General features: G+C 56.0%; 49 protein-coding genes (1 of these 49 cut by a window edge). 31 read left to right on the top strand and 18 right to left on the bottom strand.

Features of this window, described 5'->3' with window-relative positions; translation table 11 throughout:
- Positions 1 to 45: 45 nt before the first annotated feature.
- On the bottom strand, positions 46 to 564 hold the full coding sequence (locus tag L466_RS06175) for a lipoprotein (RefSeq protein ID WP_014169325.1): 519 nt from the start codon (positions 562 to 564) through the stop codon (positions 46 to 48).
- A gap of 97 nt (positions 565 to 661) precedes the next feature.
- Here L466_RS06175 and L466_RS06180 point away from each other — a divergent pair, with 97 nt between their 5' ends.
- The 3 genes from L466_RS06180 (at position 662) to L466_RS06190 (ending at position 2,704) form a co-directional block, all read left to right on the top strand.
- Positions 662 to 985 carry a heavy metal-binding domain-containing protein gene (locus L466_RS06180; RefSeq protein WP_006174327.1) on the top strand — a complete coding sequence of 108 codons (324 nt, stop codon included), beginning with the start codon at positions 662 to 664 and terminating at the stop codon, positions 983 to 985.
- Entirely contained in the window at positions 982 to 1,812 is an 831-nt protein-coding gene (locus L466_RS06185) for an N-acetylmuramoyl-L-alanine amidase (protein WP_032677767.1), read from the top strand. The genes L466_RS06180 and L466_RS06185 overlap by 4 nt, the downstream gene beginning before the upstream one ends.
- A 268-nt stretch (positions 1,813 to 2,080) precedes the next feature.
- A complete protein-coding gene (locus L466_RS06190) occupies positions 2,081 to 2,704 on the top strand; it encodes a helix-turn-helix domain-containing protein (protein ID WP_032677768.1) in 624 nt (207 codons plus the stop codon).
- Here L466_RS06190 and L466_RS06195 read toward each other — a convergent pair whose 3' ends face one another.
- The gene (locus tag L466_RS06195) at positions 2,705 to 3,301 is read right to left on the bottom strand and encodes a hypothetical protein (protein ID WP_032681356.1); all 597 of its coding nucleotides are present in this window, start codon (positions 3,299 to 3,301) and stop codon (positions 2,705 to 2,707) included.
- Complete coding sequence (locus L466_RS06200) at positions 3,301 to 4,863, bottom strand: ExeA family protein (RefSeq protein ID WP_032681355.1); 1,563 nt, start codon at positions 4,861 to 4,863, stop codon at positions 3,301 to 3,303. The genes L466_RS06195 and L466_RS06200 overlap by 1 nt, the downstream gene beginning before the upstream one ends.
- Before the next feature lie 300 nt (positions 4,864 to 5,163).
- On the opposite strand from L466_RS06200, the gene gspC reads away from it, so the two are divergent.
- The 15 genes from gspC (at position 5,164) to L466_RS06275 (ending at position 21,437) form a co-directional block, all read left to right on the top strand.
- The gene (gene gspC, locus L466_RS06205) at positions 5,164 to 5,895 is read left to right on the top strand and encodes a type II secretion system protein GspC (protein WP_032682037.1); all 732 of its coding nucleotides are present in this window, start codon (positions 5,164 to 5,166) and stop codon (positions 5,893 to 5,895) included.
- Between the two features lie 13 nt (positions 5,896 to 5,908).
- Positions 5,909 to 7,825, top strand: a complete 1,917-nt coding sequence (gene gspD / locus L466_RS06210; protein WP_032681354.1) for a type II secretion system secretin GspD — start codon at positions 5,909 to 5,911, stop codon at positions 7,823 to 7,825.
- Between the two features lie 14 nt (positions 7,826 to 7,839).
- Entirely contained in the window at positions 7,840 to 9,318 is a 1,479-nt protein-coding gene (gene gspE / locus L466_RS06215) for a type II secretion system ATPase GspE (protein ID WP_032681353.1), read from the top strand.
- On the top strand, positions 9,318 to 10,526 hold the full coding sequence (gspF, locus tag L466_RS06220; RefSeq protein WP_032681352.1) for a type II secretion system inner membrane protein GspF: 1,209 nt from the start codon (positions 9,318 to 9,320) through the stop codon (positions 10,524 to 10,526). The genes gspE and gspF overlap by 1 nt, the downstream gene beginning before the upstream one ends.
- Positions 10,527 to 10,529: 3 nt before the next feature.
- The gene (gspG, locus tag L466_RS06225) at positions 10,530 to 10,979 is read left to right on the top strand and encodes a type II secretion system major pseudopilin GspG (protein ID WP_014169334.1); all 450 of its coding nucleotides are present in this window, start codon (positions 10,530 to 10,532) and stop codon (positions 10,977 to 10,979) included.
- Complete coding sequence (gene gspH / locus L466_RS06230) at positions 10,979 to 11,464, top strand: type II secretion system minor pseudopilin GspH (protein ID WP_032681351.1); 486 nt, start codon at positions 10,979 to 10,981, stop codon at positions 11,462 to 11,464. Before gspG ends, gspH begins: the two co-directional genes overlap by 1 nt.
- The gene (gene gspI / locus L466_RS06235) at positions 11,457 to 11,837 is read left to right on the top strand and encodes a type II secretion system minor pseudopilin GspI (protein WP_014169336.1); all 381 of its coding nucleotides are present in this window, start codon (positions 11,457 to 11,459) and stop codon (positions 11,835 to 11,837) included. Before gspH ends, gspI begins: the two co-directional genes overlap by 8 nt.
- On the top strand, positions 11,834 to 12,457 hold the full coding sequence (gspJ, locus tag L466_RS06240; RefSeq protein WP_020884854.1) for a type II secretion system minor pseudopilin GspJ: 624 nt from the start codon (positions 11,834 to 11,836) through the stop codon (positions 12,455 to 12,457). Before gspI ends, gspJ begins: the two co-directional genes overlap by 4 nt.
- Positions 12,454 to 13,464 (top strand): type II secretion system minor pseudopilin GspK, encoded by a 1,011-nt coding sequence (gene gspK, locus L466_RS06245; RefSeq protein WP_032681350.1) that lies wholly within the window; start codon positions 12,454 to 12,456, stop codon positions 13,462 to 13,464. Before gspJ ends, gspK begins: the two co-directional genes overlap by 4 nt.
- A 15-nt stretch (positions 13,465 to 13,479) precedes the next feature.
- Complete coding sequence (gene gspL, locus L466_RS06250) at positions 13,480 to 14,613, top strand: type II secretion system protein GspL (RefSeq protein WP_032682035.1); 1,134 nt, start codon at positions 13,480 to 13,482, stop codon at positions 14,611 to 14,613.
- Positions 14,610 to 15,095 carry a type II secretion system protein GspM gene (gspM, locus tag L466_RS06255; protein WP_020884851.1) on the top strand — a complete coding sequence of 162 codons (486 nt, stop codon included), beginning with the start codon at positions 14,610 to 14,612 and terminating at the stop codon, positions 15,093 to 15,095. The genes gspL and gspM overlap by 4 nt, the downstream gene beginning before the upstream one ends.
- A complete protein-coding gene (locus L466_RS06260; protein WP_032681349.1) occupies positions 15,092 to 15,889 on the top strand; it encodes a prepilin peptidase in 798 nt (265 codons plus the stop codon). The genes gspM and L466_RS06260 overlap by 4 nt, the downstream gene beginning before the upstream one ends.
- A 260-nt stretch (positions 15,890 to 16,149) precedes the next feature.
- Positions 16,150 to 18,885 (top strand): glycosyl hydrolase family 18 protein, encoded by a 2,736-nt coding sequence (locus L466_RS06265; protein ID WP_032681347.1) that lies wholly within the window; start codon positions 16,150 to 16,152, stop codon positions 18,883 to 18,885.
- A 137-nt stretch (positions 18,886 to 19,022) separates the two neighbouring features.
- Positions 19,023 to 19,463 carry a type III secretion system invasion protein IagB gene (gene iagB / locus L466_RS06270; protein WP_020884847.1) on the top strand — a complete coding sequence of 147 codons (441 nt, stop codon included), beginning with the start codon at positions 19,023 to 19,025 and terminating at the stop codon, positions 19,461 to 19,463.
- A gap of 144 nt (positions 19,464 to 19,607) precedes the next feature.
- Entirely contained in the window at positions 19,608 to 21,437 is a 1,830-nt protein-coding gene (locus L466_RS06275; RefSeq protein WP_014169344.1) for a chitinase, read from the top strand.
- A 62-nt stretch (positions 21,438 to 21,499) separates the two neighbouring features.
- On the opposite strand, the gene L466_RS06280 is transcribed toward L466_RS06275, so the two are convergent.
- From L466_RS06280 to poxB, 4 genes are all read right to left on the bottom strand, one after another.
- Positions 21,500 to 22,513: an NAD-dependent epimerase/dehydratase family protein gene (locus L466_RS06280; protein ID WP_020884845.1), complete on the bottom strand. Its 1,014-nt coding sequence runs from the start codon at positions 22,511 to 22,513 to the stop codon at positions 21,500 to 21,502.
- An 89-nt stretch (positions 22,514 to 22,602) separates the two neighbouring features.
- Positions 22,603 to 24,042, bottom strand: a complete 1,440-nt coding sequence (locus L466_RS06285) for an SDR family oxidoreductase (RefSeq protein ID WP_032681346.1) — start codon at positions 24,040 to 24,042, stop codon at positions 22,603 to 22,605.
- A 10-nt stretch (positions 24,043 to 24,052) separates the two neighbouring features.
- Entirely contained in the window at positions 24,053 to 25,054 is a 1,002-nt protein-coding gene (gene ltaE, locus L466_RS06290; RefSeq protein ID WP_032681345.1) for a low-specificity L-threonine aldolase, read from the bottom strand.
- Between the two features lie 38 nt (positions 25,055 to 25,092).
- Positions 25,093 to 26,811 (bottom strand): ubiquinone-dependent pyruvate dehydrogenase, encoded by a 1,719-nt coding sequence (poxB, locus tag L466_RS06295; protein WP_032681344.1) that lies wholly within the window; start codon positions 26,809 to 26,811, stop codon positions 25,093 to 25,095.
- Positions 26,812 to 26,962: 151 nt separating this feature from the next.
- Between poxB and L466_RS06300 the strand changes: the two genes are divergently transcribed.
- A complete protein-coding gene (locus tag L466_RS06300; protein WP_032681343.1) occupies positions 26,963 to 27,397 on the top strand; it encodes a DoxX family protein in 435 nt (144 codons plus the stop codon).
- 45 nt (positions 27,398 to 27,442) lie between these two features.
- Here the strand turns inward: L466_RS06300 and hcr are convergent, their stop codons facing one another.
- The 4 genes from hcr to aqpZ form a co-directional block, all read right to left on the bottom strand.
- Positions 27,443 to 28,411 carry an NADH oxidoreductase gene (gene hcr / locus L466_RS06305; protein ID WP_014169350.1) on the bottom strand — a complete coding sequence of 323 codons (969 nt, stop codon included), beginning with the start codon at positions 28,409 to 28,411 and terminating at the stop codon, positions 27,443 to 27,445.
- A 10-nt stretch (positions 28,412 to 28,421) separates the two neighbouring features.
- Positions 28,422 to 30,074 carry a hydroxylamine reductase gene (gene hcp / locus L466_RS06310; protein ID WP_032677785.1) on the bottom strand — a complete coding sequence of 551 codons (1,653 nt, stop codon included), beginning with the start codon at positions 30,072 to 30,074 and terminating at the stop codon, positions 28,422 to 28,424.
- A 144-nt stretch (positions 30,075 to 30,218) separates the two neighbouring features.
- Complete coding sequence (locus tag L466_RS06315; RefSeq protein ID WP_032681342.1) at positions 30,219 to 31,118, bottom strand: LysO family transporter; 900 nt, start codon at positions 31,116 to 31,118, stop codon at positions 30,219 to 30,221.
- A 166-nt stretch (positions 31,119 to 31,284) separates the two neighbouring features.
- Positions 31,285 to 31,980, bottom strand: a complete 696-nt coding sequence (gene aqpZ, locus L466_RS06320; protein WP_032682033.1) for an aquaporin Z — start codon at positions 31,978 to 31,980, stop codon at positions 31,285 to 31,287.
- A gap of 289 nt (positions 31,981 to 32,269) precedes the next feature.
- On the opposite strand from aqpZ, the gene L466_RS06325 reads away from it, so the two are divergent.
- On the top strand, positions 32,270 to 33,928 hold the full coding sequence (locus L466_RS06325; RefSeq protein ID WP_032681341.1) for an ATP-dependent endonuclease: 1,659 nt from the start codon (positions 32,270 to 32,272) through the stop codon (positions 33,926 to 33,928).
- Here L466_RS06325 and L466_RS06330 read toward each other — a convergent pair.
- A complete protein-coding gene (locus tag L466_RS06330) occupies positions 33,925 to 34,881 on the bottom strand; it encodes a VirK/YbjX family protein (RefSeq protein WP_020884839.1) in 957 nt (318 codons plus the stop codon). The two genes, L466_RS06325 and L466_RS06330, sit on opposite strands and share 4 nt — an antisense overlap.
- 159 nt (positions 34,882 to 35,040) lie before the next feature.
- Between L466_RS06330 and macA the strand changes: the two genes are divergently transcribed.
- Both macA and macB read left to right on the top strand, forming a co-directional pair.
- On the top strand, positions 35,041 to 36,156 hold the full coding sequence (gene macA / locus L466_RS06335) for a macrolide transporter subunit MacA (protein WP_020884838.1): 1,116 nt from the start codon (positions 35,041 to 35,043) through the stop codon (positions 36,154 to 36,156).
- The gene (gene macB, locus L466_RS06340; RefSeq protein WP_020884837.1) at positions 36,153 to 38,093 is read left to right on the top strand and encodes a macrolide ABC transporter ATP-binding protein/permease MacB; all 1,941 of its coding nucleotides are present in this window, start codon (positions 36,153 to 36,155) and stop codon (positions 38,091 to 38,093) included. Before macA ends, macB begins: the two co-directional genes overlap by 4 nt.
- 70 nt (positions 38,094 to 38,163) lie before the next feature.
- Here the strand turns inward: macB and cspD are convergent, their stop codons facing one another.
- On the bottom strand, positions 38,164 to 38,385 hold the full coding sequence (cspD, locus tag L466_RS06345) for a cold shock-like protein CspD (RefSeq protein ID WP_008499993.1): 222 nt from the start codon (positions 38,383 to 38,385) through the stop codon (positions 38,164 to 38,166).
- 267 nt (positions 38,386 to 38,652) lie between these two features.
- Here cspD and clpS point away from each other — a divergent pair, with 267 nt between their 5' ends.
- From clpS to L466_RS06360, 3 genes are all read left to right on the top strand, one after another.
- Positions 38,653 to 38,973, top strand: coding sequence for an ATP-dependent Clp protease adapter ClpS (gene clpS / locus L466_RS06350; RefSeq protein WP_006174393.1), 321 nt, complete (start codon positions 38,653 to 38,655; stop codon positions 38,971 to 38,973).
- A 28-nt stretch (positions 38,974 to 39,001) separates the two neighbouring features.
- The gene (gene clpA / locus L466_RS06355) at positions 39,002 to 41,281 is read left to right on the top strand and encodes an ATP-dependent Clp protease ATP-binding subunit ClpA (RefSeq protein ID WP_020884836.1); all 2,280 of its coding nucleotides are present in this window, start codon (positions 39,002 to 39,004) and stop codon (positions 41,279 to 41,281) included.
- Positions 41,282 to 41,656: 375 nt separating this feature from the next.
- Positions 41,657 to 42,103, top strand: coding sequence for a hypothetical protein (locus L466_RS06360; protein ID WP_032681340.1), 447 nt, complete (start codon positions 41,657 to 41,659; stop codon positions 42,101 to 42,103).
- 70 nt (positions 42,104 to 42,173) lie between these two features.
- Here the strand turns inward: L466_RS06360 and infA are convergent, their stop codons facing one another.
- The 5 genes from infA to trxB form a co-directional block, all read right to left on the bottom strand.
- Positions 42,174 to 42,392, bottom strand: coding sequence for a translation initiation factor IF-1 (gene infA, locus L466_RS06365; RefSeq protein ID WP_002211347.1), 219 nt, complete (start codon positions 42,390 to 42,392; stop codon positions 42,174 to 42,176).
- A gap of 284 nt (positions 42,393 to 42,676) precedes the next feature.
- Positions 42,677 to 43,381, bottom strand: coding sequence for a leucyl/phenylalanyl-tRNA--protein transferase (gene aat / locus L466_RS06370; protein ID WP_014169362.1), 705 nt, complete (start codon positions 43,379 to 43,381; stop codon positions 42,677 to 42,679).
- Positions 43,382 to 43,427: 46 nt separating this feature from the next.
- The gene (gene cydC, locus L466_RS06375; RefSeq protein WP_032681339.1) at positions 43,428 to 45,149 is read right to left on the bottom strand and encodes a heme ABC transporter ATP-binding protein/permease CydC; all 1,722 of its coding nucleotides are present in this window, start codon (positions 45,147 to 45,149) and stop codon (positions 43,428 to 43,430) included.
- The gene (gene cydD / locus L466_RS06380) at positions 45,149 to 46,915 is read right to left on the bottom strand and encodes a heme ABC transporter permease/ATP-binding protein CydD (RefSeq protein WP_032681338.1); all 1,767 of its coding nucleotides are present in this window, start codon (positions 46,913 to 46,915) and stop codon (positions 45,149 to 45,151) included. The genes cydC and cydD overlap by 1 nt, the downstream gene beginning before the upstream one ends.
- A 114-nt stretch (positions 46,916 to 47,029) precedes the next feature.
- A complete protein-coding gene (trxB, locus tag L466_RS06385; protein WP_025204565.1) occupies positions 47,030 to 47,998 on the bottom strand; it encodes a thioredoxin-disulfide reductase in 969 nt (322 codons plus the stop codon).
- 544 nt (positions 47,999 to 48,542) lie between these two features.
- Between trxB and lrp the strand changes: the two genes are divergently transcribed.
- From lrp to dmsA, 6 genes are all read left to right on the top strand, one after another.
- On the top strand, positions 48,543 to 49,037 hold the full coding sequence (gene lrp / locus L466_RS06390; RefSeq protein ID WP_000228469.1) for a leucine-responsive transcriptional regulator Lrp: 495 nt from the start codon (positions 48,543 to 48,545) through the stop codon (positions 49,035 to 49,037).
- A gap of 135 nt (positions 49,038 to 49,172) precedes the next feature.
- Positions 49,173 to 52,970 carry a DNA translocase FtsK gene (gene ftsK / locus L466_RS06395; protein ID WP_032681337.1) on the top strand — a complete coding sequence of 1,266 codons (3,798 nt, stop codon included), beginning with the start codon at positions 49,173 to 49,175 and terminating at the stop codon, positions 52,968 to 52,970.
- Between the two features lie 127 nt (positions 52,971 to 53,097).
- Positions 53,098 to 53,712: an outer membrane lipoprotein periplasmic chaperone LolA gene (gene lolA / locus L466_RS06400; RefSeq protein WP_014169368.1), complete on the top strand. Its 615-nt coding sequence runs from the start codon at positions 53,098 to 53,100 to the stop codon at positions 53,710 to 53,712.
- A 9-nt stretch (positions 53,713 to 53,721) separates the two neighbouring features.
- Positions 53,722 to 55,065: a replication-associated recombination protein RarA gene (gene rarA, locus L466_RS06405; protein ID WP_032681336.1), complete on the top strand. Its 1,344-nt coding sequence runs from the start codon at positions 53,722 to 53,724 to the stop codon at positions 55,063 to 55,065.
- A 92-nt stretch (positions 55,066 to 55,157) separates the two neighbouring features.
- Positions 55,158 to 56,450 (top strand): serine--tRNA ligase, encoded by a 1,293-nt coding sequence (gene serS, locus L466_RS06410; protein ID WP_008499983.1) that lies wholly within the window; start codon positions 55,158 to 55,160, stop codon positions 56,448 to 56,450.
- A 212-nt stretch (positions 56,451 to 56,662) separates the two neighbouring features.
- Positions 56,663 to 57,671, top strand: the start of a protein-coding gene (gene dmsA / locus L466_RS06415) for a dimethylsulfoxide reductase subunit A (protein WP_032681335.1). It continues 1,433 nt past the right edge of the window; only the first 1,009 of its 2,442 coding nucleotides appear in the window; the start codon lies at positions 56,663 to 56,665; its stop codon lies beyond the right edge, outside the window.

The raw sequence follows: 57,671 nt of genomic DNA, 5'->3' as shown, positions 1-57,671 counted from the left end.
AAATGCCGCACATTTTACGGGGTTAACGCTTTTTAAACGGGAGGCTTAGCGGTTTTCTATCGACTGGCGGAGCGTGCCTGCCGGGGCGTGAACGCTGCCACCGACGTACCTTACGTCGTCCACCGCCCAGCACTGACCTTCACGGATCATCAGCACTTCATCCTGCCAGGTCTGCGTTCCCTGGGTCAGTTTGACGCGCAGGGGAATGTTTCGCGCATCGGTGTTTGGGATCGTTGAAGCACTGGTGACCTCGGCGCTGTCAGGCAGCGTGGCGCGGCTGGAGAACGGATCGGATTTAAGCAGCGCGTTATGCTGCGGATCGCGGGTGGCGTCGCTCAGCAGTTTCGCCAGGCCGTCACTCAGATACGGTCGCAGGGCGGTAATATCATTGCTGCGGTGCTGTATGCGGTAATCATAGAACTGTTGTGCCACGGTATCCGGGCCGCCCTCAATGCATGGGCCGCTGCGGGTACCAATATCCTTAAAGGCTGGCGTGACCGTGGTGGTGCAGGCGCTGAGCACCAGCGCGCAGGGCACGAAAAGTGTTAAAGCTGAATAGCGCATGTTGATTTCCTTATTTATTAACTATCCTTTCAATCATAGCGTAACGAACCGATAATGCTGTACCTAAGGCATTGAACGCTAAAGAAGGAGAGAAAGTATGCAGTTTTCAACAACGCCTACCCTGGAAGGGCAACCTATTACCGAGTACTGCGGCGTGGTCACCGGCGAAGCCATACTGGGCGCGAACATTTTCCGGGACTTCTTTGCCGGCATTCGCGATATCGTGGGGGGACGTTCTGGCGCGTATGAGAAAGAGCTGCGCAAAGCCCGCGAAATTGCGTTTAAAGAGCTTGGCGAACAGGCCAAGGCGCTGGGTGCAGATGCCGTGGTAGGCATCGATATTGACTACGAAACGGTCGGTAAAGATGCCAGCATGCTGATGGTGAGCGTAAGCGGTACGGCGGTGAAAACCCGTCGATGAAGCGCTCGCTTGCCACACTCCTGCTGGCGCTGTTGCTGGCAGGGTGCGCCACGGAAAAAGGCATTATTGATAAAGGTGCCTATGAGCTGGATACCCGCCATCAGGCCCAGGCGGCTTACCCGCGTATAAAGGTGCTGGTGATCCACTACACCGCCGATGACTTTGACAGCTCGCTGGCGACGTTAACCGACAAGAATGTCAGCTCTCACTACCTGATCCCCGCCAAACCGCCTGCCCCTGAGGGCAAACCGCGTATCTGGCAGCTGGTACCGGAGAGTGAACTGGCATGGCATGCCGGCATCAGCTTCTGGCGTGGCACCAACCGTATTAATGACACCTCCGTGGGGATTGAGCTGGAAAACCGGGGCTGGCAAAAAACGGCGGGAGTAAAACACTTCACCCCGTTCGAGCCGGCGCAAATTGCTGCTCTGATCCCGCTCGCCAAAGACATTATCGCCCGCTACGACATTAAGCCGCAGAACGTCGTCGCGCACTCTGATATTGCCCCCCAGCGTAAAGACGATCCCGGCCCGCTGTTCCCCTGGCGCGAACTGGCGCAGCAGGGAATTGGTGCCTGGCCCGATCCGGACCGCGTCAACTTTTATCTCAATGGGCAGCCACGCTATCAGGAAGTGGACAGCGCACTGCTGCTCGATCTGTTAGCGCGGTATGGCTATGAAGTGCCTGAGGCTGCCACAGCCCAGCAGCAGAAAAGAGTGATTACCGCGTTTCAAATGCACTTCCGTCCACAGCTGTGGAATGGTGTGGCTGACCGTGAAACGCTGGCCATCGCTGAAGCGCTTCTGGAAAAGTACGGACAGGGGTGATCCTGCGGGATACCCCCTCGTAAGTATTTTTCGCGTAATTTAAGTAAGATTAATCTTAAGTACAAACTCAATTCATTTTTAGTTAATTGACTTAAAATTATCCGGATTTAAGATGGACACATAGCTTGCTAAGTAAAGCAGCAAATTAACGTAAACAATTTCTGTTTTTATTTTCTCCTTGAGTGTTTCATCAGGAAAATATTCCTGGGTTGAGGCCTTACGTCTTAATCCTGAGTTTTATATTTCACATCTTAAATTGGGTATAATAATGTTAAGCATCTACGGTAAAAAATTACGTCCGCAAAACGAAGTCAACGCAATTATTTCTGCAACGTCAGGATTTGAAGAGAAGACGTTAAAAAAGTGGCAGAAAATATCTACCAGTGATTCACAGTATATTCATATTATCGTCAGTGGCGACGTTGAGTTCCGCCGCGAATCTGATGAACTGTGCATGTTCACCGTTCAGGGGCCGTGTATATTTGGGCTTTGTTCTATGTTTTACAGCGCCACGCACATGTATGGCCTCATTCGGTCGAATACCGTCGTGCGCTCGATAAAAAAAGAGGCCTTCGCCCAGCTAATGACTGAAAACAATCTGTGGCCGGAACTGACGAAAGTGCTCTCCTGGTATATTTGTATGCTGAGCAAGCGTGACGATGTGCTGGTTGCCCGCAGCGCCTATTCGGTAGTGCGCGAATTTTTATACGAGATTAATGAACTGATTGTTCAGCATCAGCGTGATATCAATATATATGACTATATTCAGGAATACACCAACCTGGCACGCAGTACCATTATTAAAATTCTCTCCGACCTGAAAAAAGGTCAGTATATTGTGGTGGAAAAGGGGCGACTCCTTAACCTGACATCCTTGCCTGAAAAATATTAATTACTCCAGCCGGTCTCCTTTATGACGTAAAGGGGACCGGGAAATATCCTGCGTTTCGTCAACCGGCGGCGCGGGAATTTTGCCTTGCGAATAATCCTGCTCTTGTTCTTTTAACGCCTGCTTAAACAATTCTGTTAATGAGGAACTGTCGCTGCCAGCCCGTGCAGAAGCGTCGGTGTGTGCCCCGGTACCGGGTAACGTATCCCGCGCGGTATCGTGCTGAGCCGCTCCTTCAGGCGCCTGCTGCCAGTCGGTATCATCGCCGTTAATCGGCAGATCCTGCAGGGCAGGCATATCCTCATGCACCGGCGCAGGTTTAGGGTGCGGATGCGGGAAGGGTTTGCTCACATACACATAATGCATATCTGAAAGCTGTATTTCCGGTCTGGCGCTGCTCGCGTTGATGGGGGCGGGGGCAGGGTGGCGCAGATCCCAATACACATGCGCGTACAACCCGGCCATCAGCATGGCGCACAGACCCAGGAGTCCTAAAACGGTGTGGGCAAAAACGTGTCTCAGTCCGGGAAGACGATATGAAAACCAGACCGCTTCCCCGGTGGTGTAACTGCGCTGAGCCGCAAGGCTGATAGTAGACATCAGGAATGCTTCTCCTGCATTTTCGCATCCGGTATTGCATGCGAAGCCTGGATCAATACGCTCGGCGTGGTGTTGGTTTCCCGCATTAACTGCATCAATGTCTCTTCGCCGGGAATACCGTCCACATGCAGATGCATTTTTTGCTGGAACGCGCGAGTGCGTTTCATCATCTCCGCAGTCCAGCGCTGAGCGTGGGTTTCAGGCTGAGAAAGGGCCTGGCTCAGCTGCTGATCAAGCCAGCTCATCTCTTTGCCGTCACTGGTTGCGCTGATGGCGTCTTTACCTTCCGGCGTCAGGCGGTGCAGTTGCGTATAGTTTCCGGTTGCATGCCGGTTAAACCAGCTGCGGCTGACCTGCCAGGTCCGGTTATTCATCAGCAGGTCCATCGAGGTTTCTCCGACGCGGGCGACCACCGCATAGTTAAGATGATTGCCGGTTTTGAGCTCGCTCACCCACGGATAACCTTCGCCTGCCAGCGCATCCGGAGAGGCATTTCCCTGCTTACACATCAGGTTTACCTTCACCGCGTTTTGACACAGCGCATCGTCCGCCGAGGCGTCATACCCCCACATCAGATAAAGCTGATGCATCGCGTCCGGCTGATTGACTATTTCCTTGTCGATAACCGGCACAACGGGGGCCTGAACGGGGGCGGCCGGGTGTTTCCAGCTTATCGGGACCGGCAGCGTAACCGGGAGGCGAGCAGTCATTGAGGCGGTGAAATACCAGCCGCAAGCCGCGAACAGCACAGAGGCAAACAGTGAAACCGTTGCCAGACGCTTACCCTGTTTTTTCGCGGGCAGCACCTCTGCGGCCGCCAGGCGTAAATGTCGCGGACTGACCTGGCTTGCGCGTTCGGTCCAGGCCGCGAGCATCGACAGGTGCGCCAGCGCATTCAGTTCACTGATTTTCCCTTTTGTCATTGCGTGCATCTTACGCACGCGCGCCGGGGATAACGGCGAGCTTTCGCCCCCGTGCTCTTCGCACTGCGCCTGCACGTAGCTGAGATATTCACGGCAGGTCAGGGGGCGCAAGGTGTGGTGGGTATGCACATATTCACGCAGATCAGATTGCTGTAGCCGCGCCGCCTGATTTTCCGTGCCCGTCAGCACCACCGATAAATGAAACCCCAGCTCCTGCGCACGGGTGAGCAACATCCCCAGCACCGTCCGGCAGGTCTCTTTCATGGCTTCAGTATGGGAAATGACCAGCACGGTGGCCTGCGTTTTCCCGGCTTGCCACTGCTGCAGCACGGTATCGACCGCCTGAATACGGCTGGCGATTGCTTTCGTGTCCGGGCTGAGCTTGTACAGCAGGCTACTGGCGCTCAGTTTTGGAAACGCGTTGATGGCAAGAACGCGGTTGTCGCTGTTTTTCAGCGCATCGCTGAACTGGCCCAACAGCGAGGTATCATCGCTAAAGAGCCCGCATATTCCCGCCTGTTGGGTTTTCTCTTTCAGCAGGTTAAAGACGTCCTGATGATAAGGCACCAGAAAATCCCCGGATAAGCGGGTGACCTTCCTGAAGGGCGGGGTTTTAAAAGTAAAGTGGCTCTGATACATAACGACTTACCGTCTCTGATTAGGAATAGCAACAGGTCGTGAAATTACGGTAAGGAGACGGGGCGATCAATTTTTCAACTGGGTAAAAATATCCGGCAGAAATGTCCTAACACCTCGATTTTAGACGGTCAATAATTTTCTTTATTAAAGTTGGTGGCGAAGTCGATGGTCGTATTCACCGCGTCTCATTACTCTCTTCACACGTTTTGTCGCAGCGTGATGCTGCTTATTTTCGCTTTGTTAAAGGCCAGATGAAAAATGAGGTTCTCATTTCTGTCACGGTGGATAACCCCTTGCATGATGTTGGCGCTGTTAATTTTTAGCGGCCAGCAAGGGTATTTCACGTTTAAAGATTATAAAAAGGTTACGAATAGGTTGGCTAACTCTGATGCGCAGCCGCTGAAAAACCGCCGCGAAGAGAAAACATTCACGCTTTTCACGGCGGCAGCACGTCAGGACACTGGGCCGGCTGCGCTAAAAGCCCCGCTGGCGGCGGAAATAGAAGGCATTGTGCGCAGTGATGACCCCTGGCTTTCCTTCGCCGTTATTAAAACGCCCGCGGGCCAGAAGAGCTACCGCGAAGGGGAGCCGCTGACCGGTTTTAACGATGCCTTTATTCAGGAAATTAACAAAGACAGTGTCGTCGTGAATTATGAAGGCATCACGCAGACGCTGGCCTTAAAGAAACCAGATTATTTCAAGGGCGGCGTTGATAGCGGCTCGGTAACCAAATCGACAAAAGATGCAGGCGCAGACATGCTGCATCTGAATGATTATCTGGTATTAAAACCGGTTGTCGAAAAAGGCCAACTGGAAGGCTATGCCATTAATCCCCGGAATGCCTCTTCCTTTTATAGCCATTCAGGACTGAAAAAAGGGGATGTGGCAGTCGAAGTGAATGCTGTCGATATGACCGATGAAGTAAAGGCAAAAAATATTATTGCTGAATGGTCAAAAATGAAAGAAGCGGAGGTTGTCGTCAGACGTCACGCTCACCTTGAAAATATTCGGGTCAATGTTCTTAACAATTAATAAGTGTACAGACATGAAGAAATTTCCATGGGCGTGCGTGGCGCTGACCGCATTGTCGTTATATTCGGGTTCGCTGCTCGCAGCCAACTTTAGCGCGAGTTTTAAAAATACCGATATCCGCGAGTTTATCGATACGGTAGGCCGTAACCTTAACAAAACCATTCTCGTCGACCCGTCGGTTCAGGGTTCCGTATCCGTCAGAACCTACAACGTGCTGACGGAGGATGAGTATTACCAGTTCTTCCTGAGTGTGCTGGATCTCTACGGTCTCTCGGTGATCCCGATGGATAACGGTATGGTTAAAGTGGTGCGCTCAAGCGTGGCTCGTACCGCCGGTGCGCCGCTGGCAGACAGCACAAACCCGGGCAAAGGCGATGAGATTATTACCCGTGTCGTGCGCATGGAAAACGTGCCGGTGCGTGAACTCGCGCCGCTGTTGCGTCAACTGAACGATGCTACCGGCATCGGCAACGTGGTGCACTTCGAGCCTTCCAACGTGCTGCTGTTAACAGGTAAAGCGTCCGTGGTGAACCGGCTGGTGGATCTGGTCCAGCGCGTGGATAAAGACGGTATTCAGCGTCGCGAAATCGTCCCCCTGCGCTTTGCTTCCGCCAAAGCGCTCTCCGACATGTTGAATAATCTCAACAATGAAGAGCAGAAAGGGCAGAACGCGCCGCAGTTGGCCACCAAAGTGGTGGCGGATGACGAAACCAACAGCCTGGTGATCAGCGGTTCGGAAGATGCGCGCACGCGTACCCGCAGCCTGATCCATGAGTTAGATCGCGAGCAGAACAACGAGGGGAATACCCGCGTCTTCTATCTCAAGTACGCCAGCGCAACCAAAGTGGTTCCGGTGCTCACCGGTATTGGCGAACAGCTGAAAGACAAAGCCGGCACCGCGAAGACGAAAACCGCCACCGCGGCAACCGATCTGAATATTACCGCCGATGAGTCAACCAACTCGCTGGTGATCACAGCGCAGCCTAACGTGATGAACTCCCTTGAGAAGGTGATCGACAAGCTCGACATCCGCCGTCCGCAGGTGCTGGTGGAAGCCATCATTGCTGAAGTGCAGGACGGCAACGGTCTGGATCTCGGCGTGCAGTGGACTGGCAAGCACGGTGGCGTCCAGTTCGGCTCCACCGGCCTGCCCATTAGTCAGATAAAAAATGGCACCATCAAGGGCGCCAGCTTTACTGGCCTAGCGACCGGCTTCTTTAACGGTGATTTCGGTGCGCTGATGACCGCGCTTTCAACCGACGGCAAAAACGACATCCTTTCCACGCCAAGCGTGGTCACGCTGGATAACAAAGAGGCGTCATTTAATGTCGGTCAGGACGTGCCGGTGCTTTCCGGTTCGCAGACCACCAGTGGCGATAATGTCTTTAACTCCGTAGAGCGCAAGACGGTGGGGACCAAACTGAAAATTGTGCCGCAAATCAACGACGGCGACATGATCCACCTGAAGATTGAGCAGGAAGTCTCAAGCGTCGACAACAGCGCAACGGAAGACGCCAGCCTTGGCCCAACCTTTAATACCCGAACCATCAATAACGAAGTGATGGTGCACAGCGGGCAAACGGTGGTGCTCGGCGGCCTGATGGAGAATGTCACTAAGCAGTCGGTCTCCAAAGTGCCGCTGCTGGGGGATATTCCGCTGGTCGGGCAGCTTTTCCGCTACACCTCGCAGGACGCGTCCAAACGCAACCTGATGGTCTTTATTCATACCACCGTGCTGCGTGACGACGACAACTACAGCGCGGCGTCGAAAGAGAAATATGACCAGATCCGCGCCCGTCAGCAGCAGCGCGTTGAGGAGAAAAAGCTCGGGATCATTGAACCGGCGGATAACGCCGTGTTACCCGCGTTCCCTGATGCGAGTGCTGCATCGGTGAAAACCAGCACGTCCCGCAATCCGTTTAAAGAGTAAGGCGGAGGTATCACGTGGACGAACTGAGCAAAACCCTGTGTAGCAGCGGCTACGCAAAAGATAACGGCGTTTTATTTTATCACGATGCGGTCTATATCCGTGATGACACCCCGGCACTCGCGCTGCTGGAAGTGCGTCGGGTGCTGGGACGCGCGTTTGTCCCGGTCACCCTGACGGCGGAAGCCTTCGATGAAATGCTGGCCAGGATCTGGCAGCAGAGCAGCGGGGTGTCCCAGCAACTGGTGGACGATATGGACGCCGATATCGATCTGATGGCGTTAACCGAGGAGATCCCGGACAACGAAGATCTGCTCGATAACGATGAAAACTCGCCGGTGATCCGCCTGATCAACGCCATTCTCGGCGAGGCGGTAAAAGAGGGCGCGTCGGATATTCATATTGAAACCTACGAGCGTACGCTGAGCATTCGCTTTCGCGTCGACGGCGTGCTGCGTCCGGTGTTGCAGCCCGCGCGTAAGCTCGCGCCGCTGCTGGTTTCGCGTATCAAGGTGATGTCCCGGCTGGATATCGCGGAGAAACGTCTGCCGCAGGATGGCCGTATTTCACTGCGCATTGGCCGTAAGGCGGTCGACGTGCGCGTATCGACCATTCCGTCCCAGTATGGTGAACGCGTGGTCATGCGTCTGCTCGATAAAAGCAATCTCAAGCCTGATATCAACAAGCTTGGGCTGATTGATGAAGAACGGGAGAAGTTACAAGGGCTGATTGACCGCCCGCACGGCATTATCCTGGTCACCGGGCCAACGGGTTCCGGTAAAAGTACCACCCTGTACGCGATTCTTTCGGCGCTGAACGGCCATGAGCGCAACATCCTGACCGTAGAAGATCCTATTGAATACGAGCTGGAAGGGGTGGGGCAGACGCAGGTTAACCCGCGCGTGGACATGACCTTTGCCCGCGGGCTGCGCGCGATTCTGCGCCAGGACCCGGACGTGGTGATGATCGGCGAAATCCGTGACGCCGAGACGGCACAAATTGCAGTGCAGGCGTCGCTCACCGGTCACCTGGTCATGTCTACGCTGCACACCAACAGCGCCGCCGGGGCGATAACCCGCCTGCGGGATATGGGGCTGGAGTCATTTTTAATCGGTTCATCGTTACTGGGGGTCATTGCCCAGCGTCTGGTGCGTCGGCTGTGTCCGCACTGCCGTACCACCAGTCCGCTGGATGACAATGAAAAGGCGCTGTTCAGCTTTATGGACCAGCCGCCACACGCGATCTATCGCGCGGTGGGGTGCGAACACTGCCGCCAGAGCGGCTATCAGGGGCGCGCCGGTATTCATGAGTTTCTGGTGGTCGACAGCACCCTGCGCCGCGCCATTCATGAAGATAAAGACGAAATGGCCATCGAAACCGAGCTCTTTAAGCAGGCCTACAGCCTGCGTGAGAACGGGCTGCTGAAGGTGATCGGCGGCGTCACTTCGCTGGAAGAGGTGATGCGCGTCACCGCCGAGCGCGGAGGAGATGCGTAATGGCCTACTACGCCTGGACGGCGAGGGATACCGCGGGCAAAACCCGGCGTGGCACGTTGCAGGCTGAGGGGCAAAAGCAGGTTCGCCAGATGTTGCGCGAGCAAAAGCTGATGCCCGTCAGTATCAACGAAACCCGTGAGGTTGCGGCTGCCGGTAATGCGAACGCCGGGGCAAAACTCTCCACGCCGGTGCTTTCGATGTTTACCCGTCAGCTGTCGACGCTCGTCAACGCTGCGCTGCCGCTGGAGAGCGCGCTGAAGGCAATCGCGAAACAGACGGAGGATAAAAAGCTCGCGGCGATGGTGGTGGACATCCGCGAGAAGGTAGTGGAAGGGCATACGCTGTTTGACGCTTTCAGCCAGTTTCCGCGCAGCTTCGACAAGCTCTACTGCACGCTGGTAATGGCCGGTGAAAAGACCGGCCATCTGGGCGACGTGCTGGAAAAGCTGGCCGAGTACAACGAGCAGCGTCAGAAGATGAAAAGCAAACTGACGCAGGCGATGGTCTACCCGATCACCCTGACCGTGGTGGCCATCGCGGTGATCGGCATTTTGCTGGTGGCGGTTGTGCCCCAGGTGATTGAGCAGTTCACCCATATGAAACAGCAGCTGCCGATCACCACCCGCACGCTGATCGCGGTGAGTGATTTCCTGCAGGTTTACGGCCTCTATATCGTCGGCAGTCTGGCAGGCGGGATGATGGGTTTTAAGGCCTGGCTTCGAAACGCTAAAAATCGTTTTCGCTGGCACGGCTGGCTGGTGAACGGTTCGCCCGTCAAAAAGCTGGTCTGCGCCATCAACAGCGCCCGCTATATCCGTACCCTGAGCATTTTGCAGGCCAGTAGCGTGCCGTTGCTGGAGGGGATGTATATCGCGATGGACGGGATCGAAAACCGGTATGCCCGACAGGTGCTGGAGCAGGCGGCGGATACCGTGCGCCAGGGTGCATCGCTTTATGCGGCTCTGGAGCAGGCGAAATTATTCCCGCCGACCATGCTGTATATGATTGCCTCCGGGGAAGAGAGTGGGGAATTAGGCCATTTAATGGACCGCGCGGCGGAAAACCAGGAATCGGCATTACAGCATCGTATTACGTTAACGCTGTCGGTATTTGAACCGGCACTGGTGGTATCTATGGCGACGATTGTTTTATTCATCGTCCTGTCAATATTACAACCGCTTCTGCAACTTAATAATATGGTAGGTTAAATCATGGCTATAAAACGTAAACACCTGGCTCGCCAGGCGGGCTTCACCTTGCTCGAATTAATGGTGGTTATTGTTATTCTCGGCGTACTCGCGAGTATGGTGGTACCCAATTTAATGGGTAATAAAGAAAAAGCGGATACCCAAAAAGCGACCAGCGATATCGTCGCGCTCGAAGGCTCGCTGGATATGTATAAGCTGGATAATCACCGCTATCCCACCACCGAGCAGGGCTTGCAGGCGCTGGTCACGAAGCCAGAGATTGCGCCCATTCCCAACGGCTACCGTGCGGACGGTTATATCCGCCGCCTGCCGCAGGACCCGTGGGGCGGGGATTATATTCTGGTCAGCCCGGGTGAACACGGTGCCGTAGACGTTTTCTCCGCAGGTCCGGATGGCGAAGCCAATACCGCCGATGATATTACAAACTGGTCTCTGGATAAGAAAGAGAAATAATGAAACGTCAACGCGGCTTTACGTTGCTGGAAATTATTCTGGCGCTGGTGATATTTGCCAGTTGCGCCATGATGGTGGTTTCAACAATACCCTCACGCAGCGGTGCGGATATATTTGGTCAGCAATTAAAAGCCCTCGTTGATTATGGTTCAGACCGGGCAGTGATGGACGGAAATATCGTGGGGTTGGTTATGACCGCGGATAAATACCGGCTGGTGACGCTCGAGGATAAAAACGGTGAGCGTCACTGGGTGTCGTTATCCGCGGGGCGGATAACGACCCGGGGTGATTTCCCGCCGGAGATGCACGTCTCGCTCACGCCGCAGCGTCTCGCCGCCACGGTGACATCCGAACCGCAGGTGTTATTTCTGCCAGACGGTGAAATCAGCCGCTTTACGCTGGCGCTGCAAAACCGCGACAACGCGCACCATTTCCGCGTGGTGTCGCAAGGCGCGGCCCCTGTAACGGTAGAAAACGATGGCTAACGGCAAGAGAAAGCAAAAGGGGATGACGCTGCTGGAGGTGATGGTCGCGCTGGTCATCTTCTCCACCGCCGCACTGGCGCTGATGAACTCGGTCTCCCTGAACGTGCGTTTCACCCACGGGCTGGCCGATACATTGCAGGCCAGCTGGGTCGCCGAAAATCAACTGGCGGAGGCGCAGCTCAACAGACGTGATTTTCCTGACGCTGAAGCGCAGGGGGCAGAGGTCATGGGCGGGCGCAGCTGGGCCTGGCGAAAGCAGCGCGTAAAAACCGCGGCTAACGGCTGGGCGAATGCCATCCGCGTCTATGCCGAAGGCGATGAAAGCCAGCCGGTTATTTCACTGCAGGTCATCGCGCCGGGAGAGGAACCGTGAAGAAAATCCGACGCCAGCGGGGATTTACCCTGCTGGAGATCATGATTGCGCTGACCATTTTTGCGGTGATCAGCACCCTGGCCTGGCAAATCCTCGACGGGGCGATGCGCACCAGTTCGGCGACGGAGGCCAGCGCGGCAAAGCTCAATCAGCTGCAGCGTGCCTGGAGCCTGATGGAGCGCGATTTCTATCAGCTTCAGGCGCGTGCGCCGCGCAACGAGCCGGATACATTTCGTCAGGGGGATGACGGCCTTGAGCTGACCACGCTGAACGGCGTGAGCGGAACCGTACAGCTGGAGCGCGTGCGCTGGCGGCTGGAAGAGGGGCGACTGTACCGGGATGTCTGGCCGGTGATTGACAGCCCGGCGGATGCCAGACCCGATGCGGTGCCGATTGTCGGCGAGGTGAAATCCCTGCAGTGGCGTTTTTACCGTCAGGGCTGGCAAAAAAGCTGGAACGACCCGGCACATCTGCCGGATGGCGTCGAGCTGACGCTGACGATGGAAAACGGGGAAACCTGGCGCTGGGTGTTTACGACGCCGGGCGATATCCCCGAGGCCGCCGCGCCAGCGCCCGCAGACGCACCTGCCGCGCCACCTGCAGCGGAAGCGACATCATGAAGGCTTTACGTAAACAGAAAGGCGTCGCGCTGCTGGTGGTACTGATCCTGCTGGTCATGATGTCGGCGCTGGCTGCCAGAATCAGCCAGCAGTTCTGCCGCAATCTGCAGAAAACCCATTACCAGGTGAGTCAGCAGCAGCTGCGCTGGGCCATGCAGGCTCAGGAGAAGGTGGTCAAAGATCGTCTGCAGAGCGACGCCAGCGGTGAGAGTAAAGCCCTTACCCTGCAGGGTGACTGGCATCAGCCGCTGGAGACCCGGGGTGACGATTACACGGTGGTCAGTCAGGTGGAAGACGCCCAGGACTGCTTCAACGTGAATAACCTGCTGGCGGCCGATGACATCGCGCAGGGGCAAAATGCGCCCGCGGTGCCGGAAAAACCGCGGAAAGAGCAGATTGTTGAGCAACTCCTGACCGGGAGTGGCCTCAGCCAGTCCACGGCGCACGAGGTTTACTCGCAGCTGGTGGACTATCTGGATGGCGATACCACCACGGCCAGCAAGGGGGCGGAGGGCGATGCCTGGGCGGGCGTGGTGCCCCCCCGGCAGCCCGCAAACCAGATGATGCGCACGATCGCTGAGATCACGCTGCTGCCGGCATTTCCGGCAACGGCATACCGGAAGGTGAGCACGCTGCTGTGTGCCTTACCGGATACCGCCAGCAAGGTGGATGTGAACACCCTGAAACCGGAACAGGCCGCCTTACTGGCCGCCATGTTCCCCGGAAAAATAACGCAAGACGATGCCGTTCGCCTGATTGAATCGCGACCTGAAACCGGCTGGGAAAATATGGAAACCTTCAGCAACGCGCTGGAGCAGGCCTTCCCGCAGGTGAAAGACGACCTTCCGCAGGTGGCTGGACAACTCTCCACCCAAAGCCGGTACTTCCGCGTTAACTATACCGGCAACACCGATGCGCTAACGCTTCGCGTGGTAAGCCAGCTTCAGGTCAATAACGAAGCCGGTGAGATCGTGACGTGGCAACGTCGTTACCGAATGATTGAATAAGAAAAGCAGATGGCTATGAAACAGGTACTTTTTGTTCGTCCCGACAGCCGTGAGGGCGGGAAAATAATGTGGTGTGCTTCCGGCAGCCAGCAGGTTGACGTTGTGGAGCGCCTTGACGCGCTGGCAGACCATCCTCTCGCGGCCCGGGTCTGTTTACTGTTGCCCGCGGGCAACATGATCTTCCGCCATTTTACGTTGCCGAAAAAAGTTGCCTCTCAGACGGCGGCGTTCTCGTGGCTGGCGGAAGAGACGCTCATTGGCGAGGTGGATAACCTTCACTGGACGGTGCTTCACAAAAAGGGGGCCGACGTTGACGCGGTGGCGATTGATACCGATCTTCTGCGCGGGTGGTTAGCCCGTTGCCAGGAGGCCGGTTTGAAGGTGATTCAGGTGCTGCCGGATGCCTGGCTGCTGCCGGTGACGGCAGGAGGAAGCACGCTGGTTGCCCTGGATGACCGCTACTGGCTGCGCCTGTCGCCCCATGTCGCCAGCGAAATGGAGGCCAGCCTGCTGCCGCTGCTGATGCAAAAAAAACCAGACGGTGACGTGTGCTGTTACGGCGAACCGCCAGCCGGTGTTGGGGTGGATCTTCTGCACCCGTGGCAGCATCCGCTGGTGTTGATCCAGCCCCAGTGGCAATCCTGTCGGGTCACCCTCCTGCACGGTGAATTCAGCCCGAAGGCAGGGAAAGGCAGCGCGTCTAAAGGAATAAAAATCGCGATGGCGGCGGCGGGCCTGCTGTCTCTCGGGCTGTTGCTGGGTCCGCGGATCGCGATGGCCTGGATGCTGGTACAACAGGAAAATCGGGTTCAGCAGGAGATCGTTCAGGTTTATCAGCACCATTTTCCCAGCATGCGCCAGCAGACCAATATCAAATACCACTTTGGTCAAAACATGAAAAAGCAGCACAAAGGGGTATTCCTGCAGCTGGATGATCTTGAGCAAGCCAGGCAGGCCGTACCCGCACTTGAGATCTCCCTGCTTGAGTACGATGCGCAACAAAATGCGCTGACCCTGAGCGTCAGTGCGCAAAGCCAGGCCGCACTGCAGTCGTTTGTGGAGAAAACAGGGGAGCATTTTGATTTCACCCTACAGCCTGTTTCTACCACTGCACCTTATACCGCCATGATCGCAGGGAAATATAAATGAAAGAGCGAATCACGAAGCTTACGTCGCGTTATCAACAATACAGCATCCGGGAGAAATATATTTTAAAAACCGGTGCCGTTGCCCTCCTGGCCGCGGCTGTTTATTACGCGGGCATGATGCCACTGGATAATATGATTCAAAATAGCAAATCAACGCTGACCCGACAAAAAGAGACGCTGAACTGGATGCGCAGAGAAATAGATAAACACCACCTTCCGGTGATGATCATTAAAACGGATAACCCGCGCACGGTGGTGGAGAACAGCGCTCATGAAATTAACCTTTCCCTGACGGAGGTGCGTCAGGACGGGCAAACCTTATCGTTCGTGGTGAACCGCGTAAACGTGTATGAATTAAAAAACTGGCTGCGGGAAATCAACCAGACCTCCGGCGTCAGGCTGCAAAAAATGAACCTTACACCGGTCGATCACCTCAGTGATGTGAAAGCAGAAGTGCAGCTCACCTGGCGCAAAACCGCATGAACACCGTTGCGCTGATGCGGGAAATCTACCCGGTGGGGTTCCCGGTGATGAGTGCGATCCTGGGCAGCATGGTGGGCAGTTTTCTGGGCGTTGTCGCCGAGCGCGTGCCGGGCATGGTGATGGAGGAGGAAGGCGCGGGCAACTTGCTGTTTCCGGCCTCTCACTGCCCGGTGTGCCAGCATGATCTTGCGGCCTGGGAGAATATCCCGCTGGTCAGCTGGCTAGGATTGCGCGGGCGCTGCAGGCAGTGCGGCACGGCCATCCCGCTGCGCTTATTGATGCTCGAACTCGTCACCGCGCTCTTTTTTGGCCTCACCGCCTTGTGCATTCCGGGCGAACCGGCGTTGTTCTCACTGTGGTTGCTGGCCGCGTTTCTGCTGCCGCTGGCGATGATTGACTGGCAGCATCAGTTGCTCCCTGACTGTCTGACCCAGCCGTTGCTGTGGGCAGGACTGTTGTTACACCTCGTTGACCACACGCTGCCGCTTAAGGATGCGCTGGTGGGGGCGGTGGCTGGCTACCTTTCGCTCTGGTCTCTCTACTGGGCATTTCGTCTGCTTACCGGACGAGAAGGATTAGGCTATGGCGATTTTAAACTTCTGGCGGCGTTAGGCGCCTGGTGCGGCTGGCAGGCACTGCCCACCCTGGAATTGATTGCCGCGTTAAGCGGTATTGTCGGATATTTCGCGACAAGACATGCGAATAAAAATAACCGCATTATTTCTTTCGGTCCTTATTTAGCTTTTGCCGGCATGACGGTTTTTGTTTATCAGGTTGCCTGTTCCACATTCTGAATACACCGGTCAAGTTTTTTTAGTGATTTTTTCGATTGGGGAATGAAAGGAATACAGTATTTATTCAGCGTATCGTTAAAGACATAAGCTTCACAGAATTCGAGCTTGTATCTTTTAATGGAGGAATACAGCGCGCCACAGAAATAGCGGTTAACGATTATTGCTTAAGTTGAAATTCAAAGTCTGTAAAAAACTATTCCATGTTTTAAAGGAAGACATGGGTCATTAACGTTTACAAATAAATTTATCAGGAAATAAAAATGAAATTTATGAAGCCTAAATATCTGGCGCTTTTCGTTGCAGCGGCGTCCAGCTCTGCCTTCGCGGCGGCGCCAGGTACGCCAACCCTCAGCAGTGGCAATGATAAGTTTGCGATTGTTGAAGTTGACCAGGCAGCGCAAGACTATAACAGCCTTGTGAAAGTCCATGATGGCGCGGATGTGAAAGTTGAGTGGAACGTCTGGAGCGGCGATGCGCCAACCTCGGCAAAAGTGCTTCTGGATGGTCAGGCCGTGTGGAGTGGCGCCGCAAGCGCCTCCGGGTCAGCCACCTTCAAAGTGAAAAAGGGCGGACGCTATCAGGAGCAGGTTGAACTCTGTAACGCCAGCGGGTGTTCTAAAAGTGCCAGCAAACTGATCATCGTGGCGGACACGGACGGAAGCCATCTGCTGCCGCTGAACACCACCCTGAAGGAAAATAACAAAACTTTCTCTCAACATACGGACAAAGTGGTGGGTGCCTATTTCCCTGAGTGGGGCGTCTATGGGCGTGAGTTCCCGGTGGATAAAATCCCTGCGGCGAACCTGAACCACATTTTGTACGGTTTCATTCCGATCTGTGGCGGTGATGGCATCAACGACGGATTAAAAACGGTTGAGAACGGCAACAGCTTCGCCGCGCTGCAGCGCGCCTGTGCGGGCCGTCAGGATTACACCGTGGCCATTCACGATCCGTGGGCGGCATTGCAAAAACCGCAGGCCGGCGTGACCAACTGGGACGACCCCTACAAAGGTAACTTTGGTCAGTTGATGGCGCTGAAAAAAGCCCATCCGGATCTGAAAGTGCTGCCTTCCATTGGCGGCTGGACGATGTCCGATCCGTTCTTCCAGATGCATGATTCCGCGATCCGCGCGCGCTTCGTCTCTTCCGTGAAAGAGTTCCTGAAAACCTGGAAATTCTTCGACGGGGTCGATATTGACTGGGAATTCCCGGGGGGGGGTGGCGTGTCGGAAAATCTTGGCAACCCTGCTCAGGACAAAGCCACCTATACCGCGGTGATGCACGATCTGCGCGCGATGCTGAACGAGCTGTCAGCAGAAACGGGCCGTACGTACGAACTGACCACCGCCATTGGTTCCGGTAAAGACAAAATTGAAGACGTGGATTACACCACGGCGCAGCAGTACCTCGACCACATCTTCCTGATGAGCTACGACTTCTACGGCGGCTGGAGCAACACTGATCTCGGCCACCAGGCGGCGCTGCACGGCGCGGAGTGGAAACCGGACACCAACTACACCACTGAAAACGGCGTGAACGCGCTGCTGGAACAGGGCGTGCAGCCGGGCAAGATTGTTGTGGGGGCGGGCATGTACGGTCGCGGCTGGACCGGCGTTCATGGCTACACCGGCGACAATCCGTTCACCGGTACGGCAACGGGCGCGGTCAAAGGCACCTGGGAACCGGGCGTGGTTGACTACCGTCAGATTGCGAACGAGTACAAAGGCAAGCCAGGCTGGGAATACAAATACGATGCCGCGGCAGAAGCGCCGTATCTGTTCAATAAAGCCACCGGCGATCTGATTACCTATGAAGACGCGCGTTCTACCACGGCAAAAGGTAAGTATGTGCTGGCGAAAAACCTGGGCGGTCTGTTCTCCTGGTCCATCGACTCGGACAATGGCGACATCCTTAATGCGATGAACGAAAGCCTGTTGGGCGGCGGTTCAACGCCGGTTGATCCCGTTGTCACCAACCATGCGCCGATCGCTGCGGCTGCCGATCAGACCGTGACCGGGCCTGTTACCGTCACCCTTGATGGCTCTGCGTCTGGCGATCCGGACGGCGACGCCATTACCTATAAGTGGACCCAGATTTCCGGTCCAGCCGTGACCCTTACCAACAGCACGAAAGCCAAAGCCTCCTTCGGCGCGGCGGCAGTGACTCAGAACCAGACGCTCTCCTTCCGCCTGACGGTGAAAGATGCGAAAGGCCTGACGAACGCCATTGATGTTCAGGTCGTGAACAAAGCACCTAAAGCGAACCAGGCACCGGTGGTCAACCCGATGGAAAGCATCACGCTGCAGGCGGGTGAAACCTATGCCCTGCATGCGCAGGCAGCCGATCCGGATGGTGACGCGCTGACCTATGCCTGGAGCGTGCCGGCGGACATGAACGCAACCGGAACTGACACCGCGAACGTGAATATCACCGCACCGGCTGTCGCATCCGATTCCACCTACACCCTGAGCGTGGTGGTCAGCGACGGTAAAACCAGCGTTCAATCGAACGTGCAGGTTATTGTCACGCCAAAAGCAGCCGATGAGGTCACGCCGCCATCTGACGAGGTGACACCACCAGCCGATGAGGTCACGCCGCCATCTGACGAGGTGACACCACCTGCCGATGAGGTCACGCCACCTTCTGATGAAGGCTCTGCCACCGGCAGCTGTGATGCACCTGTTGATGCCAATGCCAGCCAGTACCCGGCCTGGAGTGCGAGCAAAATCTACAACAGTGGTGACACCGTGAGCGCCGACAACCTGGTGTGGAAAGCGAAGTACTGGACACAGGGCAATAAACCTGGCTTTGACGCGGATGCGTGGGAGCTGGTCAGCCAGGTGAAGATGAACTGGCGTTCAGATGTGGTTTACAACGGTGGCGATACGACCACCTACCAGGGGTATGTCTACCGTGCGAAATGGTGGACCCGTGGTGATAAACCAGGTAACAGCGATGTATGGGTGAAAGAAGGCGCGTCAGCAGACTGCAAATAACCATCTTAGCCTGAGGTTGCGGGTTTGATATCGCCTGCAATCGTTGACCACACCCCGTTTCGGGTGTGGTCAACCCCTTCCGGAATAAGACAGCGTGCGCAAGGAGAAGGATCGTCAGTAAATAAACAGGTAATGAGATGAAACGCTTTTTATTGTTATTGCTTATTTTAAGTCAGAGTGCGGCAGCAAATTGCTGGGATAAAGCGGCGCATTATTATCATGTTGATCCGTATTTATTATATGCCATTGCGCAGGTGGAATCCGGTATGAATCCGAATGCCGTGGGGTGGAATCAGGATGGCTCGCGGGATGTGGGATTAATGCAGATTAACAGCACGCATTTCAGCGAACTGCAGCGCCAGGGCATTGATGAGAACCGGCTTGTGACCGAGCCCTGCACCTCCATTATGGTGGGCGCGTCAATACTGTCGACGATGATCAACGTATATGGCTATAACTGGGAAGCCGTCGGGGCTTATAACGCGGGAGTGAAAAAAGAGAATTATTCAAAGCGTATGAATTATGCCCGCAAGGTCTGGGCGAAATATCAGGAGATAAAACCTCGTTCCTCTTATTAATTCTGCTTTTTGTTTTTTGAAGCGTACCCAGAGGTGCGCTTCAGAAAATGAAAAATTACCGCACTCTTTGGTTTATTTATTAAGGGAATAATACATAAACCGTGATTGCATTAACCCTTGTTGCTATATATAGGATGAGTTGAAATGACCAAAAGGACCTTACTGAGCGTGCTCGTTGCGGGTGCATGCATTGCGCCTTTCATGGCACAGGCTGCGACGCTGCAGGCAACCACCAGCGAGCCGTTCACCCTGAAAGCCAGCGATCTGGCGAAGAAAGAACAGGAACTGACTAACTTTCCACTGATGGCGTCGGTTAAAGACACCATTCGTACGCTGGATAATGCCCAGGTTGAGCTGATTGAGCCAGGCCGTGCAGCGAACCCGGATAACGTTAAACGCGTTGAAGGCATTGTGAAGGCCAGCGACTGGGAATACCTTTTCCCGATGCGAGCGCAGTCCTACACCTACAGTAACTTCCTGAAAGCGGTGGGCAAATTCCCGGCGCTGTGTAAGACCTACAACGACGGCCGTGACAGCGACGCCATCTGCCGTAAAGAGCTGGCCACCATGTTTGCCCACTTCGCACAGGAAACCGGCGGCCACGAAAGCTGGCGTCCGGAAGCCGAATGGCGTCAGGCGCTGGTTCACGTTCGCGAAATGGGCTGGACCGAAGGGCAGAAAGGCGGTTACAACGGCGAATGTAATCCTGATATCTGGCAGGGACAAACCTGGCCGTGCGGCAAAGACAAAGACGGCGATTTCGTGAGTTACTTTGGCCGTGGGGCAAAACAGCTGTCTTATAACTATAACTACGGTCCGTTCTCTGAAGCGATGTTCGGCACTGTCCGCACGCTGCTCGACAAGCCGGAGCTGGTGGCTGACACCTGGCTGAACCTGGCAAGCGCCATCTTCTTCTTCGCCTACCCGCAGCCGCCGAAACCGAGCATGCTGCAGGTTATCGACGGCACCTGGCAGCCAAACGATCATGACAAAGCCAACGGCCTGGTTCCGGGCTTCGGCGTGACCACCCAGATCATTAACGGTGGCGTAGAGTGTGGCGGCCCGACTGAGATTGCCCAGTCTGAAAACCGTATCAAGTACTACAAAGAGTTTGCGAAGTACCTGAAAGTGCCTGTCCCGGCAAATGAAGTGCTCGGCTGTGCCAACATGAAGCAGTTCGATGAAGGCGGCTCCGGTGCGCTGAAGATTTACTGGGAGCAGGACTGGGGATGGAGTGCCGATACGCCAGACGGTAAAACGTATTCCTGCCAGCTGGTCGGTTATCAGACGCCGTTCAGCGCCTTTAAAGAAGGTGACTACACGAACTGCGTGAAGAAATTCTATAACGTCAACATCATCAACGATGACGGTTCCGCCGTGACGCCGGACGAGCATCCGGTCACTCCGGCACCGACGCCATCGGAAGATGAAACCCCGGCACCGGCACCGGTTCCGGACGAAACGCCGGCAGAACCGACCGTGGTGAACCACGCCCCGGTCGCGCAGATTGCGGGCCCAATCGGTGCGGTGGAAGCGGGCGCGCAGGTATCCCTGAGCGCAGAAGGATCCACTGACCAGGACGGCAACACGCTGACCTACACCTGGCGTTCACAGGATGGCCAGACGGTCACCGGTGAAGACAAGGCGGTGGTGACCTTTACCGCGCCCGAGTCTGCGACGGCTCAACAGTACGAAGTCAGCCTGACCGTGAGCGATGGCGAGCTGAGCAGCACCACCTCCTATCTGCTGAACGTTAAGGCGAAAGCCACGACGCCGTCTGAAAACGACGGTACCTCTGGTGCTTACGCCGCGTGGAGCGCGAACAGCAAGTACAAGGCAGGCGATATCGTGAATAACCACGGTAAACTGTTCCAGTGCAAACCGTTCCCGTACAGCGGCTGGTGTAACAATGCCCCGGCGTACTACGAGCCAGGCGCGGGTCTGGCGTGGTCAGACGCCTGGACGGCGCTGTAAAACAAAACGGCAACCTTCGGGTTGCCGTTTTCGTCTCTGTTCTCTGAGATGAACGCGCTCAACTAGCGATGCAATTTACCGTGGTCACGCAACCAGGCGGCAGTACGCACAATCCCTTCATCCAGGGAGACAATCGGCTTATACCCCAGTTCGTTCTCTGCGCGGGTGATATCCAGCGTAAAATCAAAGTTGAGCTTTGACACACCGTAGTGCGTCAACGCAGGCTCTTTCGCCGATTTACTCCCAAGACGCTCCATACTGCGGGCAATCATATCCAGCATCGGGTAGGGCACGGAACGAATACGGCAGTCGATTTGCAACTCGTCAATCAACCTTTGCACGATGCTGCGCAGCGTGCAGGGCTCACCGTTGGTGATATTGTACGCGCGACCGGAAATCAGGGTATCGCAGTCAGGCTGGCTTGCCAGCCACATGGCGTGGACCGCATTTTCGTAGTACGTCATATCCACCATCGCATCGCCACCGCGGGGCAGCAGCACGCTGCCGTAGTGGTGCATCATCTGCGCCAGACGCGGGATAAACACTTTGTCATGCGGGCCGAACAGGCTCTGAGGACGCAATACGGTAAAACGGGTGTGCGGGTTCGACTGCGCCAGCAGATCGATCACCTCTTCGCTGGCTGCTTTACTGCGGGCAAACTCACAGGCAAAGCGCGCCGGGCGAAAATCTTCCTGCACGTCGCGGTGATGGTGATAGTCGAAATAGAGAGACGGGGAGGAGATATGAATAAAGTTACGCACGCCCCAGGCCACGGCCCATTCACCCAGACGACGGGTGGCACGCACGTTGGCGAGGTCAAAAGCTTCCTGGGTGCCCCACGGGGAGGTAAAACTGGAGCAGTGCCACAGCGTATCGATACCGGCCAGCATCACCTTGGCCTGAGAGGAGACCAGCTCCGTCAGGTCGGCATGGACAAACTCTGCGCCCATTTTTTGCAGCAGTTTACCCATCGCTTCGTTGCGACCGGTGGCCCTGACGCTGATGCCTTTGTTGCGCAGAAACTCGACCGCATTTCGGCCTAAGCCGCTGGTCGCCCCGGTAACCAGTACCTTCATATCAATCCACTGTGTTGAAAAAGAATTTCGTGCGCATTCTTTCGTGAATTACGGCGGGTTGCAATGGGAAAGGTGAAAGAATAAGAGTTTTATTGAGTTATTTTCGTCTTTTGTTCTGCCAGCTGCGCGATACGTTTCGCCATTCCGCGAAAGATAAACAGGTGAGCGGGGATCATTAACAACCAGTAGAAAAGCCCCGGCATACCGTGCGGGTGCCACCAGGCACGAACGTCCAGTTCACGATGGGCGCCTTTGTCTTTTAGCGTGAAGCACAACCGTCCCAGGCCGGGCGCTTTCATGCCAAACAGCAGCGCCAGCTGTTTTTCGGGCTCGACGATGATCACCTTCCAGCTGTCAACCGTATCGCCCACCGCAAGGTACGGGTGCGCAGGACGGCCTTTCGCCAGCCTGTGTCCTACCAGCAGATCCAGTGCGCCACGGGTTTGCCAGAGGATATTGCCGAAGAAATAGCGTTCTTTGCCGCCAATCTGATTCACCACCTCCCACAGGTCCGCCAGACTGGCCGGGGTGTTCACCGTGCAGCCAGCCTGTTTAGGAAAGTAACCGTACTCAGGCCGCCAGCGGGCAAACGCCTGGGCGTCGTAGCCCCAGTCGCTGGAGTTCATCAGTTGTTCCTCTTCCTTGAGCGTATTGCGTACCGCATCATCGAAACGGATCAGCGTCTGGGGGATCAGCGCACGCAACGCGCGATCGTCGGCCAGCAGATCGTGTTTGAGCCCCTGGATCAGCGCTTTTGCGGTCGTCGGCGGCACGGACGTAATGACGTTTAAAAACCACACCGAGATCCAGCGGGTAGGGAAGGGAATGGGGATCAGCCAGCGTCGGCGGCCGCTGACACGCATAAAATGTTCGAACTGTTGCTGGTAGCTCAGCACTTCCGGGCCGGCAGCCTCAAGCACGCGGTGTTGCTCAGCCGGATGGTCCAGCAGGGCCACCAGATAATGGCGTAAATTTTCCAGGGCAATCGGCGTGGTGCGCGATCGCACCCAGCGCGGCGGGGTAAGCACCGGCAGGTTGTACACCATGTCGCGCATCACTTCGAACGCGGCGGAGCCGGCCCCGACGATGATCCCCGCCCGCAGTTCGGTGACGGGAATATTGGCGCCGCGCAGGGTTTCAGCCGTGAGCTGACGGGCGCGAAGATGATCGGACTGCTCGTTAGCAGGCGCCTGCAGCGAGCTTAAATAAATCACCTGCTTCACCGGGGTGCGCAACAGCGCGTCGCGGACGTTCATCGCCACCTGACGCTCGTGGGCGATAAAATCGCCCCCTTCGCCCATGCTGTGAACAAGGTAGTAAAGCGTGTCGACCCCTTCCAGTAACGCCGGCAGCGTCGTGGGCCAGTTGAGATCGACGTTGTGACAGGTCACCCCGGGCAGGTGCAGTTTTTGCAGACGCTCCGTGTTGCGTGCCACGGCCAGCACCTGGTGCCCCTGCTGACTTAACGCAGTGGTGAGATGCTGACCGATATACCCACTGGCACCGAGTACCAGAATACGCTGCGGCACGCTCTGCTCCTTAGCGCTGTAAAAACGCCTGCCAGTGTTTCACCACGTCTGCCAGTTGCTGACGATTAACGTCTAAGTGCATAACCAGGCGTACCACCGGCGAGGCGTTGATCAACACGCCACGGGCTTTCATAAACTCACCCAGCGCGGCAGCGTGCTCTTCGCCCACGCGAATGAACAGCATGTTGGTATCGTGGCGCATGACGTCTGCACCAATCTCGCGTAGCTGTGCGGCCATCCACGCGGCGTTTTCATGGTCGTCTTTCAGGCGGGCCACGTTGTTTTTCAGGGCGTACAGTCCGGCTGCCGCCAGAATACCGGCCTGGCGCATCCCGCCGCCGGTCATCTTACGCCAGCGGACCGCGCGTTTGATGTAGTCCCCATTGCCCACCAGCAGCGAGCCAACGGGCGTCCCCAGCCCTTTAGACAGGCAAATAGTGAACGAATCGCAATACTGCGTGATGTCTTTCAGCTCGCAGCCATACTCCACCACGGCGTTAAAGATGCGCGCGCCGTCCACGTGCAGCCCGAGTTTGCGCTCGCGGGTGAATTCCCACGCTGCTTTCAGGTACTCGCGCGGCAGCACTTTGCCGTTGTGGGTGTTTTCCAGACTGAGCAGCCTGGTGCGGGCGAAATGTACATCATCGACTTTGATTTTCGCCGCGACCTTGTCGAGCGGCAGGGTGCCGTCCGGGGCGGCATCAATCGGCTGAGGCTGAATGCTGCCCAGTACCGCCGCACCGCCTGCTTCGTACAGGTAATTGTGCGCACCCTGACCGGCAATATACTCTTCACCGCGTTCGCAGTGGCTGAGCAACGCCACCAGGTTGGCCTGGGTGCCGGATGGCAGAAACAGGGCGGCCTCTTTACCGCTTAGCTCGGCGGCATAACGCTGCAGCGCATTCACCGTTGGATCGTCACCGTAGACGTCGTCCCCGACCGGGGCGGCCATCATCTCTTCGAGCATGGCGCGACCCGGACGGGTAACGGTATCACTGCGTAAATCAATCATTTCACATCCCTTTAATTTAAGAGGTTATGTGAAATGTTTTACCTGAGCCAGTTGGTTTTTGCCAGTTCGATTACCTCATCACCGCGTCCACTGATGATGGCGCGCAGCATATAGAGGCTGAATCCTTTGGCCTGCTCGAGTTTAATCTGCGGTGGGATCGCCAGCTCTTCTTTCGCCACCACCACGTCCACCAGTACCGGACCGTCGATGGAGAAGGCACGCTGCAGGGCTTCATCGACTTCTGAGGCTTTCTCTACGCGAATACCCGTGATGCCGCAGGCTTCAGCGATGCGCGCGAAGTTGGTGTCGTGCAGCTCGGTGCCGTCCGTCAGATAGCCACCTGCCTTCATCTCCATCGCCACAAAGCCCAGCACGCTGTTGTTAAAGACCACGATTTTCAGCGGGAGCTTCATCTGCACAACCGACAGGAAATCGCCCATCAGCATGCTGAACCCGCCGTCGCCGCACATCGCCACCACCTGACGCTCTGGTGCGGTGGCCTTGGCTCCCAGCGCCTGCGGCATGGCGTTGGCCATCGAACCGTGGTTGAACGACCCCAGCAGACGGCGTTTGCCGTTCATCTTCAGATAGCGTGCCGCCCAGACGGTCGGGGTGCCCACGTCGCAGGTAAAAATGGCGTCGTCGTCCGCGAAATGGCTAATTTGCTGCGCCAGATACTGGGGATGAATGGCTTTGTCGCTCGGTTTGGCAAGATCGTCCAGTCCTTTGCGTGCATCGCGGTAATCACTGAGGGCTTTGTCGAGGAACTTCCGGTCGGTTTTTTCTTCCACCAGCGGCAGCAGGGCGGCGAGGGTGGATTTGATGTCCCCTACCAGCGCCATATCGATTTTACTGTGGGCACCAATACTGCCCGGGTTAATATCAATCTGAATGATTTTGGCATCCGTCGGGTAAAACGCGCGGTACGGGAATTGGGTGCCGAGCAGGATCAGCGTGTCGGCATTCATCATGGTGTGGAAACCGCTGGAAAAACCGATCAGTCCGGTCATGCCCACGTCATACGGATTGTCATATTCGACGTGCTCTTTGCCGCGCAGGGCGTGAACAATCGGGGATTTTAACTTGCCGGCAAATTCCACCAGCTCTTTGTGCGCGCCCGCACAGCCACTGCCGCACATCAGGGCGATATTGCTGGAGTAACGCAGCAGCTGCGCGAGCTTTTTGAGCTCTTCTTCAGCCGGCGTGATGACAGGCTGTGGGGCGTGATACCAGTGCGAACTGGCACCCTCAGGCGCGGCCTTCAGCGCCACGTCACCGGGAATAACGACCACCGAAACACCGCGGTTAAGTACGGCTTTGCGCATTGCAATGGCCAGAACCTGAGGGATTTGTTCTGGTGAGGAAACTAATTCGCAATAGTGGCTGCATTCACGGAACAGCTCCTGAGGATGCGTCTCCTGAAAATAGCCGCTGCCGATTTCGGAAGAAGGGATGTGGGCGGCAATCGCCAGGACCGGTACGTGATTGCGGTGGCAGTCAAACAGGCCGTTGATCAAGTGAAGGTTGCCCGGTCCGCACGATCCGGCGCAGACGGCCAGTTCACCCGTCACCTGCGCTTCCGCCCCAGCCGCGAAGGCGGCAACCTCTTCATGACGGGTTGGCATCCATTCAATGGTCTTCATCTTATTGAGGCTATCGCTCAGCCCGTTCAGGGAGTCGCCGGTTACGCCCCAGATGCGCTTTACGCCTGCCTGCTCGAGGGTTTTTGCTATGTATGCAGCCACGGTTTGTTTCATGGGTGTCCATCTCCTTTAAGTGATATCGCTTACAAGCTTAGAAGAAAGTCACTGTATTGCCGCGCTTTCCCCCTTATTAAAAGGTGCTTTTCACCCGCAATGATTCGGCATAATCTGGTCATCACACAGATGAAAACAGGAATCATTTCAAATGGTTAAATCATTGTTAATTGTTGTTAATGAAAAGCTATCGTGCGACGATGCCGGCAAACTCTTGTTACGACTTGCCGTCGGTGGGCTGATGCTTTTTCACGGTTTACACAAGTTATTGGGTGGCGTGGGGTTCATCAGCGGCATGCTGGTGGAAAAAGGCTTACCGGGGTTTATCGCCTACGGCGTGCTCATTGGCGAAGTGGTGGCGCCTGTCCTGATTATCGTGGGGCTTTTTACGCGCCCGGCGGCACTGGTGCTGGCGTTTACCATGATTGTGGCGTGGCTGATGGTCGGGACGGGGGAAACCTTTGCGCTGGACGCGGTAGGTGCCTGGGCGATTGAGAGCCTGGTGTACTTCTTTATCGGTGCGCTGGCGATAGCATGCTTAGGCGCTGGGCGTTTTGCGTTGGGGAAAGCGCCGGTCTGGCGGTAGTCGTACTAACCGGGGGTAAACGCGAGCGCTTACCCCCGTCATTCGCTACGCCAGCACAAGATCGCCCTGTGGATGACACGAGCACGCCAGCACGTATCCGTCGGCGATTTCTGCCTCGGTCAGCGTCATGGTGCTCGTCACGGTGTACTCACCGGAGACCACTTTGGTCTTGCAGCAGCCACATACACCAGCACGGCATGCTGCCACCACCGGCACGTTGTTGCTTTCCAGCGCGTCCAGTAGCGTGGTGCCGACCCGGCCAAAGAAGGTCTGAGCAGGCTGCAGTCTGGTGAACGTAATTCCGCTGGTTGCCGCTTCCGCCACCGGGGTGAAGAACTGCTCTTTGAAGAAGCGGGTCACGCCCAGCGCTTTCACGTCCTGCTCAACGATATCCATATACGGCGCCGGCCCACAGGTCATCACGGTACGATCCGCGAGATCCGGGACGCTTTGCAGCAGTTCACGGCTCAGACGTCCGGCGACAAAACCGTGGGTTGCGTTATGTTCCGCCACCAGCGTCACCGGATAGTTACGCCACTCTTCGGCAAAGATCACATCTTCCGGCGAGCGCACGCTGAAGATCACCTGAACATCAGCCTGCGGACGGTTTTTCGCCAGCCAGCGACGCATTGACATGATCGGCGTGACGCCGCACCCGGCGGCCAGCAGCAGGAATTTATCTTCCGCTTTATCGTCACAGGTGAAATCCCCGTGTGCGTCCGACAGCCAGAGGTAATCCCCGCGCTTCACGTCCCGGGTCAGCCACTGCGAGCCTGCGCCATCATCGATACGGCGGATAGTGAGCGTGATGTACTCGCTCACGCCCGGCGTTGAGGAGATCGTGTAGGCGCGCAGCGTGTCCGCTGAGTTGCGGACACTGACCAGCGCATACTGACCTGCACGGTACGGATAGTAGTCATGGCACAGCAGGGACAGCGTCCACACATCCGGCGTCTCCTGATGGATGTGATGAACCTGCATCCGCCACGGACATTGTGAGGTTGGCATGGTCATGAATAACTCCTTACGCGCTCAGCAGCTGCTGCATATCTTCTTCTACGGTGGTCACGGAACGCAGACCAAACTTCTCGTTCAGCACGGCCAGCAGATCCGGTGTGAGGAAGCCGGGTGCGGTTGGGCCAGTCACAATGTTGGTCACGCCGAGAGAGAGCAGGGTCAGCAGGATGACAATCGCTTTCTGTTCAAACCAGGAGAGCACCAGCGACAGCGGCAGATCGTTGACGCCGCAGCCCAGTTTTTCCGCCAGCGTGACGGCCAGAATGATGGCAGAGTAGGCATCGTTACACTGACCCGCATCGACCAGACGTGGCAAACCTTCGATGTTGCCGAAGTCCAGCTTGTTGAAACGGTATTTACCGCACGCCAGCGTCAGGATCAGGCAATCTTCCGGTACGCTGGTGGCGAAATCCGTGAAGTAGTTACGCTCACCGCGCGCGCCGTCACAGCCGCCAATCAGGAAGATATGGCGCAGTTTTTCACGGCTCACGAGGTCAATCAGTGAATCCGCGGCACCGAGCAGGGTTTCGCGACCAAAGCCGACGGTGATCAGATGTTCGATTTCGCTGTACGGGAAGCCACCCATCTGCTGCGCCTGGGCGATGACCGGGCCGAAATCATCCCCTTCCAGGTGGCTCACACCCGGCCAGCCAACGATGCTGCGGGTCCAGATGCGGTCGTCATACGCGCCAACGGTGGGGTCGATGATGCAGTTAGAGGTCATCACGATGGGGCCCGGGAAACGGGCGAACTCAACCTGCTGGTTCTGCCAGCCGCTGCCGTAGTTCCCGACCAGGTGTTTAAATTTACGCAGTTCCGGGTAGCCGTGTGCGGGCAGCATTTCGCCGTGGGTATAGACGTTAACGCCCGTGCCTTCGGTCTGCTTCAGCAGGTTATAGAGGTCTTTCAGGTCATGGCCGGAGATCAGGATGCACTTGCCTTCGGTCGCTTTAACGTTAACCTGCGTCGGCGTCGGGTGGCCGTAGGTGCGGGTTTCACCGGCATCCAGAATACGCATCACGTTGAAGTTCATCTGGCCGATTTCCATTGAACATTCGAGCAGCGGATTCATCTCGGCAGGCCAGGTACCCAGCCACGCCATGATTTTGTGGTACTGAGCATAGATAGCGTTATCATACTGGCCCAGAACGTGCGCGTGTTCCATATAGGCCGCGGCCCCTTTCAGGCCGTACAGGCAGAGCAGACGCAGGCCGAGAATGTTCTCGCCAATCGCCGCTTTGTCTTTATTGGGGGTGAATTCTGCTGCCTGACGCTGCAGCTCGCCCAGGTCATCGCTCACCAGCTGCAGGTCTGCCATTGGGTTTTCTACCCGCGCATTGGCATCGGCGCTCAGGCACTGCGCTTTCAGCGCTTCACGCAACGCAATTGCTTCGCGGGCATAGCCGACGATGCGCGGGGAATCAAAGTTAACGTTAGTCAGCGTGGAGAAAAAGGCGCGGGGGGCGAAACTGTCTACATAGTGGTCAATAATGCCATATTCGCGGGCCTTGAATGCCCATGCGGAAAGGCCTTGCAGGGCGGCAATCAGCAGATCCTGCAGGTCTGATGTTTCTGCGGTTTTGCCGCACATACCTTGCGCATAAGAGCAGCCATTGCCTGCCGGGGTACGGATGGTTTGTTCACATTGCACACAAAACATAATCACACCTGTTAAAGTTATATTTGATATACATGTTTGAGATTATGCCTGTGACTGAACGGTGAAAAGGGCTTTCTTCTACAAAATAGAGGGAGATTGATTTAGCGCAATTTTGGCGGCAGAAAGCCTACCGCCAGAGGAGTATCAGGCGGAGAAAAGCGCCATCAGAACGGGAACCAGCAGGCTCAAAATAAAGCCATGCACAATGGCGGCAGGCACCATCTCCAGCCCACCTGAACGCTGCAGGACCGGCAGGGTAAAGTCCATCGACGTGGCGCCACACAGCCCCAGTGCGGTCGAGCGACTGCGGCGCACCAGGCCCGGGATCAGCATAATGGCAATTAATTCCCGCGCCAGGTCGTTAAAGAAGGCGGCGCTCCCGATGACCGGACCGAACGATTCGGTCAGCAGAATACCGGAAAGGGAGTACCAGCCAAATCCGGAGGCCATTGCCAGACCGGTTTTTAACGGCAGGCCGAGAATAAAGGCATTAATCACGCCCGCCACCAGTGAGCTAATGACGACGATAACCGCGACGATCATTCCACGGCGATTAAGGACAATCTGTTTCAACGTCATGCCATTATTTCGCAGCTGAATACCGATAAGGAACAGCAGGAAAATGAGGGTATATTCACTGGCTTCCGTCGCGTGCTGTAAAAAATTCCATCCGCTCAGCCCAAGAACAAAACCCAGCACCACGACGCCGCATAATTTTAAAGATTCCAGCGCCATTGCAATTCGTGACGGCAGTTTTTCCTGATGGTGGTGATTTTTCCACGGAATAGTGCGTTCAAGCCAGAAAAGTGCGGCAATATTGCACAGCAAAATAACGGCGCAGGTGACGACAGAATAATGCAGGATCGCCAGCAGATTGGTGGCCAGATTATCCAGAAACGCCAGGCTTATCCCCATAAAGAAAAGAATGACGTAGACAATCCAGCTCAGAAAACGGTTGATAAGCCGTAACGCGGATTCGCGATGCAGCGGGATAAGGTAGCCCACAATCAGAGGCAGCAGAATGATGAGGAGTCCTGAAAACATGAACAACGGGTCCTTGTGAGTATCTGTTAAGCGCCAGAGACACTACCCAATAAACGTTGTCAGGTAAAGGAGCAACAAAAAAGCCGGGTGGCAGCAACGCCTGACCCGGCCTGAGTGTTGTCATGCAGGTCGGGTAAGCGTAAGTGCTACCCGACTGCACATGCAATTAATCGCGTTTTTCCAGCAGGGTGCGATACAGCACGCCGCCCAGAATACCGCCGATGATTGGCATTACCCAGAACAGCCACAGCTGCTCAAGCGCCCAGCCGCCCTGGAAAATAGCGACGGCAGTACTGCGCGCCGGGTTTACGGAGGTGTTAGTGACCGGAATAGAGATCAGGTGGATAAGCGTCAGCGCCAGACCAATGGCGATAGGCGCGAAGCCCGCCGGGGCGTGTTTGTCGGTTGCGCCGTGGATCACCAGCAGGAAGCCTGCGGTCAGCACAATTTCAATCACGATGGCAGAGAGCATGGAGTAACCGCCAGGGGAGTGTTCGCCGAAACCGTTTGAGGCGAAGCCGCTTGTGGCGGCGTCAAAGCCGGCTTTACCGCTGGCAATAACGTACAGAACCGCTGCAGCAATAATCCCGCCAACAACCTGGGCCACAATATAACCAATGACTTCTTTAGCAGGGAAACGACCGCCCGCCCATAAACCTAATGTCACCGCCGGGTTAAAATGACCACCGGAAATATGACCCACGGCAAACGCCATGGTTAATACGGTTAAACCGAATGCCAGCGCAACGCCGACAAAACCAATACCTAATTCCGGAAATGCTGCTGCCAGAACGGCGCTACCGCAGCCACCAAACACCAGCCAGAATGTACCAAAGCATTCTGCTGCTAATTTTCTAAACATAACCACCTCAATAATAAACTTCACACGCGTTCCTGCGTGCGGGATATCGTCAAAAAAGGGATGACGACTCAAAGAGCCATTATTTTAAAAACAAAAACATCCCTTCGCCACTAAAATTAATTCGGTTAATTTGATTTATGGCAACGTGATGTCATTCCTTGTTCAAATCGACGGTAAATAGAGCATAGACCAATTCTCTACAGCACGAAGGTTGTGCTGTCGTGACAAAGTTCCTGCCGCTATACTGCTGATAACTTAAAGGAAAAAGTGATCATCTCGCGGGGGATTTATGCTTCTCGAACGTGTGGAAATTGTTGGGTTCCGCGGTATTAACCGCCTGTCGCTGCAGCTTGAGCAGAACAACGTCCTGATCGGTGAGAACGCGTGGGGTAAGTCCAGCCTGCTGGATGCGCTGACGCTGCTGCTTTCGCCCGAAGACGATCTGTATCACTTTGCCCATGATGATTTCTGGTTTCCTCCCGGCGATGTGAATGGCCGCGAAAAACACCTGCACATTATTCTGACGTTCCGCGAATCCGAGCCGGGGCGTCATCGTGTGCGTCGCTTCCGGCCGTTATCACCCTGCTGGGTCCCGTGCGACGACGGTTTCCACCGGATTTTCTACCGGCTGGAAGGTGAGATGGCAGAAAATGAGGGCGTATTAACCCTGCGTGATTTCCTCAATGAGAAAGCCAACCCTATTCCGCTGGATGACATCGACGACCTGGCTCGCCACCTGATTCGCCTGATGCCGGTGTTGCGCCTGCGTGATGCGCGCTTTATGCGGCGGATCCGCAACGGCACCGTACCGAATATGCCGGAAGTGGAAGTGACCGCCCGCGAGCTGGATTTCCTGGCGCGAGAGCTGGTGGCGCGTCCGCAAAATCTGACCGATGGTCAAATCCGCCAGGGGTTGTCGGCAATGGTACAACTGCTGGAACACTATTTTTCCGAGCAGGGGACGTCGGAGTCGCGTCATCGTCTGATGCGCCGCCGCTCTCACGATGAACAACGCAGCTGGCGTTACCTCGATATCATTAACCGGATGATCGACAGGCCCGGTGGCCGTACCCATCGAGTGATTTTGCTGGGGCTGTTTTCGACGCTACTGCAGGCCAAGGGCACCGTTCGTCTCGACCGTGACGCCCGCCCGCTGCTGCTGGTGGAAGACCCGGAAACGCGCCTGCACCCGATCATGCTCTCGGTGGCGTGGCACCTGTTGAATCTGCTGCCGCTGCAGCGCGTGACCACCACCAATTCCGGCGAGTTATTGTCGCTGACCCCGGTCGAGCACGTCTGCCGTCTGGTTCGTGAGTCTTCCCGCGTCACCGCCTATCGCCTCGGGCCGGGCGGGATGAACGCGGAAGAGGGACGCCGTATCTCGTTCCACATCCGCTTTAATCGTGCGTCGTCGCTGTTTGCCCGCTGCTGGCTGCTGGTTGAGGGAGAAACGGAAACCTGGGTTATCAACGAACTGGCGCGTCAGTGTGGCCACCATTTTGATGCCGAAGGTATCAAGGTCATCGAATTTGCCCAGTCGGGGATCAAGCCGCTGATCAAATTCGCCCGGCGGATGGGCATTGAATGGCATGTGCTGGTGGATGGTGACGAGGCGGGGAAAAAATATGCCGCGACCGTGCGTGGCCTGCTAAATAATGAGCGCGAAGAAGAGCGGGACCACTTAACCATGCTGCCGGCCATGGACATGGAGCACTTTATGTACCGTCAGGGGTTCGACGACGTGTTCCACCGGATTGCGATGGTGCCGGTGGATGTGCCAATGAACATGCGGCGCGTGATTGCCAAAGCCATCCACCGCTCTTCAAAACCTGATTTAGCGATTGAGGTGGCGACGGAAGCGGGGAGACGGGGCGTGGAGTCCGTGCCGACGCTGCTGCGCAAGATGTTCTCCCGCGTGCTGTGGCTGGCACGCGGGAAAGCGGATTAAGCGCGGGTCGCCTGCGTGACGTGTTGCGTCAGGCTGTCCAGTAACGCATAGCGGCGGCGGTACTCAGCGCGCTTTTTGCTCGCAATCTCGTCCATCGGCTTACGGGGCATGGCGAGCGGCAGCATGAAGTGGCCGTTATCCTGTTTTTGCCCGCCGAGGGAGAGCCAGAAGCTGTCATAATCGGCCAGCAGTTTCCCCTCTTTTTTCTTGCGGTAACGCCAGCTGCGGTAGATATGCGTGGCGTTACTCACCGCGACAATATGCTCAACCGGGAAAGCTGCGCCAAGCGTCATTGCCGTTTCAACCAGCAGGCGTTTCGGGAACAGGCCGTGACACGCTTTGGTCGCCCCCTGGATCAGTTCATGTGGAACATGTGCTTTTGCCCCCTGCAGGCCGCCGATGAACAGCGTTGTTTTTCCTTCAAACGGGCACAGCGTGAAGGTCATTTCCGCCAGTACGGTATTCTGATGGTTACAAAAGACGAGGGTGGCTTCACCCTCTTTATCCATGAAGGCGTCGGCGCACAGGCGCACAGTAAACTGCTGTTCGTCTTTTCCGGTCAGCGTCAGCAGGGTTGCCCCCTGCGGTGAAAGATAACCCTTGACCAGCGTTGCCGGAAGCTGGCGCGTCATGGTCTGGTAGTGCCAGGTCAGCGATTCCAGCGCCTGTCGGCGATCCATGTCCACCGTTAACCAAGGGCGGTGCAGGCGGCACGGCAGCCCCGGCTGCACCTGCAACATTTGCATCAGGCGCGGCTGCTTTGCCAGCTCTGACAGCAGGCGCGTGGTGCTGAACGGTGTCATCAGCGAACGGAGCATGAACTTACGTCGATAAGCGGGGTTTTGCCATGCCAGCCCCGGTGTGATCTTACCGAAGGCCAGATTATTGAAGAGCTGCCAGCCGGATTTAGGCTGGTGCTGATGAGAAATAAGTGTATCGACGATGGAAGACATGTTAGATCCTGCTTCTGAAGGAAGGGTTCTATTTCAGCAGGCGAAATTTCAATAACTCATCAACAAATTGAGGCGATTTCGGTGCGCGGGGGTTTCGTTGAGGAGTCGTTTAGATAGAATCAACGTTTATAATTGCCAGAACATTTATTTGGAATATTTATGAACCTCAAGGGAAAACGCAGAACGTGGTTTCTGCTGCTGGCGGTAATTGTTATCGGGGGAGGGTTCTGGCTATGGCAGATCCTGAATGCCCCTGTACCACAGTATCAAACACTGATTGTCCGTCCGGGCGAGCTGCAGCAAAACGTGCTGGCGACGGGAAAACTGGATGCCCTGCGCAAGGTTGACGTGGGTGCACAGGTAAGCGGTCAGTTGAAAACGCTGTCGGTTGAGATTGGCGACAAGGTGAAAAAAGGCCAGCTGCTGGGCGTTATCGATCCTGAGCAGGCGCAAAACCAGATCCGTGAGGTGGAAGCCACGCTCATGGAACTGCGTGCCCAGCGTGCACAGGCGCAGGCTGAGCGTAACCTGGCCCAGGTGACGTTAACGCGTCAGCAGGCGCTGGCCAAAACGCAGGCCATCTCGAAACAAGATTTAGACACGGCTGCCACCGAGCTGGCGGTTAAGCAGGCGCAGATCGGGACTATCGATGCGCAGATCAAGCGCAACCAGGCCTCGCTGGACACGGCCAAAACCAACCTCGACTATACGCAGATTGTGGCGCCCATGGCCGGGGAAGTGACTCAAATTACCACGCTGCAGGGGCAAACGGTGATTGCGGCGCAGCAGGCGCCCAACATTCTGACCCTGGCGGACATGAGCACCATGCTGGTGAAAGCCCAGGTCTCAGAGGCGGATGTTATTCATCTGAAGCCGGGGCAGAAAGCCTGGTTTACCGTCCTCGGCGATCCTCAGACGCGTTATGAAGGCGCGCTAAAAGACATTCTGCCGACGCCGGAAAAAGTGAACGATGCCATCTTCTACTATGCGCGCTTCGAGGTACCTAACCCGCAGGGCGTGTTGCGTCTGGATATGACCGCACAGGTGCACATTCAGCTTACCGGCGTGAAAAATGTGCTCACCATTCCTCTCTCTGCGCTGGGTGAATCCACCGGCGAGAGCCGCTATAAAGTGAAAGTGCTGCGCAACGGCGAAACGCGTGAGCGAGAAGTGGTCATTGGTGCGCGTAATGACACTGACGTGGTGGTGGTCAAAGGGCTGGAAGAGGGTGAGGAGGTTGTCACCAGCGAAAGCCTGCCCGGAGCCGCTAAATGACGGCGTTGCTTGAGCTGAATGACATTCGTCGCAGCTATCCGTCGGGTGATGGCCCGGTTGAGGTGCTGAAGGGGATCACCCTGCGCGTCGAAGCGGGCGAGATGGTGGCGATTGTCGGTGCGTCCGGCTCCGGTAAATCGACGCTGATGAATATTCTCGGCTGTCTGGACAGACCCACCAGCGGCACCTATCGGGTGGCCGGTATGGATGTTTCCACGCTGGACGGTGACGCGCTGGCAAAACTGCGGCGGGAACATTTCGGTTTTATCTTCCAGCGTTACCATCTGCTCTCTCACCTGACGGCGGCGCAGAACGTCGAAGTGCCGGCGGTCTATGCCGGCGTCGAGCGGAAAAAACGCCTTGAGCGCGCCCAGATGCTGCTGACGCGTCTGGGGCTGGCGGAGCGGGTGGAGTACCAGCCCTCGCAGCTCTCCGGCGGCCAGCAGCAGCGTGTCAGTATCGCACGCGCGCTGATGAACGGCGGTCAGGTGATCCTCGCAGATGAACCGACCGGGGCGCTCGACAGCCATTCGGGTGAAGAGGTGATGGCGATCCTTCACCAGCTTCGCGATCAGGGGCATACGGTCATCATCGTTACCCACGATCCGCAGGTGGCTGCGCAGGCCGAGCGCATCATTGAGATCCGCGACGGAGAGCTGGTCAGCAACCCGCCGGCGCGACACGCCCGGGCGGCGGCGCCGAAAGAAGTCCTGCCGGCGTCAACCGGCTGGGGACAATTTTCCAGCGGGTTTCGTGAGGCGCTGACCATGGCCTGGCTGGCGATGGCTGCCAATAAAATGCGCACCCTGTTGACCATGCTGGGCATCATCATTGGTATCGCCTCGGTGGTGTCGATTGTGGTCGTGGGCGACGCGGCCAAACAGCTGGTGCTGGCGGATATTCGGGCCATCGGGACCAACACCATTGATGTCTATCCCGGCAAAGATTTTGGCGATGACGAGCCGCAGTATCAGCAGGCACTGAAGTATGACGATCTGGCGGCTATCCAGAAGCAGCCGTGGGTGAATTCGGCCACGCCGGCGGTCTCGCAAAACCTCCGTCTGCGGGTAGGCAATGTTGACGTTGCTGCCAGCGCCAACGGCGTCAGCGGCGATTACTTTAACGTCTATGGCATGACCTTCAGCGAAGGTGCCACCTTCAATGCCGAGCAGTTAGCGGGCCGGGCGCAGGTGGTGGTGCTTGATGCCAACTCGCGCCGGCAGCTCTTCCCCAATAAAACCAACGTGGTGGGCGAGGTTATCCTGGTCGGAAACATGCCTGCGACGGTGATTGGCGTGGCGGAAGAGAAACAGTCGATGTTTGGCAGCAGCAAGATCTTGCGCGTCTGGCTGCCCTATACCACCATCTCCGGGCGGATTATGGGGCAGTCCTGGCTGAACTCCATCACCGTTCGCGTGAAGGAGGGCTACGACAGCGCGCAGGCCGAGCAACAGCTGGAACGGCTGCTGACGTTGCGTCACGGGAAGAAAGATTTCTTCACCTGGAACATGGACGGTCTCTTGAAAACGGCGGAAAAGACCACACGTACTCTTCAGCTGTTCCTGACGCTGGTGGCGGTGATCTCGCTGGTGGTTGGCGGTATCGGGGTGATGAATATCATGCTGGTATCGGTCACGGAACGTACCCGGGAGATTGGCATCCGCATGGCAGTCGGTGCCAGAGCCAGCGATGTGCTGCAGCAATTTTTGATTGAAGCGGTGCTGGTGTGTCTGGTGGGCGGCGCGATGGGCATTGCGCTGTCGATGATGATCGCGTTTGCTCTGCAGCTTTTTTTACCCGGCTGGGAGATTGGTTTCTCGCCGGTGGCCATTCTTACCGCATTTTTGTGTTCGACTTTTACCGGCATTTTGTTTGGCTGGCTGCCTGCCCGCAATGCGGCGCGTCTGGATCCTGTGGATGCGTTGGCTCGCGAATAGGCTGAAAATAAAAATGCCAGCCGATCGGGCTGGCATTTTGACGGCGGGATGTACACAATAAAACAGAGAGCTATGCGACCGTTTCTGCTTCAATGGGTACGATCAGGCTTGCATGATTGCCTTTTGGTCCCTGGTGTACATCGAACCGGACGGACTGCCCGGCTTTGAGCGTTCTGTAACCATCCATCTGAATGGTGGAATAGTGAGCGAAGATATCCTCGCCGCCGCCTTCGGGGCAGATGAAGCCAAACCCTTTGGCGTTGTTGAACCACTTAACAGTACCCATTTCCATGCTTCGACATCCTTCGTAAATCTTATAAGTTAAGATGGAATGAACCGGTGGTGGAGTGGGGGCTGTTCAAAACCTCGCCATCTCACGCTTGTACAATTTAGAGAAACGAAAGAAGTCGTCAAGCGTTTGGCGCTTGAGATGGGACAATAATCAACCAAAGTTTGAAGCAGTTAACGCTATTGCAACAGTTTGTGACAGACATCGCGGATGACAGTAATAGATGATTGTTATCTAACATCTGAGGTAGATTCAAAGTGGTTATGCAAAATGGGTAAGACCAACGACTGGCTGGATTTTGACCAGCTGGCGGAAGATAAAGTGCGTGACGCGCTAAAACCGCCATCTATGTATAAAGTTATGTTAATGAACGATGATTACACGCCGATGGAATTTGTTATTGACGTGCTACAAAAGTTCTTTTCTTATGATGTAGAACGTGCAACGCAACTGATGCTTACCGTTCATTATCGTGGCAAAGCTATCTGCGGCATCTTTACCGCCGAAGTGGCGGAGACCAAAGTCGCGATGGTGAACGATTATGCGAGGGAGAACGAGCATCCGTTGCTGTGTACGCTGGAAAAGGCCTGATAAGGCATAAAATTTGGGGGAGGTGCCTATGCTCAATCAAGAACTGGAACTCAGTTTAAATATGGCTTTCGCCAGAGCGCGTGAGCACCGACATGAGTTTATGACCGTCGAGCATTTACTGCTCGCACTGCTTAGCAACCCATCTGCCCGCGAAGCGCTGGAAGCCTGCTCCGTGGATCTGGTGGCGCTACGTCAGGAACTCGAAGCCTTCATCGAACAAACCACACCGGTGCTGCCAGCCAGTGAAGAAGAGCGCGACACGCAGCCGACGCTCAGCTTCCAGCGCGTGTTGCAGCGTGCGGTCTTCCACGTCCAGTCTTCCGGACGTAGCGAAGTGACGGGCGCAAATGTGCTGGTCGCCATCTTCAGCGAGCAGGAGTCACAGGCAGCCTACCTGCTGCGCAAACACGAAGTCAGCCGACTCGACGTGGTTAACTTTATCTCTCACGGAACGCGTAAAGACGAGCCGAACCAGGCATCGGATTCCAGCAATCAGGTCAATAACAATGAAGAGCAAGCAGGCGGGGAGGATCGTATGGAAAACTTCACCACCAATCTCAACCAGCTTGCTCGCGTTGGCGGTATCGACCCGCTGATTGGTCGCGATAAAGAGCTGGAGCGCGCGATCCAGGTATTGTGCCGTCGCCGCAAGAACAACCCGCTGCTGGTGGGTGAATCCGGCGTCGGTAAAACCGCGATTGCCGAGGGGCTCGCCTGGCGTATTGTGCAGGGCGACGTACCGGAAGTGATTGCCGATTGCACCATTTACTCGCTGGATATTGGCTCGCTGCTGGCGGGCACTAAATACCGCGGCGATTTTGAAAAACGCTTTAAGGCGCTTTTGAAACAGCTTGAGCAGGACACCAACAGCATTCTGTTTATCGATGAGATCCACACCATCATCGGTGCCGGTGCGGCCTCGGGTGGCCAGGTGGATGCCGCTAACCTGATCAAACCGCTGCTCTCCAGCGGTAAGATCCGCGTGATTGGCTCTACAACGTATCAGGAGTTCAGCAACATCTTTGAGAAAGATCGTGCCCTGGCGCGTCGTTTCCAGAAAATCGATGTGACTGAACCCTCTGTTGAAGAAACCGTGCAGATCATCAACGGTCTGAAACCGAAGTACGAAGCGCACCACGATGTGCGTTATACCGCCAAAGCGGTGCGTGCGGCGGTGGAGCTGGCGGTGAAATACATCAACGATCGTCATCTGCCGGATAAGGCCATTGACGTGATTGATGAGGCAGGGGCGCGTGCGCGTCTGATGCCAGCCAGCAAGCGTAAGAAAACCGTTAACGTGGCGGATATCGAGACCGTGGTGGCCCGTATCGCGCGTATCCCTGAGAAGAGCGTTTCTCAGAGCGACCGCGACACGCTGCGCACCCTTGGCAATCGCCTGAAAATGCTGGTCTTTGGGCAGGATAAAGCCATTGAGGCGTTAACCGAAGCCATCAAGATGGCCCGTGCCGGACTGGGGCATGAACATAAGCCTGTCGGTTCCTTCCTGTTCGCCGGTCCGACCGGTGTGGGGAAAACCGAGGTCACGGTTCAGCTCTCCAAAGCGCTGGGCATTGAGCTGCTGCGTTTTGATATGTCCGAGTACATGGAGCGTCACACCGTCAGCCGTTTGATTGGTGCGCCTCCGGGCTATGTGGGCTTTGACCAGGGCGGTCTGTTAACTGACGCGGTGATCAAGCATCCGCACGCGGTACTGCTGCTCGATGAAATCGAGAAAGCGCACCCGGACGTGTTCAACATCCTGCTGCAGGTGATGGACAACGGGACGCTGACCGATAACAACGGGCGCAAGGCGGACTTCCGCAATGTCGTGCTGGTAATGACCACCAACGCCGGTGTACGTGAAACGGAGCGCAAATCTATCGGCCTTATCCATCAGGATAACAGCACCGATGCGATGGAAGAGATCAAGAAGATCTTTACGCCGGAGTTCCGTAACCGTCTGGACAACATTATCTGGTTCGATCACCTCTCTACCGAGGTTATCCATCAGGTAGTGGATAAGTTCATCGTCGAGCTGCAGGTTCAACTGGATCAGAAAGGCGTATCGCTGGAAGTGAGCCAGGAGGCCCGCAACTGGCTGGCTGAGAAAGGCTACGACCGTGCGATGGGGGCCCGTCCAATGGCGCGTGTGATTCAGGACAACCTGAAGAAACCGCTGGCGAACGAGCTGCTGTTTGGCTTGCTGGTAGATGGCGGCCAGGTGACAGTCGCGCTGGACCAGGAGAAGAATGAGCTGACGTACGATTTCCAGAGTGCGCAGAAGCACAAGCCGGAAGCGGCTCACTAATTTCCTGCATTAGTCTTAAAAACCGGGCAACTCACTGCCCGGTTTTTTTATCCCTGCCCGCACCGAAACTTTGCGAGGCGCTTTCCATATTTTCATCTCACTCATTGCTGTATAAATTCACAGTCCTAGAATGGCGGCGCACCTGCAAAATCAGGTGTCAGGATTGGCGTCCTGAAAGTGTGTGAGCAGCACCATTGCTGCAGGCTTCGTTCGCCCTAAGGAAAAGGGTATAATTCTGCATCTGGCGGGCGAATCGGAAGCTTCTTTTGAAGCGCCAGTAGCACACACACTGGTACGCCAATTCCTTTTCGTCCGCCGCCAGCGAATCTGGCGTTTCCTGCGGTGGTAACTCAACGTGTGTGAAGGTATTACCCAATGAATACAGAAAACTCTTTCTCCCAGCTCTACAGCGAACTCTCCCTCAACCCCGATCTCCCGACCCTGGCCGGGCGCTGCATGCTGCTCACCGAAATTCTGCTGGACTGCAACGCCCACCCGCAAACGCAGCCCGTGTGCCGCTGTTTAGGCGCGTATCTGGAAGAAGTCAAAAGCGGACTCACAGAATCAATGCGTGATTTTCAGATAGTGGAATTTGAGGAGGACGCTGAACCACCGCGACAAAAAGCGTGGCTTCTGGAAGATACCGAAACAAAGTGCGACTACTGCCGGGCAGTAAACCACGTGCTGCTGGTGTCCCATTTTGATCGGGATATGCTGCCGCACCTGACGGGATTGCTGCATGAGATGGTGCATTCCATGGCCGGGGATTTAATCACGCCGGCGCAGCCCCGCATGACAATACATCTTCCTGCCCGGCATTAAGCCGTTAAATAAAAAAGGCCGGGGTTAACCCGACCTTTATATATTCATCTGCCATTACAGGCGAAAACAATTAGCGACTACGGAAGACAATGCGGCCTTTGCTCAGGTCGTACGGGGTCAGTTCAACAGTCACTTTGTCGCCCGTTAAAATGCGGATATAGTTTTTGCGCATTTTACCGGAGATGTGCGCAGTTACCACGTGACCGTTTTCCAGCTCTACGCGAAACATGGTGTTAGGCAACGTATCAAGTACGGTACCCTGCATTTCAATATTGTCTTCTTTGGCCATCTAATCCTCTGGGGTATCACTACCAAGTTTTGAACCGGCAAGATAATGCCGAAATTCATCAATTAAGTAAAGAATTGCGCGTTTAAAACGCAGCAAAATAGTTTCGGCGCATTGCCCAAGCGTCACGGTACAACCGAACGGAAAGCGCATTCGTAAAGGGGATACAACAGGATAAACGTCAGGACGTTATCTGAAGCGGAGGACCCAAACGGCGGCGAGGCAACAGGCAGAACCTACTCTGCGGCATAATTATAACACCCTCACAAAAAATATGCGGAAAACATTTAGGCATTGGGCATAAAGAGCGTTCTTGGTACCCAGAAGTCTCGCGGCAGCTTCTCCTGACGGCAAACGTCCAGATGTTCTATGTAGTGGCGGCGGGGGATTTCAACCGCGCCGAGCGAGGCAGTATGCTCATTGAGGACCTGGCAATCCATCAGTTTTCCGCCGCGCTGGGCAAACTCCTGGCAGAAGATCAGCAGCGCGGTTTTCGAGGCATTCACGGCACGGGAGAACATCGATTCGCCGCAAAACAGCGTCCCCTGCGCAACGCCATACATCCCGCCGACGAGTTCACCGTCTTGCCAGACTTCAATGGAGTGCGCGAAACCCAGCTCATGCAGCTGGTGATAGGCGGTAATGATATCGCGGGTGATCCAGGTTCCTTCATGACGGTCTTCGGCACAGCCTTCAATGACCTGACCGAAGGCATGATTCAGGGTGACGCGGTAGGGTGATTTCGCATGGAAACGCTTCATGCTGCGGCTCAGGTGAAACTGCGCCGGCCACAGCACGGCACGGGGATCGGGCGACCACCATAAAATCGGGTCGCCGGGTGAAAACCACGGGAAAATGCCGCGCTGGTAAGCCATCAAAAGCCGCGCAGGACTGAGGTCGCCGCCAAGGGCCAGCAGCCCATTAGGTTCACGCAGCGCTCCCTCCGGCGAAGGGAACGCGATGTTATGACGAGAAAGCTGGACCAGGCGCATGACAGCAGAACTCCAATACGCGAGTTAGGATCGGTACAAATATAGTCTACAGACGCTGTTTAAACTGGTAGTAGCGACCCTGTTTCGCCAACAGTTCTGTGTGACTACCTTGCTCAATAATATGTCCGTTGTCCATCACAATTATCTGATCAAAACTCGCCAGCCCGCGCAGGCGGTGGGTGACCATCAGCACGGTTTTTCCGGTCATAACATGGGCCAGTAAATCAAGGATTTGGCTCTCGGTTGTTGCATCCAGCCCTTCGGTGGGTTCATCAAGCAGCATCAGTGGCGCATCGTGCAACAACGCGCGTGCAATCGCCAGACGGCGCAACTCGCCGCCGGAGAGCTGACGACCGCCTTCCCCGAGCCAGCCGTTCAGCCCGTCGTTCTCAAGCAGTTTTTGCAGCCCAACCTGCTCCAGCATGGCGCGCAGATCATCGTCGGAGGCCTGAGGTGCCGCGAGCAGCAGGTTATCACGCAGCGTCGCGCTGAAGAGGTGCACGCGCTGCGGAACCACGCTCACGGTCTTGCGCAGCGTCTGTTCGCTGAAGTCGGTCAGCGGCGTATCGTTAAACTGAATCTGACCGTGCTGCGGATCCCAGGCGCGGGTCAGCAACTGAAGAAGGGTGGATTTACCGCAACCGGTACGACCGAGGAGCGCAATCCGCTGGCCTGCTTTAACAGACAGCGTGATCCCTTCCAGCGCGTTTTGCGCCTGTTTTTCATAGGCAAAGGTGACGTTATCCAGGGTCAGCGCAACCTGCGCCGGCACGGCGGTCTGAGCGCCGCTGAATGTAACCTCCGGCTCCTGCTCGGCAATCTGGGTGATGCGCAGGGCAGAAGCGATGACCTGTCCGAGATGCTGGAAGGCGCCCGTCACCGGGGCCAGCGCTTCAAACGCGGCCAGGGCGCAGAAAACGAAGAGGGCAATCAGAGGGCCGGGCTGGGTATTTCCACCTACACCACCTGAAGCCATCCACAACATGGCGATGACCGCCACGCCGCCGATTAACATCATCAGCGCCTGGGAGAATGCCGTCAGCTCCGACTGGCGGCGCTGAGCTTCATGCCAGTTCAGCTCAGTGCTTTCCATTTGACTGCGATAACGCGAGCTGGCACCAAAAATGGTCAGTTCCGCCTGTCCCTGCAGCCAGGATGTCAGCTGCTGTCGGTAGTCGCCGCGCAGTCGCGTCAGGTTCTCTCCGGTGGATTTACCTGCACGATAAAACAGCGGTGGCAGGATAATCAGCGTCAGCAGCATGATGCTACCCAGCGTGAGCGCAACGGGAACGTCCAGAACCGACAACCCCAGCGTGACCACCACAATCACCACAAACGCCCCCACGATGGGTGAGATGACGCGCAGGTAAAGGTGATCCAGCGTGTCGACATCGGCTACGACACGGTTGAGTAACTCACCCTGACGAAAACGCGCCAGCCCGGCAGGGGAGAGGGGTAACAGTTTGCTGAAGGTGTAAATGCGCAGGTGCTGTAGCACGCGGAAAGTGGCGTCGTGGCTGACCAGACGCTCAAAATAACGTCCGGCAGTACGCGTGATTGCGGTGCCGCGAACGCCTGCCGCAGGAAGCATATAGTTAAAGCTGTATAAACCCGCGAACCCCGCGACGGCCGAAGCGGACAAGAACCAGCCGGAGAGCGTAAGCAGACCGATGCTGGCAAGCAGGGTAACAATCGCCAGCACAATGCCCAGCAGCAGCATCCATTTATGGCGTTTATAGAGCGCTAGATAAGGAAGCAGAGCACGCATCAGATATCCTCCTGACGGTTTGCCAGCAGGGTTGCAAACGGGCCCTGCGCGGCAACGAGAGAGGCGTAATCGCCTTGCTCAACAATATGACCATTTTCCATGACCCAAATCTGATCCCAGTCAGCAATACCTTCCAGCTGATGGGTGACCATCAGGGTGGTCTGCTGCCGCGAGGCCGCATTCAGGGCATCCATGACGCGTTGCTCACTGTGCGCGTCAAGGCTCGCTGCTGGCTCGTCGAGCAGCAAGAGCTGGCATGGGTTAAGCAGCGCGCGGGCAACCGCCACACGCTGGGCCTGACCGACTGACAGGCCGGCAGACTGGTCACCGACAACGGTATCGACACCCTGCGGAAGCTGCGGCAGAAACTCGCTGACCCAGGCGCGGTCGAGCACGGATTGCAGTTCATCGTCACGTGCATCCGGGCGAGCCAGCAGCACATTGTCTCGCAACGTGGCGGCAGGAAGCTGAGGGTTTTGTCCCACCCAGCTAAGCTGTTTACGCCAGGCAAGCGGATCGAGATCGCGCAGTTCAGTTTGGTTGATCCGCAGCGATCCGGTGTAGGCCATAAAACCCGATAGCGCATTGAGCAGAGAGCTTTTCCCTGAACCGCTGATGCCTACGAGCACCACACGTTTTCCGGCCGGAAGGGTAAAGTTAAGCGGGCCTGCCAGCACGTTGCCTTCAGGCGACAGAATGGAGAAATCACGCGCTTCAAGGGTAACCGGCTCTTTGGCGTTCAGCGTCACGTCACCGCGTTCCGGATGCGCCAGTGGCGTTTCCATAAACGTCTTCAGGCTGTCAGCCGCGCCCACGGCCTGCGCTTTTGCATGATAGAAGGTACCCAGATCGCGAAGCGGCTGGAAAAATTCGGGGGCCAGTATCAGCGCAAGGAAACCGGCTGAAAGGGTCACCGCCGTGCCGTAGTGGCCAAAATCCAGCGCGCCGAGATACGAGAAGCCAAAGTAGACCGCCACAAGTGCAATCGACAGCGAGGTAAAGAATTCGAGTACGCCGGAGGAGAGGAACGCCAGACGTAACACTTCCATGGTGCGCTGACGGAAATCCTGCGATGCGAGGCGGATATTTTCAGTTTCCGCTTCACCGCGGCCAAAAATGCGCAACGTTTCCATGCCGCGCAGACGGTCAAGGAAATGGCCGCTTAAGCGACCCAGAGCCAGAAAGTTACGTCGGTTAGCGTCCGCGGCACCCATGCCCACCAGCGCCATAAACAGCGGGATCAGCGGGGCTGTGCCCAGCAGGATCAGCGCTGCCATCCAGTTGACCGGGAAAATGGCGATGACAATCAGCAACGGAACGAAGACGGCTAGCGCCATCTGTGGCAGATAGCGCGCATAGTAGTCATGCATATCGTCAATCTGCTCAAGGATCAGCGTCGCCCAGCTTCCCGCGGGTTTACCCTGGATCCACGCCGGACCGGCCTCCTGAAGGCGGTCAAGCACCTGACGGCGGATCTCATAGCGGATATGCTGTCCGGCGTGAAAACCCACGCGCTCACGCAGCCAGACCACCCAGGCACGAAGAACAAAAATCAGGATCAGGACGATAAAGGGCAACAGGAGCGCTTCGCGCGGAATGTTCTCCATGATCATGTGATTAAGAATGCGGGCCAGCAGCCATGCCTGGGCAACAATCAACAGACCACTGACAAACCCCAGAAAACGGGAGATTGTTAGCCAGCGGCGGGAAAGAACGCTTTGCTGTTTCAGCCAGCGTGTTAACTCTTGTTGACGGGTTTTTTCCATTGCGTACTTAGCAGGTGACGTTATTAGAAGTTGGGCAGCGCAATGTTACAACGGAGAGACAATAAAGGCGACTTATCGCCGCCTTTATTTACGTTTGTTACTGACTTGTAAAGATTATTTACCTTGTTCCGCCAGCCCGTCGAGGTAGCGTTCCGCGTCCAGCGCGGCCATACAGCCGGTGCCAGCAGAGGTGATCGCCTGACGGTAGATATGGTCCATCACATCGCCAGCAGCGAATACGCCAGGAATGCTGGTCTGGGTCGCGTTGCCGTGAATACCGGACTGCACTTTGATGTAGCCGTTTTCCAGCTCCAGTTGCCCCTCGAAAATCGCGGTGTTCGGGCTGTGACCGATCGCCACAAACAGACCCGCCACTTCCAGCGTTTCGACGTTATCGGTGTTCTGGGTATCACGAATACGCAGACCGGCAACGCCCATCTGATCGCCCGTGACTTCTTCCAGGGTACGGTTGGTGTGCAGCACGATATTGCCACTCGCCACTTTATCCATCAGACGTTTGATCAGGATCTTCTCTGCGCGGAAGGTGTCACGACGGTGGATCAGGTGCACTTCAGAGGCGATGTTCGCCAGATAAAGGGCTTCTTCCACGGCAGTGTTGCCGCCACCGATAACCGCCACTTTCTGGTTGCGATAGAAGAAACCATCGCAGGTTGCGCAGGCGGAAACGCCACGGCCTTTGAATGCTTCTTCAGACGGCAGACCGAGATAACGGGCAGAAGCGCCGGTCGCGATGATCAGCGCATCACAGGTGTACTCGCCACTGTCGCCCGTCAGACGGAACGGACGGTTCTGCAGGTCAACCTTGTTGATATGATCGAACAGAATTTCGGTTTCGAATTTCGTCGCATGCTCGTGCATACGCTCCATCAGCAGCGGCCCGGTCAGGTCGTTCGGGTCGCCTGGCCAGTTTTCCACTTCCGTGGTGGTGGTCAGCTGACCGCCTTTTTCCATGCCGGTAATCAGAACCGGTTGCAGGTTAGCGCGTGCAGCATAGACCGCCGCGGTATATCCCGCAGGTCCAGAACCAAGAATTAGCAGCTTACTGTGTTTGGCCGTGCCCATGAGATCCCCATTGTTGTTGGCAGACATTTGGCTGGATTGTAGGGAATTTGTTGCCGTAAAAAAAGAGCGCAGCAATTTTGATATCGATATGTGCAATAGCCAGCGACGATGAATTAAGCGCTATAACATCACGCTTTGCGCCGAAATTCGCTCGTTTGTACGGCAATAAAATGAGGATTAATACCCTGCCGTAATGAATATCCGGCATGTTGTACTAAAAATCGATGTTTTGCTTTGACAATCCCCTGCGCTTTTGCGAAAACATTCAAGGAAGAAAAAAAACCGCGTTAACCGCATGCCGCATAGGCATGCACGTAAATGCCATTTTTACCGGGTCAGTGAAATCTACGCATGGCGTGGACAGACGCCATACGTGATATCGGTGACTGCCTTCGGGCAACGGTCTTCTTACCAACAGAACCCGAATCCGCATCGCGTCTAATACATAACCAGGCGATGTGATGACTAACGGGTACAGGCTCTGAACAGTGATGTGCACAGGGTCCAGGCAGGAGTAGGGAAGGAATACAGAGAGACAATAATAATGGTAGATAGCAAGAAGCGCCCTGGCAAAGATCTCGACCGTATCGATCGTAACATTCTTAATGAATTGCAAAAGGATGGGCGTATTTCCAACGTCGAGCTTTCAAAACGTGTGGGACTTTCCCCGACGCCGTGCCTTGAGCGTGTGCGCCGACTGGAAAGACAGGGTTTCATTCAGGGCTATACGGCTCTGTTGAACCCGCATTATCTGGATGCCTCACTTCTGGTATTTGTTGAGATTACTCTGAATCGTGGTGCGCCGGATGTGTTTGAGCAATTTAACGCCGCTGTACAAAAACTTGAAGAAATTCAAGAGTGTCATCTGGTATCCGGTGATTTCGACTACCTGTTGAAAACCCGTGTGCCTGATATGTCCGCCTACCGTAAGCTGCTGGGTGAAACCCTGCTGCGTCTGCCGGGCGTGAATGACACCCGTACCTATGTGGTGATGGAAGAAGTCAAACAGAGCAATCGTCTGGTTATTAAGACGCGCTAACACGGAACAGGTGCAAAATCAGTGTAGTTTGATTACACTCCTGTTAATCCATACAGCAACAGTGCCGGGGATACCCGGCGCTGTTGTCCGTTTTAGCAAACAGGCAGGATATGCCTGATACCTGGAGAGCCTTTCTTGAGCCAGGAATACACTGAAGACAAAGAAGTCACATTATCGAAGCTAAGCAGCGGACGTCGTCTCCTCGAGGCTTTGCTGATTGTTATTGCCCTTTTTGCCGTCTGGCTGATGGCAGCCCTACTCAGTTTCAACCCCTCAGATCCCAGCTGGTCACAAACCGCCTGGCATGAGCCTATCCATAACTTAGGCGGTGTTCCCGGCGCCTGGCTTGCAGATACGCTCTTCTTCATTTTCGGGGTGATGGCCTACACCCTTCCCGTCATTATCATTGGCGGATGCTGGTTTGCCTGGCGCCATCGTCAAAACGATGACTATATCGACTATTTCGCGGTGTCGCTGCGCCTGATTGGCGCACTGGCGCTGATCCTCACCTCGTGTGGGCTGGCGGCTATCAACGCCGATGATATCTGGTATTTTGCCTCTGGCGGGGTGATCGGCAGCCTGTTGAGCTCTGCGCTACAGCCCATGCTTCACAGCAGCGGTGGCACGCTTGCGTTGCTCTGTATCTGGGCGGCAGGACTGACGCTGTTCACCGGCTGGTCGTGGGTGAGCATCGCCGAGAAGATCGGCAGCTTTATCCTTACCCTCCTGACCTTCGCCAGCAACCGTACCCGTCGCGACGATACGTGGGTTGACGAAGATGAATATGAAGATGAGTACGAAGAGGAAGACGATGCTCCCGTTCAGCGTCGCGAATCTCGTCGTGCCCGCATTATGCGCGGCGCGCTGGCGCGTCGTCAGCGTGTTGCCGAGAAATTTGCCAACCCGCTAGGCCGTAAAACCGATGCGGCGCTCTTCTCCGGCAAACGCATGGATGAAGACGATCAGGTTGAATACCGTGCAGCCGGTGCGGCTGTCGATCCAAACGATGTGCTCTTCTCCGGCAACCGTGCCACGCCGGGAGCGTTTGATGAATACGACCCGCTGTTAAATGGCCACTCCGTGACCGAGCCGGTCGCTGCAGCGGCCGCCGCCACTACGGCTTCACAGGCGTATGCCGCTCCAGCCGATGCGGTGATGCCTTCAGCACCGGTTCCACCACCCGAATCCGCCATTCAGCAACCTCAGGTGGAGTGGCAAACCGCCCCTGGCGTTCATACGCCTGAGCCGGTTATTGCGCCAGAGCCAGAGAGCTATATTCCTGTCCAGCAGGAAGCCTGGCAGCAGCCTTATCAGCCGGAGCCGGCATATGAGCCTCAGGGATATCCGCAGTACGCGCAGCCTGCCGCACAGCCTCATCAGGAGTACGTGCCGGAGCCGGTTGAACCTGAACAGCCATACGTAGCGCCTCAGCCAGAGCCTGACGTGGTGGAAGAGGCGAAACCGTCTCGTCCGCCATTGTACTATTTTGAAGAGGTCGAAGAGCGTCGTGCCCGCGAGCGTGAACAGCTGGCGGCCTGGTATCAGCCTGTGCCTGAACCGGTGCAGGAGCCTGTAACCAAAGCACCTTCTGTTTCGGTTCCTCCGGTTGATCCAACGCCTGCCGTTGCACCTGTTGCTGAAAGCGTGAAGCAGGCTACAGCGGCAGCCGCTGCGGCTGCCCCGGTCTTTAGCCTCGCCACAGGCGGTGCGCCACGTCCACAGGTGAAAGAGGGCATTGGCCCGCAGTTACCTCGCCCAAACCGTGTTCGCGTGCCAACGCGGCGTGAGCTGGCCTCCTACGGTATTAAGTTGCCTTCTCAGCGTATGGCTGAGGAGAAAGCGCGCGAGAATGAGTATGAAGATGACGTTGATGAAATGCATCAGGATGAACTGGCGCGCCAGTTCGCCGCGCAGCAGCATCAGCGCTATGGCGAAGAATACCAGCATGAAGTGCATCATCCACAAGACGAAGATGACGCGGCTGAGGCGGAATTAGCGCGCCAGTTCGCGGCCACGCAGCAGCAGCGTTATGCCGGTGAGCAGCCTGCCGGAGCGAATCCGTTCTCGCTGTCGGATTTTGAATTCTCGCCAATGAAAGATCTGGTTGATGATGGCCCGAGCGAGCCGCTGTTCACGCCGAGCGTGATGCCGGACGCTGAACCGACGCGTCCGCAGACTGCGCCAGCACCGCAAGCGTATGCACAGCCGCAACAACCGGCACCGCAGGCGTATGCACAGCCGCAACAACCGGCACCGCAGGCGCATGCACAGCCGCAACAACCGGCACCGCAGGCGTATGCACAACCGCAGCAACCGGCGCCGCAGGCTTACGCGCAACCGCAGCAGCCACCACAGCCGCCGCAGTTCCAGCAGCCTCAGGCACAGCCGCAGGAGAGTCTCATTCACCCGCTGCTGATGCGTAATGGCGACAGCCGTCCGTTGCAGCGTCCAAGCACGCCTCTGCCGTCGCTGGATCTGTTAACCCCACCGCCGGCTGAAGTCGAGCCGGTCGATACCTTTGCTCTTGAGCAGATGGCTCGTCTGGTGGAAGCGCGTCTGGCGGACTTCCGTATCAAGGCTGATGTGGTCAACTACTCCCCAGGGCCGGTGATCACTCGCTTCGAACTTAATCTGGCACCAGGCGTAAAAGCCGCGCGTATTTCTAACCTTTCCCGTGACCTGGCGCGTTCTCTGTCGACCGTGGCGGTGCGTGTTGTAGAGGTTATTCCGGGTAAACCTTACGTCGGTCTTGAACTGCCGAATAAGAAACGTCAGACCGTTTACCTGCGCGAAGTCCTGGATAACGCGAAGTTCCGCGACAACCCGTCACCGCTGAGCGTGGTTCTGGGTAAAGATATTGCGGGCGAGCCGGTGGTGGCCGATCTGGCAAAAATGCCTCACCTGCTGGTGGCAGGTACCACCGGCTCCGGTAAATCCGTCGGTGTGAACGCCATGATCCTCAGCATGCTCTATAAAGCGCAGCCGGAAGATGTTCGTTTCATCATGATCGACCCGAAAATGCTGGAACTGTCGGTCTATGAAGGTATCCCGCATCTGCTGACAGAAGTGGTTACCGACATGAAAGACGCGGCCAATGCCCTGCGCTGGAGCGTTAATGAGATGGAGCGTCGCTACAAGCTGATGTCTGCGCTGGGCGTGCGTAACCTTGCCGGTTATAACGAGAAAATCGCCGAGGCGGCACGGATGGGTCGTCCGATTCCGGACCCTTACTGGAAACCGGGCGACAGCATGGATGCCCAACATCCGGTGCTGGAAAAACTGCCTTACATCGTCGTGCTGGTGGATGAATTCGCTGACCTGATGATGACCGTCGGTAAAAAAGTGGAAGAGCTGATTGCACGTCTGGCGCAAAAAGCGCGTGCGGCCGGCATCCACCTGGTTCTGGCGACGCAGCGTCCGTCTGTGGACGTTATTACGGGTCTGATCAAAGCGAACATTCCAACCCGTATCGCGTTTACCGTATCGAGCAAAATTGACTCGCGTACTATTCTCGACCAGGGTGGCGCGGAGTCGCTGCTGGGTATGGGGGACATGCTTTACTCTGGCCCGAACTCCACCTCTCCGGTGCGTGTTCACGGCGCATTTGTTCGCGACCAGGAAGTTCACGCCGTGGTGCAGGACTGGAAAGCGCGCGGTCGTCCGCAATATGTTGATGGCATTACCTCCGACAGCGAAAGCGAAGGCGGCGGTGGTGGCCTGGACGGCGGCGAGGAGCTGGATCCGTTATTCGACCAGGCGGTTAACTTCGTCACCGAAAAACGTAAAGCCTCTATCTCGGGTGTGCAGCGTCAGTTCCGCATCGGCTACAACCGCGCAGCGCGCATCATCGAGCAGATGGAAGCGCAGGGCATTGTGAGCGAGCAGGGGCACAACGGTAACCGTGAGGTGCTGGCACCGCCGCCGTTTGATTAACCTTCAGTGATTGCAAAGAAGGGTAAATCAGCCAAAATTAAGCATTTTCTTCTGTCGCCTGCCTTCGGGCAGGTACACAATAGAGGGCAGAACCCCATATCGGGATGACGTATTTTAAGGAATAACAATGAAAAAAATCGCAATCGCCTGTGCATTACTCACCAGTTTTGTCGCCAGCAGCGTCTGGGCTGATGCGGCAAGCGACCTTAAAAGCCGACTGGATAAAGTGAGCAGTTTCCACGCCAGCTTCACGCAAAAAGTGACTGACGGCAGTGGCAATGCGGTGCAGGAAGGTCAGGGGGATTTGTGGGTAAAACGCCCGAATCTGTTTAACTGGCATATGACTCAGCCGGATGAGAGCATCCTGGTTTCTGACGGTAAGACCCTGTGGTTCTACAACCCGTTTGTCGAGCAGGCTACCGCGACCTGGCTGAAAGACGCGACCAGCAATACGCCTTTCATGCTGATTGCGCGTAACCAGTCCAGCGACTGGCAGCAGTACAATATCAAACAGAATGGTGATGAGTTTGTTCTGACGCCGAAAGGCAGCAATGGCAACCTGAAACAGTTCACCATCAACGTGAGCACCAACGGAACCATCAATCAGTTTGGTGCGGTTGAGCAGGACGACCAGCGTAGCAGCTACCAGCTCAAGACCCAGCAAAACGGCGCGGTTGACGCGTCTAAATTCACCTTTACCCCGCCGCAGGGCGTAACGGTGGACGATCAGCGCAACAAGTAAGAGGCATGAGTGAGCAATCTGTCGCTCGATTTTTCTGAGAATGCGTTTCAACCTCTGGCCGCTCGTATGCGGCCAGAAAATTTAGCGCAGTACATCGGCCAGCAACACCTGCTGGCTGCGGGGAAACCCTTGCCGCGTGCTATTGAGGCCGGGCATCTGCACTCCATGATCCTCTGGGGCCCACCCGGTACAGGCAAAACCACGCTCGCGGAAGTTATCGCCCGCTATGCTAACGCGGATGTCGAGCGCATCTCGGCGGTCACGTCCGGCGTGAAGGAGATCCGCGAGGCGATTGAACGTGCGCGGCAAAACCGCAATGCCGGGCGACGTACCATTCTCTTTGTCGACGAAGTTCACCGTTTCAATAAAAGCCAGCAGGATGCTTTCCTGCCGCACATTGAAGACGGCACCATTTTCTTCATCGGTGCCACCACCGAAAACCCGTCGTTTGAGCTCAATTCCGCACTGCTTTCCCGTGCACGTGTTTACCTGCTCAAATCCCTGACCGTGGAGGATATTGAACAGGTTCTCACGCAGGCGATGAACGATAACGCGCACGGCTACGGCGGGCAGGATATCGTTCTGCCTGACGACACGCGCCGGGCGATCGCTGAACTGGTTAACGGCGACGCCCGCCGGGCACTCAATACGCTGGAAATGATGGCCGATATGGCCGAAGTGGATGCGTCCGGCAAACGGGTACTGAAACCGGCGTTGCTCACCGAAATCGCCGGGGAGCGCAGCGCGCGTTTCGACAATAAAGGCGATCGGTTTTACGATCTAATTTCGGCACTGCATAAGTCCGTGCGCGGCAGCGCGCCCGATGCGGCGCTTTACTGGTATGCCCGCATTATCACCGCCGGTGGCGATCCGCTGTATGTGGCCCGTCGCTGCCTGGCGATTGCCTCTGAAGATGTCGGGAATGCCGACCCGCGCGCCATGCAGGTGGCTATTTCGGCCTGGGACTGTTTTACCCGCGTCGGGCCTGCTGAAGGCGAGCGTGCTATCGCTCAGGCGATTGTTTATCTGGCCTGCGCACCGAAAAGTAACGCTGTCTATACCGCCTTTAAAGCGGCCATGTCCGACGCTCGTGAACGCCCGGATTATGACGTGCCGGTACATCTGCGCAATGCGCCGACCAAACTGATGAAAGAGATGGGGTATGGGCAGGAGTACCGCTACGCCCACGACGAACCCAATGCCTACGCCGCCGGGGAGGAATATTTCCCGCAGGAGATGGCACAAACCCGCTATTATCACCCCACAAACAGAGGTCTTGAAGGCAAGATTGGCGAAAAGCTCGCCTGGCTCGCCGGACAGGATCAAAATAGCCCTATAAAACGCTACCGTTAGTGCGATCGTTGCGGTAATGTTGGCAATGTATCCCTGTGGCCGCAGGCTGTGGTCACATTTTCCTATTTTAATTCGATAAGCACAGGATAAGCATGCTCGATCCCAATCTGCTGCGTAATGAGCCAGACGCAGTCGCTGAAAAACTGGCACGCCGGGGCTTTAAGCTGGATGTAGATAAGCTGCGCGCTCTTGAAGAGCGTCGTAAAGTTCTGCAGGTACAAACTGAAAATCTGCAGGCAGAGCGTAATTCTCGATCGAAATCCATCGGCCAGGCGAAAGCGCGCGGGGAAGACATTGAGCCATTACGCCTGGAAGTGAACAAACTGGGTGAAGAGCTGGATCAGGCGAAAGCGGAGCTGGACGTGCTTCAGGCCGAGATCCGTGATATCGCGCTGGCGATCCCGAACATTCCTGACGATAGCGTACCTGTCGGTAAAGATGAAAACGACAACGTTGAAGTGAAACGCTGGGGCACGCCTCGCGAGTTCGACTTCGAGGTTCGCGATCATGTGACCCTGGGCGAAATGCATGCCGGCCTGGACTTTGCGGCCGCAGTTAAGCTGACCGGTTCTCGCTTCGTTGTGATGAAAGGCCAGATTGCTCATCTGCATCGCGCTCTGGCGCAGTTTATGCTGGATCTGCACACCGAGCAGCACGGCTACAGCGAAACCTACGTCCCGTATCTGGTTAACCACGATACGCTGTACGGTACTGGCCAGCTGCCAAAATTTGCCGGCGATCTGTTCCACACCCGTCCGCTGGACGAGGAAGCTGACAGCAGCAACTACGCGCTGATCCCAACTGCGGAAGTGCCGCTGACTAACCTCGTGCGTGATGAGATCATCGACGAAGACGACCTGCCAATCAAACTGACAGCACACTCTCCGTGCTTCCGTTCTGAAGCGGGTTCTTACGGTCGCGACACCCGTGGTCTGATCCGTATGCACCAGTTCGACAAAGTAGAGATGGTGCAGATTGTCCGCCCGGAAGAGTCGATGGACGCGCTGGAAGAGATGACCGGCCACGCTGAGAAAGTGCTGGAGCTGCTGGGTCTGCCGTACCGTCGTATGGCGCTGTGCACCGGTGATATGGGCTTTGGTGCCTGCAAAACCTTCGACCTGGAAGTCTGGGTTCCTGCGCAGAATACCTACCGTGAAATCTCCTCCTGCTCTAACGTCTGGGATTTCCAGGCGCGTCGTATGCAGGCACGTTGCCGCAGCAAGTCTGACAAGAAAACCCGTCTGGTGCATACCCTGAACGGTTCTGGTCTGGCTGTCGGTCGTACACTGGTTGCCGTGCTGGAAAACTATCAGCAGGCGGACGGTCGTATTGAGATCCCTGAAGTGCTGCGTCCGTACATGAAAGGCCAGCAGTACATCGGTTAATGATTTGACGTGAAACAAAAAAGCGCCTCAGGGCGCTTTTTTTTATACCTTAGAATTGATACGACGCAATAACCCCTCCCTCCAAAGTAGTAATACTCCTCCGAATGAAAGTCAGCATAAAAAACCAATAACGAAGTCATTCGTTATATATAAAACTATATAGCGGCATATGCCGCCTCTCTTTTCTTTGTGAGCAACCAAAGTGAGTCTCTATGAAAATCAAAGCGCCTGAAGCGTTAATGGCTGCCGAGGTCACTCGCCGTGGGTTGATGAAAACCACGGCAATTGGTGGTCTGGCCGTTGCCAGCAGCGCCTTTACGCTCCCTTTTTCTCGTCTGGTGTCGGCGGCGGATGCGCTGTCCCCGACCACCCCGGAAAAAGTGGTGTGGAGTGCCTGTACCGTAAACTGCGGTAGCCGTTGTCCACTGCGTATGCATGTGGTGGATGGTGAGATTAAATATGTCGAAACCGATAATACCGAGGACGATAACTACGAGGGGTTACATCAGGTCCGCGCCTGCCTGCGCGGCCGTTCAATGCGTCGTCGCGTTTATAACCCGGACCGCCTGAAGTACCCGATGAAACGCGTTGGCAAGCGTGGAGAAGGGAAGTTCGAGCGCATTAGCTGGGATGAAGCCTACGATATCATCGCGACGAACATGCAGCGTCTGATCAAAGACTACGGCAACGAATCCATCTATCTGAACTATGGCACCGGGACGCTCGGCGGCACGCTGACCCGCTCCTGGCCACCGGGGAAAACGCTGGTGGCCCGTCTGATGAACTGCTGCGGCGGTTATCTGAACCATTATGGCGACTACTCTTCGGCGCAGATTGCCGCCGGTCTGAACTACACCTACGGTGGCTGGGCTGACGGTAACAGCCCGTCTGATATCGAAAACAGTAAGCTGGTGGTGCTGTTCGGCAACAACCCGGGTGAAACGCGCATGAGCGGTGGCGGGGTAACGTACTATCTCGAACAGGCGCGCGCCAAATCGAATGCCCGCATGATTATTATCGACCCGCGCTATACCGACACCGGTGCAGGGCGTGAAGATGAGTGGATCCCGATTCGTCCAGGCACCGATGCTGCGCTGGTCTCCGCGCTGGCGTGGGTGATGATCACTGAAAATCTGGTCGATCAGCCGTTCCTCGATAAATACTGCGTCGGTTATGACGAGAAAACATTGCCAGCCAGCGCGCCGGCTAATGGCCACTATA

This window comes from Enterobacter sp. BIDMC 30 (assembly GCF_000534355.1).
In the GTDB taxonomy this organism is placed as follows: Bacteria; Pseudomonadota; Gammaproteobacteria; order Enterobacterales; family Enterobacteriaceae; genus Enterobacter; species Enterobacter ludwigii.
This window is presented reverse-complemented; position numbering and strand designations above follow the sequence as displayed.

Coding starts and splice junctions, on each gene's coding strand:
- L466_RS06325 (WP_032681341.1), top strand. CDS start 32,270: ATGCTTCTCGAACGTGTGGAAATTGTTGGGTTCCGCGGTATTAACCGC.
- gspI (WP_014169336.1), top strand. CDS start 11,457: ATGGCTAACGGCAAGAGAAAGCAAAAGGGGATGACGCTGCTGGAGGTG.
- lolA (WP_014169368.1), top strand. CDS start 53,098: ATGAAAAAAATCGCAATCGCCTGTGCATTACTCACCAGTTTTGTCGCC.
- L466_RS06330 (WP_020884839.1), bottom strand. CDS start 34,881: ATGTCTTCCATCGTCGATACACTTATTTCTCATCAGCACCAGCCTAAA.
- cydC (WP_032681339.1), bottom strand. CDS start 45,149: ATGCGTGCTCTGCTTCCTTATCTAGCGCTCTATAAACGCCATAAATGG.
- macA (WP_020884838.1), top strand. CDS start 35,041: ATGAACCTCAAGGGAAAACGCAGAACGTGGTTTCTGCTGCTGGCGGTA.
- cspD (WP_008499993.1), bottom strand. CDS start 38,385: ATGGAAATGGGTACTGTTAAGTGGTTCAACAACGCCAAAGGGTTTGGC.
- clpA (WP_020884836.1), top strand. CDS start 39,002: ATGCTCAATCAAGAACTGGAACTCAGTTTAAATATGGCTTTCGCCAGA.
- infA (WP_002211347.1), bottom strand. CDS start 42,392: ATGGCCAAAGAAGACAATATTGAAATGCAGGGTACCGTACTTGATACG.
- gspF (WP_032681352.1), top strand. CDS start 9,318: ATGGCCTACTACGCCTGGACGGCGAGGGATACCGCGGGCAAAACCCGG.
- L466_RS06185 (WP_032677767.1), top strand. CDS start 982: ATGAAGCGCTCGCTTGCCACACTCCTGCTGGCGCTGTTGCTGGCAGGG.
- iagB (WP_020884847.1), top strand. CDS start 19,023: ATGAAACGCTTTTTATTGTTATTGCTTATTTTAAGTCAGAGTGCGGCA.
- gspC (WP_032682037.1), top strand. CDS start 5,164: ATGTTGGCGCTGTTAATTTTTAGCGGCCAGCAAGGGTATTTCACGTTT.
- gspD (WP_032681354.1), top strand. CDS start 5,909: ATGAAGAAATTTCCATGGGCGTGCGTGGCGCTGACCGCATTGTCGTTA.
- L466_RS06180 (WP_006174327.1), top strand. CDS start 662: ATGCAGTTTTCAACAACGCCTACCCTGGAAGGGCAACCTATTACCGAG.
- L466_RS06260 (WP_032681349.1), top strand. CDS start 15,092: ATGAACACCGTTGCGCTGATGCGGGAAATCTACCCGGTGGGGTTCCCG.
- L466_RS06315 (WP_032681342.1), bottom strand. CDS start 31,118: ATGTTTTCAGGACTCCTCATCATTCTGCTGCCTCTGATTGTGGGCTAC.
- L466_RS06300 (WP_032681343.1), top strand. CDS start 26,963: ATGGTTAAATCATTGTTAATTGTTGTTAATGAAAAGCTATCGTGCGAC.
- aat (WP_014169362.1), bottom strand. CDS start 43,381: ATGCGCCTGGTCCAGCTTTCTCGTCATAACATCGCGTTCCCTTCGCCG.
- gspL (WP_032682035.1), top strand. CDS start 13,480: ATGAAACAGGTACTTTTTGTTCGTCCCGACAGCCGTGAGGGCGGGAAA.
- cydD (WP_032681338.1), bottom strand. CDS start 46,915: ATGGAAAAAACCCGTCAACAAGAGTTAACACGCTGGCTGAAACAGCAA.
- L466_RS06265 (WP_032681347.1), top strand. CDS start 16,150: ATGAAATTTATGAAGCCTAAATATCTGGCGCTTTTCGTTGCAGCGGCG.
- L466_RS06200 (WP_032681355.1), bottom strand. CDS start 4,863: ATGTATCAGAGCCACTTTACTTTTAAAACCCCGCCCTTCAGGAAGGTC.
- L466_RS06175 (WP_014169325.1), bottom strand. CDS start 564: ATGCGCTATTCAGCTTTAACACTTTTCGTGCCCTGCGCGCTGGTGCTC.
- serS (WP_008499983.1), top strand. CDS start 55,158: ATGCTCGATCCCAATCTGCTGCGTAATGAGCCAGACGCAGTCGCTGAA.
- L466_RS06280 (WP_020884845.1), bottom strand. CDS start 22,513: ATGAAGGTACTGGTTACCGGGGCGACCAGCGGCTTAGGCCGAAATGCG.
- gspK (WP_032681350.1), top strand. CDS start 12,454: ATGAAGGCTTTACGTAAACAGAAAGGCGTCGCGCTGCTGGTGGTACTG.
- lrp (WP_000228469.1), top strand. CDS start 48,543: ATGGTAGATAGCAAGAAGCGCCCTGGCAAAGATCTCGACCGTATCGAT.
- trxB (WP_025204565.1), bottom strand. CDS start 47,998: ATGGGCACGGCCAAACACAGTAAGCTGCTAATTCTTGGTTCTGGACCT.
- ltaE (WP_032681345.1), bottom strand. CDS start 25,054: ATGATTGATTTACGCAGTGATACCGTTACCCGTCCGGGTCGCGCCATG.
- L466_RS06360 (WP_032681340.1), top strand. CDS start 41,657: ATGAATACAGAAAACTCTTTCTCCCAGCTCTACAGCGAACTCTCCCTC.
- poxB (WP_032681344.1), bottom strand. CDS start 26,811: ATGAAACAAACCGTGGCTGCATACATAGCAAAAACCCTCGAGCAGGCA.
- gspH (WP_032681351.1), top strand. CDS start 10,979: ATGAAACGTCAACGCGGCTTTACGTTGCTGGAAATTATTCTGGCGCTG.
- macB (WP_020884837.1), top strand. CDS start 36,153: ATGACGGCGTTGCTTGAGCTGAATGACATTCGTCGCAGCTATCCGTCG.
- L466_RS06275 (WP_014169344.1), top strand. CDS start 19,608: ATGACCAAAAGGACCTTACTGAGCGTGCTCGTTGCGGGTGCATGCATT.
- L466_RS06190 (WP_032677768.1), top strand. CDS start 2,081: ATGTTAAGCATCTACGGTAAAAAATTACGTCCGCAAAACGAAGTCAAC.
- gspM (WP_020884851.1), top strand. CDS start 14,610: ATGAAAGAGCGAATCACGAAGCTTACGTCGCGTTATCAACAATACAGC.
- L466_RS06195 (WP_032681356.1), bottom strand. CDS start 3,301: ATGTCTACTATCAGCCTTGCGGCTCAGCGCAGTTACACCACCGGGGAA.
- hcp (WP_032677785.1), bottom strand. CDS start 30,074: ATGTTTTGTGTGCAATGTGAACAAACCATCCGTACCCCGGCAGGCAAT.
- gspG (WP_014169334.1), top strand. CDS start 10,530: ATGGCTATAAAACGTAAACACCTGGCTCGCCAGGCGGGCTTCACCTTG.
- hcr (WP_014169350.1), bottom strand. CDS start 28,411: ATGACCATGCCAACCTCACAATGTCCGTGGCGGATGCAGGTTCATCAC.
- clpS (WP_006174393.1), top strand. CDS start 38,653: ATGGGTAAGACCAACGACTGGCTGGATTTTGACCAGCTGGCGGAAGAT.
- aqpZ (WP_032682033.1), bottom strand. CDS start 31,980: ATGTTTAGAAAATTAGCAGCAGAATGCTTTGGTACATTCTGGCTGGTG.